The sequence below is a fragment of the Saccharopolyspora indica genome (assembly GCF_027853965.1).
Taxonomy (GTDB): domain Bacteria; phylum Actinomycetota; class Actinomycetes; order Mycobacteriales; family Pseudonocardiaceae; genus Saccharopolyspora; species Saccharopolyspora indica.
The window spans coordinates 1-50,464 of record NZ_JAQGLB010000036.1; the positions used below are offsets into that span (position 1 = coordinate 1).

At 70.3% G+C, this 50,464-nt stretch carries 44 protein-coding genes; 23 read left to right on the forward strand and 21 right to left on the reverse strand.

Annotated features, from left to right (window positions below):
- The 3 genes from OU416_RS39010 to OU416_RS39020 all read right to left on the reverse strand — a co-directional run.
- The coding region (locus OU416_RS39010; protein ID WP_270932131.1) for a DUF222 domain-containing protein at window positions 1-1,201 on the reverse strand (1,201 nt) is incomplete at its 3' end.
- Window positions 1,202-1,908: 707 nt separating this feature from the next.
- On the reverse strand, window positions 1,909-2,040 hold the full coding sequence (locus OU416_RS39015; RefSeq protein WP_270932132.1) for a putative transporter small subunit: 132 nt from the start codon (window positions 2,038-2,040) through the stop codon (window positions 1,909-1,911).
- Window positions 2,037-3,632, reverse strand: a complete 1,596-nt coding sequence (locus tag OU416_RS39020; RefSeq protein WP_270932133.1) for a sodium:solute symporter family transporter — start codon at window positions 3,630-3,632, stop codon at window positions 2,037-2,039. The genes OU416_RS39015 and OU416_RS39020 overlap by 4 nt, the downstream gene beginning before the upstream one ends.
- A gap of 565 nt (window positions 3,633-4,197) precedes the next feature.
- Between OU416_RS39020 and OU416_RS39025 the strand changes: the two genes are divergently transcribed.
- On the forward strand, window positions 4,198-4,995 hold the full coding sequence (locus OU416_RS39025; RefSeq protein ID WP_270932134.1) for an SGNH/GDSL hydrolase family protein: 798 nt from the start codon (window positions 4,198-4,200) through the stop codon (window positions 4,993-4,995).
- Between the two features lie 66 nt (window positions 4,996-5,061).
- Here the strand turns inward: OU416_RS39025 and OU416_RS39030 are convergent, their stop codons facing one another.
- Window positions 5,062-5,520 carry a winged helix-turn-helix transcriptional regulator gene (locus OU416_RS39030; RefSeq protein WP_270932135.1) on the reverse strand — a complete coding sequence of 153 codons (459 nt, stop codon included), beginning with the start codon at window positions 5,518-5,520 and terminating at the stop codon, window positions 5,062-5,064.
- A 98-nt stretch (window positions 5,521-5,618) separates the two neighbouring features.
- Here OU416_RS39030 and OU416_RS39035 point away from each other — a divergent pair, with 98 nt between their 5' ends.
- Window positions 5,619-6,119, forward strand: coding sequence for a hypothetical protein (locus OU416_RS39035; RefSeq protein ID WP_270932136.1), 501 nt, complete (start codon window positions 5,619-5,621; stop codon window positions 6,117-6,119).
- A 49-nt stretch (window positions 6,120-6,168) separates the two neighbouring features.
- The gene (locus OU416_RS39040; protein WP_270932137.1) at window positions 6,169-6,954 is read left to right on the forward strand and encodes a DUF899 family protein; all 786 of its coding nucleotides are present in this window, start codon (window positions 6,169-6,171) and stop codon (window positions 6,952-6,954) included.
- 17 nt (window positions 6,955-6,971) lie between these two features.
- Here OU416_RS39040 and OU416_RS39045 read toward each other — a convergent pair whose 3' ends face one another.
- Window positions 6,972-7,508, reverse strand: a complete 537-nt coding sequence (locus tag OU416_RS39045) for a carboxymuconolactone decarboxylase family protein (RefSeq protein WP_270932138.1) — start codon at window positions 7,506-7,508, stop codon at window positions 6,972-6,974.
- A 263-nt stretch (window positions 7,509-7,771) separates the two neighbouring features.
- Here OU416_RS39045 and OU416_RS39050 point away from each other — a divergent pair, with 263 nt between their 5' ends.
- Window positions 7,772-8,914 (forward strand): acyl-CoA dehydrogenase family protein, encoded by a 1,143-nt coding sequence (locus OU416_RS39050; RefSeq protein WP_270932139.1) that lies wholly within the window; start codon window positions 7,772-7,774, stop codon window positions 8,912-8,914.
- Window positions 8,915-8,949: 35 nt separating this feature from the next.
- Here OU416_RS39050 and OU416_RS39055 read toward each other — a convergent pair whose 3' ends face one another.
- The 3 genes from OU416_RS39055 to OU416_RS39065 form a co-directional block, all read right to left on the reverse strand.
- Complete coding sequence (locus OU416_RS39055) at window positions 8,950-9,570, reverse strand: TetR/AcrR family transcriptional regulator (protein WP_270932140.1); 621 nt, start codon at window positions 9,568-9,570, stop codon at window positions 8,950-8,952.
- Window positions 9,571-9,628: 58 nt separating this feature from the next.
- The gene (locus OU416_RS39060) at window positions 9,629-11,452 is read right to left on the reverse strand and encodes an AMP-dependent synthetase/ligase (RefSeq protein ID WP_270932141.1); all 1,824 of its coding nucleotides are present in this window, start codon (window positions 11,450-11,452) and stop codon (window positions 9,629-9,631) included.
- A gap of 195 nt (window positions 11,453-11,647) precedes the next feature.
- Window positions 11,648-12,295: a TetR/AcrR family transcriptional regulator gene (locus OU416_RS39065; RefSeq protein ID WP_270932142.1), complete on the reverse strand. Its 648-nt coding sequence runs from the start codon at window positions 12,293-12,295 to the stop codon at window positions 11,648-11,650.
- A gap of 200 nt (window positions 12,296-12,495) precedes the next feature.
- Here OU416_RS39065 and OU416_RS39070 point away from each other — a divergent pair, with 200 nt between their 5' ends.
- The 4 genes from OU416_RS39070 to OU416_RS39085 all read left to right on the forward strand — a co-directional run bounded on the left by OU416_RS39070 (window position 12,496) and on the right by OU416_RS39085 (window position 17,585).
- Window positions 12,496-13,725, forward strand: a complete 1,230-nt coding sequence (locus OU416_RS39070) for an oxygenase MpaB family protein (RefSeq protein WP_270932143.1) — start codon at window positions 12,496-12,498, stop codon at window positions 13,723-13,725.
- A 111-nt stretch (window positions 13,726-13,836) separates the two neighbouring features.
- Window positions 13,837-15,063 (forward strand): oxygenase MpaB family protein, encoded by a 1,227-nt coding sequence (locus OU416_RS39075; RefSeq protein WP_270932144.1) that lies wholly within the window; start codon window positions 13,837-13,839, stop codon window positions 15,061-15,063.
- Between the two features lie 1,380 nt (window positions 15,064-16,443).
- Window positions 16,444-16,887, forward strand: a complete 444-nt coding sequence (locus tag OU416_RS40385; protein WP_456300285.1) for a PucR family transcriptional regulator — start codon at window positions 16,444-16,446, stop codon at window positions 16,885-16,887.
- A 119-nt stretch (window positions 16,888-17,006) separates the two neighbouring features.
- Complete coding sequence (locus tag OU416_RS39085; RefSeq protein WP_270932146.1) at window positions 17,007-17,585, forward strand: nuclear transport factor 2 family protein; 579 nt, start codon at window positions 17,007-17,009, stop codon at window positions 17,583-17,585.
- Here OU416_RS39085 and OU416_RS39090 read toward each other — a convergent pair.
- On the reverse strand, window positions 17,582-18,295 hold the full coding sequence (locus tag OU416_RS39090; protein WP_270932147.1) for a haloacid dehalogenase type II: 714 nt from the start codon (window positions 18,293-18,295) through the stop codon (window positions 17,582-17,584). The two genes, OU416_RS39085 and OU416_RS39090, sit on opposite strands and share 4 nt — an antisense overlap.
- Before the next feature lie 191 nt (window positions 18,296-18,486).
- Here OU416_RS39090 and OU416_RS39095 point away from each other — a divergent pair, with 191 nt between their 5' ends.
- Window positions 18,487-19,707, forward strand: a complete 1,221-nt coding sequence (locus tag OU416_RS39095) for a carboxylate-amine ligase (RefSeq protein ID WP_270932148.1) — start codon at window positions 18,487-18,489, stop codon at window positions 19,705-19,707.
- Between the two features lie 242 nt (window positions 19,708-19,949).
- Window positions 19,950-20,663, forward strand: a complete 714-nt coding sequence (locus OU416_RS39100) for a GntR family transcriptional regulator (RefSeq protein WP_270932149.1) — start codon at window positions 19,950-19,952, stop codon at window positions 20,661-20,663.
- A gap of 38 nt (window positions 20,664-20,701) precedes the next feature.
- Here OU416_RS39100 and OU416_RS39105 read toward each other — a convergent pair whose 3' ends face one another.
- The 3 genes from OU416_RS39105 to OU416_RS39115 all read right to left on the reverse strand — a co-directional run bounded on the left by OU416_RS39105 (window position 20,702) and on the right by OU416_RS39115 (window position 25,257).
- Window positions 20,702-20,938, reverse strand: coding sequence for a hypothetical protein (locus OU416_RS39105; RefSeq protein ID WP_270932150.1), 237 nt, complete (start codon window positions 20,936-20,938; stop codon window positions 20,702-20,704).
- An 11-nt stretch (window positions 20,939-20,949) separates the two neighbouring features.
- Window positions 20,950-22,293, reverse strand: a complete 1,344-nt coding sequence (locus OU416_RS39110; RefSeq protein WP_270932151.1) for a TRAP transporter large permease subunit — start codon at window positions 22,291-22,293, stop codon at window positions 20,950-20,952.
- A 69-nt stretch (window positions 22,294-22,362) separates the two neighbouring features.
- Window positions 22,363-25,257 carry an FAD-binding and (Fe-S)-binding domain-containing protein gene (locus OU416_RS39115; RefSeq protein WP_270932152.1) on the reverse strand — a complete coding sequence of 965 codons (2,895 nt, stop codon included), beginning with the start codon at window positions 25,255-25,257 and terminating at the stop codon, window positions 22,363-22,365.
- A 550-nt stretch (window positions 25,258-25,807) separates the two neighbouring features.
- Between OU416_RS39115 and OU416_RS39120 the strand changes: the two genes are divergently transcribed.
- Both OU416_RS39120 and OU416_RS39125 read left to right on the forward strand, forming a co-directional pair.
- On the forward strand, window positions 25,808-26,779 hold the full coding sequence (locus tag OU416_RS39120; RefSeq protein WP_270932153.1) for a phosphotriesterase family protein: 972 nt from the start codon (window positions 25,808-25,810) through the stop codon (window positions 26,777-26,779).
- Window positions 26,780-26,974: 195 nt separating this feature from the next.
- A complete protein-coding gene (locus OU416_RS39125; protein ID WP_270932154.1) occupies window positions 26,975-28,585 on the forward strand; it encodes a GMC family oxidoreductase in 1,611 nt (536 codons plus the stop codon).
- Between the two features lie 24 nt (window positions 28,586-28,609).
- Here the strand turns inward: OU416_RS39125 and OU416_RS39130 are convergent, their stop codons facing one another.
- On the reverse strand, window positions 28,610-29,161 hold the full coding sequence (locus OU416_RS39130) for a helix-turn-helix domain-containing protein (RefSeq protein ID WP_270932155.1): 552 nt from the start codon (window positions 29,159-29,161) through the stop codon (window positions 28,610-28,612).
- 31 nt (window positions 29,162-29,192) lie between these two features.
- On the opposite strand from OU416_RS39130, the gene OU416_RS39135 reads away from it, so the two are divergent.
- Window positions 29,193-30,143 (forward strand): DMT family transporter, encoded by a 951-nt coding sequence (locus tag OU416_RS39135; protein WP_270932156.1) that lies wholly within the window; start codon window positions 29,193-29,195, stop codon window positions 30,141-30,143.
- Here the strand turns inward: OU416_RS39135 and OU416_RS39140 are convergent, their stop codons facing one another.
- Window positions 30,144-31,007: an SDR family oxidoreductase gene (locus OU416_RS39140; protein ID WP_270932157.1), complete on the reverse strand. Its 864-nt coding sequence runs from the start codon at window positions 31,005-31,007 to the stop codon at window positions 30,144-30,146.
- Window positions 31,008-31,158: 151 nt separating this feature from the next.
- Here OU416_RS39140 and OU416_RS39145 point away from each other — a divergent pair, with 151 nt between their 5' ends.
- Window positions 31,159-33,825, forward strand: a complete 2,667-nt coding sequence (locus OU416_RS39145; protein ID WP_270932158.1) for an ATP-binding protein — start codon at window positions 31,159-31,161, stop codon at window positions 33,823-33,825.
- A 45-nt stretch (window positions 33,826-33,870) separates the two neighbouring features.
- Here OU416_RS39145 and OU416_RS39150 read toward each other — a convergent pair whose 3' ends face one another.
- On the reverse strand, window positions 33,871-34,650 hold the full coding sequence (locus tag OU416_RS39150) for an SDR family NAD(P)-dependent oxidoreductase (RefSeq protein ID WP_270932159.1): 780 nt from the start codon (window positions 34,648-34,650) through the stop codon (window positions 33,871-33,873).
- 340 nt (window positions 34,651-34,990) lie between these two features.
- On the opposite strand from OU416_RS39150, the gene OU416_RS39155 reads away from it, so the two are divergent.
- The 4 genes from OU416_RS39155 to OU416_RS39170 all read left to right on the forward strand — a co-directional run bounded on the left by OU416_RS39155 (window position 34,991) and on the right by OU416_RS39170 (window position 38,700).
- A complete protein-coding gene (locus tag OU416_RS39155; protein WP_270932160.1) occupies window positions 34,991-35,395 on the forward strand; it encodes a BlaI/MecI/CopY family transcriptional regulator in 405 nt (134 codons plus the stop codon).
- A complete protein-coding gene (locus OU416_RS39160) occupies window positions 35,392-36,297 on the forward strand; it encodes a M48 family metalloprotease (RefSeq protein ID WP_270932161.1) in 906 nt (301 codons plus the stop codon). Before OU416_RS39155 ends, OU416_RS39160 begins: the two co-directional genes overlap by 4 nt.
- Before the next feature lie 117 nt (window positions 36,298-36,414).
- Window positions 36,415-37,113 carry an ABC transporter ATP-binding protein gene (locus tag OU416_RS39165; RefSeq protein ID WP_270932162.1) on the forward strand — a complete coding sequence of 233 codons (699 nt, stop codon included), beginning with the start codon at window positions 36,415-36,417 and terminating at the stop codon, window positions 37,111-37,113.
- Window positions 37,114-37,251: 138 nt separating this feature from the next.
- A complete protein-coding gene (locus OU416_RS39170; protein WP_270932163.1) occupies window positions 37,252-38,700 on the forward strand; it encodes a hypothetical protein in 1,449 nt (482 codons plus the stop codon).
- 9 nt (window positions 38,701-38,709) lie between these two features.
- On the opposite strand, the gene OU416_RS39175 is transcribed toward OU416_RS39170, so the two are convergent.
- Entirely contained in the window at window positions 38,710-39,294 is a 585-nt protein-coding gene (locus OU416_RS39175; protein WP_270932164.1) for a hypothetical protein, read from the reverse strand.
- 84 nt (window positions 39,295-39,378) lie between these two features.
- Here OU416_RS39175 and OU416_RS39180 point away from each other — a divergent pair, with 84 nt between their 5' ends.
- Window positions 39,379-39,813 (forward strand): SMI1/KNR4 family protein, encoded by a 435-nt coding sequence (locus OU416_RS39180; protein WP_333779685.1) that lies wholly within the window; start codon window positions 39,379-39,381, stop codon window positions 39,811-39,813.
- Window positions 39,814-39,816: 3 nt separating this feature from the next.
- Here OU416_RS39180 and OU416_RS39185 read toward each other — a convergent pair whose 3' ends face one another.
- The 4 genes from OU416_RS39185 to OU416_RS39200 are packed head-to-tail and all read right to left on the reverse strand — an operon-like array spanning window position 39,817 to window position 43,671.
- A complete protein-coding gene (locus OU416_RS39185) occupies window positions 39,817-39,999 on the reverse strand; it encodes a hypothetical protein (RefSeq protein WP_270932166.1) in 183 nt (60 codons plus the stop codon).
- 23 nt (window positions 40,000-40,022) lie between these two features.
- Entirely contained in the window at window positions 40,023-41,057 is a 1,035-nt protein-coding gene (locus OU416_RS39190) for a glucose 1-dehydrogenase (protein WP_270932174.1), read from the reverse strand.
- A 5-nt stretch (window positions 41,058-41,062) separates the two neighbouring features.
- The gene (locus OU416_RS39195) at window positions 41,063-42,217 is read right to left on the reverse strand and encodes an FUSC family protein (protein WP_270932167.1); all 1,155 of its coding nucleotides are present in this window, start codon (window positions 42,215-42,217) and stop codon (window positions 41,063-41,065) included.
- Window positions 42,218-42,246: 29 nt separating this feature from the next.
- Window positions 42,247-43,671, reverse strand: coding sequence for a sugar porter family MFS transporter (locus OU416_RS39200; protein WP_270932168.1), 1,425 nt, complete (start codon window positions 43,669-43,671; stop codon window positions 42,247-42,249).
- 223 nt (window positions 43,672-43,894) lie between these two features.
- On the opposite strand from OU416_RS39200, the gene OU416_RS39205 reads away from it, so the two are divergent.
- Complete coding sequence (locus tag OU416_RS39205) at window positions 43,895-44,143, forward strand: SHOCT domain-containing protein (RefSeq protein WP_270932169.1); 249 nt, start codon at window positions 43,895-43,897, stop codon at window positions 44,141-44,143.
- A 120-nt stretch (window positions 44,144-44,263) separates the two neighbouring features.
- A complete protein-coding gene (locus tag OU416_RS39210; protein WP_270932170.1) occupies window positions 44,264-45,232 on the forward strand; it encodes a nitroreductase family protein in 969 nt (322 codons plus the stop codon).
- 30 nt (window positions 45,233-45,262) lie between these two features.
- Here the strand turns inward: OU416_RS39210 and OU416_RS39215 are convergent, their stop codons facing one another.
- Window positions 45,263-46,087, reverse strand: coding sequence for a universal stress protein (locus OU416_RS39215; RefSeq protein ID WP_270932171.1), 825 nt, complete (start codon window positions 46,085-46,087; stop codon window positions 45,263-45,265).
- A 120-nt stretch (window positions 46,088-46,207) separates the two neighbouring features.
- Here OU416_RS39215 and OU416_RS39220 point away from each other — a divergent pair, with 120 nt between their 5' ends.
- Window positions 46,208-46,663, forward strand: a complete 456-nt coding sequence (locus tag OU416_RS39220; RefSeq protein ID WP_270932172.1) for a hypothetical protein — start codon at window positions 46,208-46,210, stop codon at window positions 46,661-46,663.
- A 61-nt stretch (window positions 46,664-46,724) separates the two neighbouring features.
- Complete coding sequence (locus tag OU416_RS39225) at window positions 46,725-50,249, forward strand: NACHT domain-containing protein (RefSeq protein ID WP_270932173.1); 3,525 nt, start codon at window positions 46,725-46,727, stop codon at window positions 50,247-50,249.
- The last annotated feature ends 215 nt before the right edge of the window (window positions 50,250-50,464 follow it).

The following is a 50,464-nucleotide window of genomic DNA, read 5'->3' on the forward strand; positions in this document are numbered from 1 at the left end:
CGATGTGGTGGGCTTGGGGTGTTCCGGCCGGGTGGTCGCATTCCGGGAACGCGCACACCCCATCCCGGACCAGCAGTGCGGCGCGGATGTGGGTCGGCGCGGTGCGCTGCGAGGCACCCACATCCAGAGGGAGGCTGTCCCCGCCCATAACCATCGGGAGAACCTCGCAGTCGCAAGCGATCCTGCGGATGGTCTGGGGGCTCAGGTACTGGCCGGTGCCTTCCAGCATCCCCGCACCACCAACGGCGATCTCGCCGCCGTTGCTGGTGGGGAGCTGGTTCTTCAGGTCGGTGTAGTCGATGGTGACCGTCAGGTGCGGCTTCTGACCACCGGTGCGCGGCATCCCGTCGGTGTCCAGCACCAAGTCGAGCAGGGTCGACAGGCCGTCGGCGTTGCGCTGCCCGACCGTGCGCGGGTCCTTGACCCCGTCAGACTCCGGGCGCGGCGCCGCCAACGGCCGCAAAGCCGTGACGAACTTCGCTCCGGTCTCCCGGTCCAGACGGGCCTTGATGACAAGCATTCCGTCGCGGGCGGTGGCGTAGTGCAGCTCCCGTGATTCGAACTGCGCTTGCTCGTCCTGAATGGCTCCGTCGGCGTCGATTATGTAGCGCACGCGGTCGGCGAGTTTCGCCAGGTCGCGGGGGCATTGGCGGCAGGCGTTCTCGACCAGCAGTCGCTCGATTTCGGCCGCGCGGTGCTGGGTGTGTTCGGGCAGCCTGGTCAGGCAGCGGGAGATTACCCGTGCGTGTTCCAGGCTGATCACGCCCTCTGCTAGGGCTTCTCCGGTTGCCGGAAGGTCGACGGTGGCGGGCTCTGCGGTGGTGTCCGTGCCAGCGTCCTCGCCCAGAGCCGGGACGGTGGTGGCGTTGGTGGCGGTGGCGATACGGACCCGGGTGGTGGCGTCCTGGCCGTCGATGTTGAGCAGCGTCTTCAGCCACACCTGGGTCGACCGCGCGCCCTGCACTGCGTGCAGGCGTCGGCGGTCGGCTTCGGCGATCAGTCGCAGCTGTTCCATCCGGGCTTGGCGGATCTGCTGCTCCACCTCGCTGATCCGGGCCGTGAGCTCTTCATCGGTCAGGGAGTCAACCGCAGGCGCCCACGACCCGCCCGGCGTGGGGGTGTCCCACGCGGGCAGGGCGGACACGCCCGCGCCCGCGCCAGCGGCGGGGGTCGTGTCCTGGGTGGTCATCAGCGGTGTCATGCATCAATTCTCTCAACAATCGAACGAGAATTCGAGCACATAACCGTCCCACAAACGGGTGATCACAACACTCGTTAAACACGAAAACCCTTGCAGTGAAAGAAGAGTCGCTAAAATTCGACGGGTATTCGTCGGCGTGTCGTTGGCATGCGGCCAAATATGAACATGAATCCACGATTGTCCTATGCGGACTAAATGGAGTATCTCGGTGACGGCTGGCTCGGTCGGTCGGCGGTCAGGCCTCAGAAGCCAAACCTCCACCCCGACCAACCGCCAGCCCGCACAACACACCAACCACGCACACCACCTGCCGGTAACGGAGCACCCCACCACCCAACGCTGCAAGGCCCCGACCACCCGCCTCCCGCACCCCGCCAGCACGGCCCGGGGTCCGTTCCATACCGGGTCATCCCCGTGACATAGAGCCAAAACGGGGCTGTGGGCCGGATGTCAAGCCTGAAACCCCGAAGGGGCGGCCGCCAGGCCGGGCTTGACATCCGGCCCACAGCCCCCACAATCCCCCAAACCACGGGGATGACCCCCACCACAACACAACCGACAAAAGCCCCAACCACCTCGACAACCCAAGACCGAACGACGACGAACCAACGTCCCCCGAACAACGACCAACTCGAACGAGAAGCGAAGGACACCCTCCGCCGACCAACTCGACGAAAGGTGCCCGTCACCCCGGAGAAACCGGACGATCAAACGACCGACCGGTTGTCCTTCTTCGCCTGCCGATGGTCCCTGGCCACCGCCACGCACAGCACGATCAGCACGATCGCGGTCAACGCCGGCCAAACCAGGATGTAGGCGGCGAGAAGTAGGTCGTTCATGACATGCTCCGTTCGTCGGGTCGGCGGGCTTCCTGCTCGTCCTTCAGCTGGAACTCGGTGACCCGCTCGTTGATGAGCGCGAAGTCGAAGCGCTCCTTGCTGGTCAGGCTGATCGCCACGCACACGACGGTGCTGACTCCGTAGGAGACCAGCGAGCCGAGCAGCGTCGGGTAGTCCCGGAGGAAGCCCATGATCAGCGGGAACAGCACCACGCCCGCGATCGCGCCGATGGTGAAGCCGACCTGCTTGCCGAACAGGCCGAAGGCCATGAAGCCGAACACCACCGCACCGCCGATCACCGCGGCGAACTCCATCACGATGGCGACGACGCCGGTCAGCGGGAGCAGTTCGAAGCGGGCCACCAGGAAGAACGCCAGCGCGGTGACCACCGAGACGGTGAACGCCAGGTTGGTGATCCGGTCCCAGTAGAAGCTGGCGATCACCGGGAACACCAGTGCGCCCCACAGGGCTCCGACGAACACGAGCAGGTCGAGGATGTTGAAGTTCGACACCGCGAACATGACGCCGAGCGCGGCCGCCGCGATCATCGTGATGCGCCCGATGTAGAGCATCGTCTGCGGGTTGGCCTTGCCGCGCGCCAGGTTCTTGCCGTAGATGTCGGTCATGACCAGCGAGGACAGCGCCGCCAGGTCGGAGTCCGCCGTGGACGACAGCGAGCCGATCACCATGATGAACAGCAGGCCGATCATCACCGGCGACAGGTACTCGGAGGCCATCTGCGGGATGATGTTGTTCATGTCGCCGTTGAGCGGTTGCAGGCCGACCATCACCGCCAGCAGGCCGAGCATGCCCAGCCCGATCACCGTTCCGGCGTAGCCGAGGGTCGCGGTGATGAAGGTGCTCTTGATCCGGTCCTGGCGCACCGCGAACAGCCGTTGCGCGATGGTCTGGTTGCCGATCGCGTAGGCGAGCACGGCGGCGAGGTACGGGCCGCCCTGTTCCAGGAACGCCTCGCCGGAGAGGAAGTTCGCCTGTTCGTCGGTCAGCCGGGCCAGGCCCTGGTCGAACAGGTCGGTGCCGCCGGTGGCGAAGTACACCATCGGCACGATGAGCGCTGCGGCCAGCATCATCGCGACGAGCTGGGCGAAGTCGGTCATCACCGAGGCCCGGAATCCGGACCACAGCGTGTAGGCGAGCACGCCCACCGCCGCGATCAGCACGCCGTGCAGGAAGCTGAACGGGGTCAGGATCTCCATCAGCGCGCCGGCCGCGGTGAAGTTCGCCGTCAGGCTGATGATGCTGCCGACGATGTTGGAGACGGCCAGGATCAGCTGGCTGGAGCGGCCGTGGCGCGCGTGCATCACCTCGGCCAGGGTGTGGGCTTTGGGCGCCACCCGGCGGAAGTGCCGACCGAACGGGTAGATGCACAGGATCATCAGCGCACCCCAGAGCCCGTAGTGGATCGGTCCCGACAAGCCGTAGGTGTAGCCCGAGCTGGCCGACGCGTAGAGCGAGGCGGCCCACACCCAGGTCGCGGTCATGCTCGCGGCGGAGATGCCGAAGCCCACCGCGCCGTTGGAGACCATGAACCCGTCCACGTTCTCCTTCTTCTCCCGGATCGAGAGCGTCATCAGGAACGTGAGTCCGTAAAATGCGATCAATAACAGAGCGGTCGCCACCGCACTGAGCTGAAACACTACTCCTCCGAATTCGTTTTGCGATCGCGCGAAATCCCGGCCGGAAAGGTGCGCGGGAAATTCGCGACGCCCAACAGGCCTATATGAAATTTCGGGCGATATGAACCTGAAAGTATCATTTGTCACAACCTGTGCGCTGGGTTTTTCCGCATCGCGAAAAAAGTTGTAACGTTTAAATTGCTTTTCCGCGCAGCTCTCGACAGGAGGGAAGTCCGCAAGGTTCGGTGTCGATCACCCTGGGTGACGGGGAGGTCGGTCTCCGCGTTCGCCCGCCCGCGGTCCTCCCGGGGTGCGCGTGCGCCGGAGTGGTCGGCGCCGCAGTGCGGGCTCGGCGCGGCGGCCTGTTGGTTCTGGGAACGAATGCACCCGGTTGGCGGCTGTTGCCCGGCGGGTTTTCATGCCGTTCGCGCCGTTACTGGCGGGTATTCGCCAATTCTTCCGAATTCCGGTCGTTTTCTCCTTGAATGGTGACGTTTTTCGGTCTCCGATCGGAGGAAGAATGCGTCACTTACGGCACGTCGTCGGTGCCGCGGCGGTGGTGGCGACGGCGAGCACCATGCTGGCCGCACCGGCGTTCGCGGCATCCGCCGCCGAGAACTACGCAGCACTGGGCGACTCCTACGCTTCCGGAGTCGGCTCCCGGGAATACTTCGATGACAGCGGGGACTGCCTGCGCAGCCCCAAGGCGTACGCCCAGCTCTGGGCCGATGCGAACGGCGTCACCGACTTCAACTTCGCCGCCTGCTCGGGTGCGGTGACCGATGACGTCAACGCCAACCAGCTCGACGGTCTCAGCGCGGACACCACGCTGGTCACCATCTCGATCGGTGGCAACGACGTGGGTTTCGCCAGCGTCATCCAGGACTGCCTGCTCGGCACGGACGACAAGTGCGACTCCGCGGTCGGCGCAGGTGAGGAGAAGGCGCGCAACGAGCTGCCCGCCAAGCTCGACACCACCTACGCCAACATCCGCGAGGCCGCGCCCAACGCCAAGGTCGTGGTGCTCGGCTACCCGCGCCTCACCTCGCTCGGCGACTGCGGAATCCCGTTCTTCTCCGACGCCAAGCGGCAGCGGATCAACGACGGCTCCGACGTGCTGGCCGGGGTGATCTCCGAGCGCGCCGAGGCCGCCGGGTTCACCTACGCCGACACCCGCGACGCGTTCGACGGTCACGGCGTCTGCGCGGGCGAGGAGTGGATCAACGGCCCGAGCAACCCGCTGGTGGAGTCCTTCCACCCGAACGTCGACGGCTACGCCAAGGGCTACCTCCCGGTGCTGGAGTCCATCACCGGCTGACCGAACCCTGGACGAGGGGTGGCGATTTCACGCGAAATCGCCACCCCTCGTGCGTGCGGGCCGGTGTCACCGGGGTTGCGGCATTCCGGGCCCGTGCACGACGTGGACCTGCGCGAGGTCGGTGATCTCCCCGCAGTTCGAGCAGGTGGTCCGCTCGACGATCGGCCCGCCGCAGCCGGTGTGCCGGTACAGGATGGGCGGACCGTCCGGTGCCGCCCACCGGTCTCCCCACTGCGTCAGCGCGATGATCACGGGCGCCAGGTCCAGGCCCTTCCGGGTTGCCGCGTAGCCGCCCCGATCGGAATGATCCGCGCCGGGCCGCCGCTCGAGGATGCCCGAATCGACAAGGGCGTCAAGGCGTTTCGCCAGGACGTTGGTCGCGATTCCCAGGCGCTGGAAGTCGGCGAACCGGGTCGCGCCGGCGAACAGCACGTCGCGCACGATCAGCAGGCTCCACCGCTCGCCGACCGCTTCGAGCGCTCTGGCGGCCGAACACACCTGCGTGTCGTAGGTCCTGCCCAGCACGAGATCCACCTCCGAGAGAACGCTTGCATCACGCAAGCATACGCTCTACCTTCACTTGCATCACGCAAGCTAACCCGAAGGTCCCGGAGGAAAAGATCATGGACACCACCGCGCTTCGCGACGCCTACCGCGCACTGCTGGACGCTGCCGCCACCGTTGCCGACGCCAGCCCCACCGCTGCGGCGGACGAGTGGAACGCCGATCAGGTCCTGGCCCACGTCAGCATCGTCAACGCGGTCACCATCGCCGCCGTCGGCACCATTTCGGCCGGGGCCAACACGAACTACGACAACCGGATCGCGCTCGACACCTGGACCATCGAACGCGTTCTCGCGCGCGCTGGCGGCAACGCCGGGCTCCGCGACCGCATCCGCGTCCAAGGCGAGGTCCTCTGCGCGCTCGCCGAGAACGCGTTGAGCGAGACCGAGCTCGACACGCCGGTGCCCACGCTGCTCCTGTCCGCCGGAGCGCTCCTGGTCGATCAGCTGGTACCGCTGCGGGACCTCATCTCGGGTCTCGCGGACGTCGAGCTGCCCGGCCACACCGAACAGCTCCTCGCCCTCCTGCCGGACACCGCCATGGCCGCAGCCACAGCGTGACCGCGACCGACCGCACCCGCTCCGCCCGCCGCGAAACCAGGAAGCGACGATGACGATCGAGATGAACACCGATGCAGCGCCCGCAGTGGTCGACCGGGCCACCTGGCAGGCCCAGATCGACCAGCTGCGCATCCGGGAGAAGGCGCACACCCGGGAAGGCGATGCGATCGCTGCGGCCCGCCGCCGGCTGCCGATGGTCGAGGTCGACCCCGCGATCACGCTGACCGGACCACAAGGCCCGGTGACGCTGCTCGAGACCTTCGAAGGACGCCGGCAGCTGACCGCCTACTTCCACATGTGGCACGACGACCAGCCCGCCGCCGGGCAGTGCGAGGGCTGCACCTTCTTCAACAGCCAGGTCCGCGAACTGTCCTACCTGCACTCCCGCGACATCACCTACGCCACCTTCTGCCAGGGCCCCTACGAGGAAAGCGTCCGCTACCGCGACTTCATGGGCTGGGACGTGCCCTGGTACTCGGTGCGCGACTGCGCCGACGAACTGCTGGCCGGTCGCCCGTTCTTCCTGCTCGCCTGCTACCTGCGCGACGGCGACCGGGTATTCGAGACCTACTGGACCACCATCCGCGGTTTCGAGGCCTTCTCGCCCAGCCACGGGCTGATGGACATGACCGTCTACGGGCGGCAGGAGTCCTGGGAGGACTCGCCCGCCGGCTGGCCCCAGCGCTGGGCGGCCAAGGACCCCGGCGTCTGGCGCACCGACGGCCGTCCCACCGCCCAGTGGTCCCGACTGGCCGGTGACCAGGGGAGTTCTGGTTCCGGGTGCGAAGAAGAGCAACGATCACCGTTGAACGCGTGCTGCCACCCACCCCGGTGAGACGGGACGCGCTGTGATCAGAGCATGTCGCGCAGGACTGCGTAGCCGTGTTCGGCGAGTCGTTGGCCGGATCGTGCCGAGTTATCGTCCGTCGCGCGGATTCCCAGTCCCTCGACGAGCCGGTTCATGAAGTTGAACAGCGCGCAGACGGACACCGCGTCGTGCAGCGCCTTTTCGTCCCACCCCGCCTCGAACACGGCCGCGGCCTTCTGGGCGGCTCGGTTGGGCGTGAGCGTGAGCGTGCGCGCGTAGTGCAGCAGCGGCTTCATCGGTTCGTCGACCGGTGCTGTGTCGATGTCCTCGAGCAGGGCGGTCAACGTGGATTCGGGGACGCCGAACCTGGCTGCGGTGGCCCGGTGCACGCCGTGGCAGTACGCGCACCCGTTGAGCCCGGACACGTACGTGGCGATCAGCTCGCGCTGGGCGACGCTCAGCGGCGAATCGCCGCGCATCAGCACTTCGTGGTAGTCGATCAGCGGACGCGCGGTGTCCGGATGTGCGCGGAAGACGTCGAGCAGGGCCGCGTCGTCGGGCAGGGAGGGGAGGAGTGACACGCTGCATCTCCTTGTCGGCGGGTTGCTCCCACCAAGATGACCGGAACCTGGCCCCAGGGCTTCTCGGCACGTGCTCAGCTGCTGGTCCTGCCTGCCAGCAGCGCCTCTCGGCGACCCATGGATTGTCGATCAGTCAATAAACGGAGTTCCTGCTTTCTCCAAATGCGTGAATAGTCCTCCCGGCACGCCAGCAAGTTATTGACGAATGGCCAACAAGGTGTGCACACTCGCTCTGGCGCCGGATACCTGGAGGGACTCACGTCATGCCACGAATCCTGACCGATGAGCGACGCGACCTCGTCAACGCGATCGGCGAGTTCTGCCGCCGCGAGTGCGGCACGAAGGAGCGGCGGGACGAGCTGACCGCGCACGGGCAGGAGCCCCACAACCAGGAGATCTACGCCAAGATGGCGGAGCTGGGCTGGCTGGGGATCGCCGTCGCCGAGGAGTACGGCGGCGCCGGGCTGGGCATGGCGGACCTGTGCCTGTTCCTGGAGGAGACCGCCTACGGCCGGGTTCCGATCAGCGGCTTCGCCACCACGATCATCTCCGCCGCGGCGTACGAGAAGTTCGGCACCGAGGAGCAGAAGCGCACCGTGCTCGGAGGCGTGGTCAACGGCCGCGTCGAGGCCATCTCGATGTCCGAGCCCGGTGCCGGGTCGGACGTGGCAGCGCTGACCTGCCGCGCGGAACGGGTACCCGGCGGCTACCTGGTCAACGGGCAGAAGACCTGGTGCTCCAACGCGCACATCGCCGATCACGTGCTGCTCATCGCCCGCACTTCGCGGGAGGACTCGAAGCACGAGGGGCTCACGCAGTTCATGGTGCCCACCGGCGTCGAGGGGCTGCGGATCAGCGGTATCGACACGATGGGTGGCCGGGAGGTCAACGACCTGTACTTCACCGACTGCTTCCTGCCGGACGACGCGGTGGTGGGTGTGCCGGGTCAGGCGTGGAAGCAGCTCATGACCGGGCTGAACCTGGAGCGGATGATCCTCGCCGCCATGATGCTGGGCACCGCGCGGCGGGCGTTCGACGACACCCTCGAGTACGTGCGGCAGCGCGAGCAGTTCGGCCGGCCGATCGGTTCGTTCCAGGCGCTCAAGCACCGCATCGCCGACATGGCCACCGAACTCGAGTGCGCGCGGCTGCTGCTGGACGACGTCGCGGCCGCCATCGACGCCGAACCCGGGCGGGTGTTCGCCCGCGAGGCGTCCATGGCCAAGCTCAAGTGCACCGAGCTGGCCAAGCACGTGGCGCTGGAAGGCATGCAGATGATGGGCGGCTACGGCTACGCCACCGAGTACGGGATGGAGTCGCTGCTGCGCTCGACGGTGGTGTCCACTGTGTACGGCGGGACGAGCGAGATCCAGCGCGACATCATCGGCAAGACCTACGGGTTGTGACCCGCGGCGGGCCGACCGGGTCTTCGCGGTCGGCCTCAGTCGCCGCGCACGGCGGGGAAGACCGCGTTGATGAGGTGCACGACGGTGCGCGTGAGCATCAGGTGCAGGTCGGCGCGGGTGAGCGTGCCGCGCACCAGCCACTCCCGGGAAGCCGCTTTGAGCAGGCTGCTGTGCGCGCGGATCATCGCCCGGAGCTTCTCGCGCCCTTCGGTCACGTCGGTCATCATCGCGGCTTCCAGCACGCGGTCGGTGGCGATCTCGTCGGCTTCGAGCATGATCCGGTCGATGTCCGGGTCGTGCCCGATGGCTTCCGAGCTGATCGCCGACAGCCACATCTCGCGGTTGCGCTCCACCACGTCGAGCCAGCGGTCCACGCAGATCGACAACCGCTCTTCGGCGGTCGTCCGGGGCAGGCTCGCGGAGACCGATTCCGGCACGACCAGCATCTGCCGCACCACTTCGAGGTAGAGGCCGCGCTTGCTGCCGAAGTAGTGGTTGATCAGGGCCCGGGCCACGCCCGCCTCGTTCGCGATGTCCGCCGTGGACACCGTGGTGTAGCTGCCCGCGCCGAAGAGCTTTCGCGCGACGCTGAGGATCTCGGCACGCCTGGCGTCCGGTTCCATCCTGCGCCGGCGGGTCTCGCGCTGAGCGCTCATGCCGTCGTCTCCCCGGGGTCTTGCTGTCGTTGCGTCAACAGCGGATTCTAGCCGGGTCCTATTCGTACATCGACTCGATGACGTGCGCGTACCGCTGCTCTATCACCTTCCGCCGCAGGCTCAGCTTCGGTGTCAGCTCGCCGGAGCTCGCGGTCCACGGCCCGGCGAGCACGCGGAACTTCTTGACCTGCTCCACGCGGGAGAGCGCCGAGTTCGCGCGCGCGACCGAGATGTCGAGCGCGGCGAGGACGTCGGCGTGGCGCGACAGCTCGTCCAGGTCGGTCGTGCCGATGCCGTTCGCCCGAGCCCACGCCGGTGCCGATTCCTCGTCGAGCACCAGCAGCGCCGTGACGTAGCGGCGCTCGTCGCCGATCGCGACGGCCTGGGCGACCAGGGGATGCGCTCGCAGCAGGGACTCCAGCCTGGTCGGCGCGATGTTCTTGCCGCCCGCGGTGATGATGATCTCCTTCTTGCGGTCGGTGATGGTCACGATGCCCCGGTCGTCGACGGTTCCGACGTCACCGGTGGGCAGCCAGCCGTCCGCGTCGGTGGCGCCCGCGATCCGGCCGTCGGCCTGCAGGTAGCCCGGGAAGACCACGGCACCGCGCACGAACAGCTCCCCGTCCGGCGCGGTGGCGACCTCGACACCCGGTCCCGGCCGCCCCACGGCGCCCAGGGCGAACACCTCGGGCGTGCTCACCGTCGCCGCGCCGGTGGTCTCGCTCAGCCCCCACACCTCGTAGACCGGCAGCCCCGCGCTCGCGAGGAATTCGAGGACCTCGACGGGGATCGGAGCCGCGCCGCTGAACGCCCGGTGGCAGTCGTCGAAACCGATGTCGGCCCGGACGGGGCGCAGGACCTGATCGTCGAGCCGGGCGTGCTGCGCCGCGAGCTCGGCGGGCACTTCCTCGCCCGCGGATCGCAGGCGGAACACCTGCAGCGCGATCTCGCGTGCGTGCGCCAGCACCGCGGCCCGCTCTTCCGGCAGCGCTTCGAGCTTCGCGCGCAGGCCGTCGGCGAGCTTCTCCCAGATGCGGGGAACGCCGAAAAACCCGTTCGGGCGCACCGCGGTCAGCGTCGGCAGGAGTTGAGCCGGGTCCGGGCAGATCGTGACGTGCCCGGCGTTGCAGATCGGCATGTAGATCCCGAGCACCCGTTCGGCGATGTGCGCCAGCGGCAGGTAGGCCACCGACCGCGGGTGCGCGGGAACGGCCACGAGGTGGTCCTGCATCAGGGATTCGTGGATCGCGTTGCGGTGCGACAGCACCACGCCCTTGGGGTCCCCGGTGGTTCCCGAGGTGTAGACGACGGTCAAGGGCTGGTCCGGCGTCGTCGCGTCGGTCAGCTCCTCGAACCGGGCGCCGGTGTCGTGCGGCGGAGCCTCCCCGCGGAGGTCTGCGTAGCTGACGAAGCGCGGGTCTGCGGGCGGGATGGCCGCGGCGTCGACGACCACGACGGCGCGCAGGTGCGGCAGCTCGTCGAGCACCGCCGACCAGTGCTCCACCTGCTCCTGGCCTTCCAGCACGAGGACCGTCGCCGCGCTGTGCCGGGCGACGAAGCCGATCTGCTCCGGGCTCAGCGTGTCGTAGGTGGTGCACGGGAGAGCGCCGATGTGGGTGGCGGCCAGGTCCACGATCCAGTGCTCCGGCCGCTTGGCCATCGCGATCAGCATCCGGTCTCCCCGGCGAAGTCCGAGCGCGGCCAGTGCGCCGGTGAGGACGGCGACCTCGGCGCGCAGCTCCGCCCAGGTCAACGTCCGCGCATCCGGCCCGATGCCGCTGGTGAGCGCCGGGTGGTCGGGGAACTGCCGGGCATTGCGGCGCAACAGCCCGGGAATCGTCTTTCCCGTGGTGGCCTGGAGTGCTCGCTGTGCTGCGGTCACGGCCAGTTCCCTTCGTCGCGAACTGCGGGTACGCCCCCAAGCAGAACAACCTGCACTCTTGTTGGCTGACTGTCAATACGGTGGGGCGATCAGGTGCGCCGTTTGAGTGGAGGAAGGTCGTTGTCCTGCTCGTGAATAACGAGTTTCACCGGCAGGAGGTTGCGCTGCGCGCTGTTGTCCAGCGGGCAACAGCGGTCAGCTCGACGGAGTCAGCATCGGCACCAGGAACTGCCTGGCCAGCGCGCGCAGCTGCGCGTCGTCGTCGAGATCGGTGGTGTGGCTGGGGATGACCAGGAAGGACGCGGACAGGCGCACCATCACCTCGGCCACCCGTTCCACGTCGACGTCGTGGGAGACGTTGCCCGCGTGCTGCTCGCGGCGCAGCTGTCCGGCGACGAACTGCTGCACCGTGGCCAGGGTCCGCCCGCCGTCGTTGATCATGGACGGCACCAGCAGGTCGGGTTCGGTCGCCATCAGGCCGCCGATCAGGGGGTTGCGGCGGATCGCCCGCAGCGAGCTGACGAAGCCCAGCACGACGCGATCGGCCACCGTCCTGGCCTGCTCGATGTCGACGAGGAACTGGTCGAAGTAGCGGCGGAACTCGCGGCGCACCACCTGTTCGACCAGCGCGTCCTTGGTGGCGAATCGCCGGTAGGCGGTGATCCGGGAGACCCCGGCGCGCTTGGCCACGTCCTCCATCGTGGACCGCCGGATGCCGGTGCGGCAGAACTGGTCGTAGGCGGCGTCGAGCACGCGCTTGCTGATCTCGTCGCTGTCGTCGGTGTGCTCGAGCGCCTCGGTGAACGCGCGCTCCAGCAGCGATCCGGAGTCCGGTGGCGTCATGAGTTCGGACAGTACAGGTTTCACGGCGGGTCACCTCTCTCGCCAGGCGCTCGCGGCGCCGCTGCGGGTCTCCGGCGGCAGGTGGTCCGGACGGCGATCGGATCTGGTGCGACGGCCGAGTTTGTGCTCTCCTGAGATACAAAGATACGTGTTCTGTATCAGAGTATCAATTGTCCGGGACTCGAGGAGGAGTTCAGAGGATGGATGAGCTCAGCAGGCGGAAGATGTTGATTTCGGGCGGGGTCCTGGGCGCACTGGGTGCGCTCGGCATGTCCTCGCCCGCCCAGGCGCAGCCCTGGACCTGGTCGCCCCGCGGTTCGGTGGCGGGCACCGGCGCCGGTGTCGACCCGAGGTGGGTGTGGGACGAGGAGGCCGATCCGCTGCTGGCGTCGCTGCTGGACCGCGGCGCGGTGCCCGAGGTGAACCGGCTGCTGTGGGACTGGACCCGCAACGATCAGGAGCTGCCTGCCGGGCTGCCCGGCGATCTGCGGGCGTTCATGGACGAGGCGCGTCAGCTGCCGCCCTGGGCCGACCGGACGAAGCTGGAGATCGCAGCCGAGTTCAACAAGGGCCGGGGCCTCTACCTCAACCTGCTCAACGGGGTGGGCGGCGGCATGCTCAGCACGGCCATCCCCGAGGAAGCGCGCTCGGTCTACTACTCGCAGGGCGGCGCCGACATGGAAGATCGCGTGGCCAAGACCAGCATGCTGGGCTTCGCCGTCGGAGCCCTCAACGCACTGCGGCCCGACGGGTCCCTCGTAGTGGAATCGGTGAAGACCCGGCTGGTGCACGCCGCCGTGCGGCACCTGCTGCCGAAGTCCCCGGGCTGGTCGCACACCAGCGGCGACGAGAAGATCCCGATCAGCCAGGAGGACATGCTCGTCACCTGGCACACGCTGCCCACCTTCGCCATGCGCCGGATGCTCGACTGGGAAGTCCCGATCACCCCCGTCGAGGCCGAGGCCTACCTGCACGTGTGGCAGGTGACCGCCCACCTGCTCGGCATCCGCGAGGAGTACGTCCCGGCGACCTGGAAGGCGGCCTGCGCCCAGTCCGACCAGATCCTGGGGCGGGCGATGGGCCCGACGCCCGAAGGCGTCGAGCTGACCGACATCCTGCTGAACCAGCTCGCCGAGCAGACCAGCCCGCCGGTGGGCCTCACCAGACCGCTGTGCAACGCGCTGGCCCGGTACCTGGTCGGCGACCAGGTCGCCGACTGGGACGCGATCCCGCGGGAGCCGATCTGGGATCCGCTGGTCGCCGAGGCGTGGCCGCTGCTGGTGAAGTTCCGGGAGGGCCTGATCCCGCTGCCCGCGGTGCCGGAAGCCGCCTGGACCCTCGACGAGGCTGCGCGCCAGTACATCCTCTTCTACCTCACCAAGGGCAAGGAGACCAAGATTGAGATCCCGGTGCTCAACCGGCCCGGCTGAGCCCGCACCGGCAACGTGCGGCGAACCGAATCGTCTTCTGCTGGACGGTGAATTCCCGATGGAGGTCGCCGACCGCCATCGATCCGCGGAACTCAAGGAGGAGTTCAGGACATGGGAGAGATCGACAGACGAAAGATGTTGGCATCAGGAGGAGCGCTGGCGGTGCTCGGCGCGCTGGGCGGTGCGTCCTCGGCGCACGCGCGGCCCGCCTGGACCTGGTCGGCCAGCGGCTCGGTCGCGGGTGCCGGTGCAGGCGTCGACCCGCAGCTGGTGTGGGACGAGGAGGCCGACTCGCTGGTCGCCTCGCTGCTCGACCGCGGTGCCGTTCCGCAGGTCAACGAGCAGCTGCGAACCTGGACCAAGAACGACCAGCCGCTGCCGGAGGGACTGCCCGCCGACCTGCGGGACTTCATGGAACGGGCCCGGCGGCTGCCCGCGTGGACCGACCGGGGCAAGCTCGCCACCGCGGTGGAGTTCAACGACAAGCGAGGGCTCTACCTCGGCGTCCTTTACGGCCTGGCCAGCGGCATGATGAGCACGGTCATCCCCAAGGAAGCACGCGCGGTCTACTACTCCTACGGCGGCGCCGACATGAAGGACCGCATCTCCAAGACCGCCAAGCTCGGCTACGACATCGGGTCCCGCAACGCCTACCAGCCCGACGGCGAGATGATCGTGACCTGCGTCAAGACCCGGCTGGTGCACGCCGCCGTGCGCCACCTGCTGCCGCAGTCCCCGCACTGGGCGGGCGTCGCCCCGGAGGACGTCCCGATCAGCCAGGCGGACATGATGGTCACCTGGCACAGCCTGCCCACCACCGTCTGGCAGAAGCTGGTCGCGTGGCAGGTGCCGATCCCGGCAGCGGAATCCGAGGCCTTCCTGCACTCCTGGCAGGTGGGCGCGCACCTGCTCGGGATCGAGGACGAGTACATCCCGGCCACCTGGGAGCAGGCCAACGCCCAGGCCGAGCAGGTCCTCGACCCGGTGCTGGCCCCGACGCCGGAAGGCATCGACCTGGCCGACGTCCTCCTGGGTCTCGGGGAGGAGATCGACGGCGGCATCCTCACCCGGCCCGTTCTCGGCTCCTTCACCCGGTTCATGCTCGGCGATCAGATCTCCGAGTGGCTGAAGATCCCCCGGGAGCCGTTCTGGGACTGGGGGCTCAACACCTTCTGGGGCCCGTTCGTCGCCGTCCGCGAAGGCGTGCTCGACGTGTTCCCGGGAACCGGGAAGCTCTACTGGACGTTCGACGAGTTCCTCCGCCAGGCGGCCTTGCTGTTCCTGTCCGAAGCAGGACCGATCAGCATCGAGATCCCCACCGGAAACCGACCGTCCTGAGCACCGGCTGCAACGCTCCCCGCGGAGGGAACTCTCGATGACCAGCACTGATCGTTCCGCCCAGCGGGGGCGCGCCGTGGGTCGGCGGCGACCGAATTCGGTTGTGCGGTCGGCGATCTGGAGCTCACCGCGGGCGTCATCGCGCACCGCTCGGGACGGAAGACCGGAATCGGGGCCCTCGCGGAGAAGGCCGCGGCCGCCCGCACCGAGCGGGTGCAGGTGGAGCTCAAGCCGCGCGAGCGGTTCACCGCCATCGGCGAGCCGGTCAAGCTGATGTGGCACCGCGCCGACGACTCCCGCCAGGGCCGCACCCACCCGATGGCCACCTCGCGGGTGTGCGTCGGGCTCGCGGTGAACGCGGGGTCTCGAAGCGCAGGTGCAGGGCGGGATCATGGACGGCATCGCGCTGGCGCTGACCTCCAGCCTGCACCAGCCACCTCAACGGCAGGCGTCAACCCCTGCGCGATCCCGGTCGGCGCCCTCCGGCCCACCGACGAGGGCGGGACGACGCCCTGCCGCCTGCGCCATCACCCGCCGGGCTTTCTGACCCCGGCCGCCGGACGTGCCCCGGTCCTGATCAGCGGCACTGCCTATTTAACGAGCGGCGCTCGCCGCGCAGAATCGGCGCTCCCGCACCCGGCGACGGCCGAGGACGAGGAGGCTGCGGTGCCCGACGTATCGACGGACGAGCAGTTGCGGATGTCCGGGCTCGCTTCCGATGCGCTGTCGATGTTCCGGGTGATCGCCTACTTCGACGGCCTCGGCGAATCGGCCGCCAACGCCGATGCCCTCGTGCGCTCCGCCGCGCTGCTCGCGGAGTGCCCGGTCGGCGCTCGGTGGGCCTCGGGCACGGTGATCAGGTACGGGGCGCTGGGCGACCTGCTCGACGAGAACTTCCCCTCGACGCCGACGTCCGCGGAACCGGCCGTCTGGCTCGAACGCGCCGCCGCCGAGCACCCGCTCGATTCGCTTCTCCTCGACCGGCTCCAGCACGCCTTGCGCGTCGCGGCGCCGCGGTCGGCGGGTGGTCCGCGGTTGGGGCACCCGGCGCTGCTGGAAGTGGTGCTCTCCGACAAGGAACGACGGGAGGACCGGGTTCGGGCCGTTGGCCTGCTCGGCCTGGACACGAACCGCGAGGTGCGCGCGCTGGCGCTGTCCACCACGTCGAGCAAGGCCGCTCTGGACCTGGTCGCGCGCAGCTGCCCGGGTCGCCTCGTGCACTCGGTCGCGGTCGGGAACGTGACCGCGGTGCTCCTGCAGGACGACTCCGACGACAGCGAGCTGGCCGAGGACCTGCACGCCGCGATCGCCGCCGAGCATCCGGTGGCGCTCAGCGGTACCGGTGGTCTCCGCGGCCCGTGGGTGGGGATCGGCGGCCGGATGAGCGTGTACGCGGCGCCGGCGTCGTGGAAGCAGGCGCGTCGAGCGCTGCGCTTCGCATCGTCCACCCGGTACGGGCGGCGGGCGGTGTCCTACGGCGGACTCGGTTCCCTGGAGCTGCTGGCAGAGCTCCCGCTGAAACGCCTGCTCAACGACCCCGATGCGGCGCGGATCAACGCGATCGCGACGTCTCCGGGCGGTGCGCAGGAGGTGGCCACCCTGGAGGCCTACTGCGTGTTCGGATCGCTCCGGCGCACCGCCGAGGAGATGCACGTGCACCACAGCACCGTCGCGGCCAGGCTCGCCCACTTGGAGGCGGTGATGGGGTGGGACCTGGCGGATCCGATGGACCGCTTCAAGGCGACGCTGGTGCTCATGGTCCGCCGGGTGACGCTGTCGTCGACGGAGCTGGCCTCCTCGGCCGTGTTCGGCGAGACCTTCTGAGCTCGCCCGACGCGCGTCGGGCGCAGCGGGCGAACCTGCCGACGCGCGTCGGGTGATCCGGCGGCGGGTCCCGGGCCACGATCTGGCGTGACATCCGCTCCCGCAGGAGGGAACTCACCGTGGCCGTCATCGACCCCAGCCGCACCTGGGAACTGCTGGAGAAGCGCCTCGCCGTCACGACCGACGAGCGGCACCGAATCGTCCTCGGCATCGTGCTCGAACACATGAAGGCGGAAGCCGAACCGGACCTCGACCGCTTGATGGCGACGTTGAGCCCGACGCCGAACTACCACTTCTGGCACGGCGGCCATGACGTCGGACCGGAAGGTTTCGAAGGCGTCCGGACGTACTACGCGGAATTCCTCGAGACCCGGACCAACATCCTCGAGTTCACCTTGGACCGGCTGGTCGTCGACGACCACTGCGTGGTCACCGAAGGGTTCCTGAAGATGCTCTACCCGGGCCCTTACGCCGCCCGGAGCGGGATCCCGGTGGACGACGAGTCGGCCGACTACCTGGTCGTCCACCGGCAGGTGATCCTGTGGCCGGTCGACGAGAACGGCTTGGTGCAAGGGGAGGACTCGTACAGCTCCGGGCCGGCCAGCGTCACCGCGGTGCCGTTCGACGAGCTGCCGCAGGCCTACATCGATCTCGTGCACCCCTCCAGCGACCGGGCAACGCCGACCGGCGCGGGCTAGCAGCCGAGCCGGGTGGCGAGGTCGGAGGCGGACGTGGCGGGGATGTCGCAGGTGGTGCCGGCCGCGCGGTCCGCTTCGCGGTAGGGGCCCTTCTCCGCGGGACGTTCCAGGAACGCGGTGCGCAACCCGGCAGCGCGGGCGCCGTCGATGTCCCAGCCGTGCGCAGCGACCATCAGCACTTCGCCGGGGTCGACGTCCAGCAGCTGCGCCGCGATCAAGTACGGGGCAGGGGCCGGTTTGTAGGTGCGCGCGAGTTCCGCGGAGAGGATCGCGTCGAAGGGGAGGCCAGCGGCCTTGACGAGGTCGACCAGCAGACCGAAACCGCCGTTGGACAGCGCCACCACGGTGTAGCGACGGCGCAGCCGGGTCAGCAGCTCCGCGCTGTCCGGCCAGGCGGGCAGGCGGTGCCAGGCCCGGACCAGCCGCATGCGGTCGGACTCGCTCACCGCGTTGCCCACGCCGTGCTCGGCGAGCAATGCGTCCAGCGATTCCCGGTGCAGCGCGTCCAGGTAGGCCCACTCCCGTTCGGCGTTGTTGACGCGTGCCATCGCGGGCAGGTAGCGGTCGCGCCACGAATCCGCGAACGCCGCCGGATCGAGACCGATCCGGCGGCGTTCGAACACCTCGCCGACCTGCTCGGCAATCCCGGTGTGCCAATCGACGGTGGTGCCGAAGATGTCGAACGCCACCACCCGCACGTCATCGAGCATGATCTCGCCTCCTCCACCCGGGTTCGCGGTCCGTTGCGGCAGAACCCGCTTTCAGCAGCAACTCGCCGGGACCCTACCGAGCTGTCGGTGCCGAGCCGAGGCCGTGCGCTCAGCCGCGAAACCATCGCTGCTTAGCCCGACCGGGGCTGGTTCATCTCGGGATCTGCCCGGGCGCTGCGTTCCGTGGCAGCATGACTTCCGTGGAGGATGACGCTGGGGGCAGTCCTTCTTCCGCCCGCGGCCGGCGCCACGCGGCCGGGGCGATGCCGGAGCTGCTGACGGTCGGGGTCGAAGAGGAGTACCTGCTGGTCGATCCGGTCACCAGGGAAGCGGTGCCGGAGGGGCAGGAGGTGGTGGCCCGGGCGGCCTCCTGCGGGCTCGGCGACCGGGTGACCACCGAACTGACCCGCTACCAGGTCGAGGCGCGGACCGATCCGCACGTCGTCATGGACGGGCTCGGCGAGCAGATCCGGTCGATGCGGGCCGCGGTCGCCGAGGCGGCCGGGCGGTGCGGTTCGCGGGTCGTCTCCAGCGGTGCTCCGGTTCTGGTCCGGCCGACACCGCCGCCCATCTCCGAGGGGCGGCGGTACGCGGAGAGCATCGAGGTCTTCCGCGCGCTGAACGACTCGCACATCGCTTGCGCCTGCCACATCCACGTCGGGGTGGCTGACCTGGAGCTGGCCCTCCAGGTCAGCAACCACATCCGCCCCTGGCTCCCGGCTCTCATCGCCCTCACGGCGAATTCGCCGTACTGGGCGGGCCGGGACACCGGTTATGCGAGCTGGCGCGCGATATCGCTGACGTGCTGGCCGGTCGCCGGTCCGCCGCCGTACTTCGAGTCGCCTGCGCACTTCGACGAGCTCGTCAACGCGGTCATCGAGCCCGGTGCCGTCATGGATCGCGGCGGGCTGTACTGGGACATCAGGCCGTCCAGCCACGTGCCGACCCTGGAGATCCGGGTGTCCGACGCCGTCGCGACCGCCGACGAGACCGTCCTGGTCGCCGCGATCGTCCGCGCCGTGGCCGCGACCGCGCTGAGCGCCGTCCACCTCGGGGAGCCGGCGCCGCGGCCGCGGCCGGAGATCCTGCGAGTGGCGTGCTGGCGCGCCGCACGCGACGGTTTGGCGGGGGAGAGCGTCGATCTGCCCACCACCCGCCTGGTTCCCGCGACGGCCCGGATCGACCAGCTCCTGACGTGGATCGAGCCCGCGCTGCGGCGGCACGGGGATGCGGAGCTGGTGCGGTCCGGGTGGTCGCGGCTGCGCGCAGGCGGCGGCGGTGCCGACCGCCAGCGCCTCGCCTACCGGCGCCGCGCGAGCTTCACCGACGTCGTCGACCACCTCATCGCGTCCACCACGACCGGAGAGAGCGACAGCATGGCTCTGGCGCGAGTCCCACGGCCCCGGGACTGATGCGCTGCGACGGAAATCCGGCCGATGCGGTGGCATGCGAGTCCGAAGTGGAATCACGAAGGCGCGGGCAGTGCGCGGGCGAGTCCACTTAGGACTTGTTGGTGGTGCTGACCGCTCGTGCGGCGGGGTGGACTCCCGGACGGCGCATCGCGGGGATACGATGGCCCGGTAGCCGCAGCTGCAAGAGCCGCTGGCCCGTGATCGCTGCTCCGCATCCGGCGCCGAGGCCGGACGGGAAGATCATGAGCACCGGGAGAGAGCCGAGCCTCACCGAGGTCGTCATGGAGCACGTGCGCTCCGCCGTCGTCGAAGGCACGATGCGCCCGCAGGAGTGGTACAGCGTCTACCAGCTCTCCGACGAGCTCGGCGTCTCGCGCTCGCCGGTCCGCGAAGGCCTCCTGCGGTTGGAGGAAGCCGGGCTCATCCGCTTCGTGCGCAACCGCGGCTTCCAGATCATCCCCACGACGCCCGAGGACGTCGCGGAGATCTTCTCCATCCGCCTCGCCCTCGAAGTCCCGGCGGCCCACCGCGCCGCCCTGTACGCCGACGAGTCCTTCGCCGCCGAGGCCGAGGAACTGCGCAGGCAGATGTGCGAGGCCGCCGAGCAGGACGAGGAGACGCGCTTCTTCGCCGTCGACCAGGAGCTGCACGGCATCGTGCTGGTGGCGGGCAACATGCGGCGCGGCCACCGGATCGTCGACCAGCTCCGGGTTTCCACCCGGCTGCTCGGGGCTTCGACGGCCGGCCGGAGCCGGGAGTACTCCGACATCGTCGGCGAGCACGATCCGATCATCACCGCGATCCGCGCCGGCGACGGCCCCGGCGCGGCCCGGGCGATGCGGGAGCACCTCGAGGCCACCGCCGTGCTGCTGGTCGGGCAAGCGCTGCGCTACGCGGAGCGCGCTGGGGATCCCCAGGAGCTCTGGACCCGGTTGAGAGCGGGTTTCGACTCCTGATCCGGGCGCCCGGACCGCGCGGCCCGGGCGCCCAGCGCTCACGGCTGCTCGGCACCTTCCTCGTCGGACTTCGGGAGGTACTGCAGGACGAAAGCGGCCAGCGCGCAGACCGTCGCCGAGCTGAACGCCGACCAGTTGAGCGCGGACGCGGCACCGTCGACGAGCCCCGGGCTGAGGACGACGACACCGAGCAGCTGGCCGAACACGATGAGCGCGCCGAGCGCGAGGAACGCGACGAGGGCGAGCCAGAAGACGAATTCGAGAACCTTCTTCACAGCGGATCCTCTCAACTCGGAATCGGCAGCCAGCCCATGGCGATGAGCCACGCGATGGCGATGACGGGAACGACGAACCAGACGATGAGCGGCACGAACGTCCGCTGCGGACTGACCTCGGCCATGCCGGAGGCCAGGTAGATCGGTGCGCCCACCGGCGGGGAAGCGCCCTCGGTCGAGGTGCACACCAGCAGCGCGCAGATGGCCACGACGGGCGGGACGCCGACGGTGCTCAGCGCGATGACCGCCGGAGCGGCGATGGCCGCTGCGGTCGCCGTCGAGGACAGCGGCGTGGCCACGAGGACCGCGGTGAGGCAGACGACGAGGATGAGCAGGGGCTTGGGCAGGTCCATCTGGGCCAGCGTCTCGGAGAGCTGCGGTCCGACCCCGAGCTCGCTCATGATGTTCGAGGCGGCCAAGGCGGCGAACAGGGAGATGCCGACCGTGGCGAACTGCGGTGCTTCGGCCCGGATCGCCCGGCGGAGTTGCCCCCAGTTGCCGCGCAGGCGCTTGCGGCCCTCGATGAGCGCGATCGCGGAGATGAGGATCGGCACCCAGACGATGATGGAGATCTCTCCCATCGCCGCTTCGCCGATCCGTGCTTCGGATTCCAGCCAGTTGAACAGCGGACCGAAGGTGAGCAGCACCGGGATGAGGATGCCCGCGAAGATCGTCATCGACGTCCAGCCGGTCGACAGCGCCTGGCCGAAGGTGGCGAGGTGGCGGGAGTCGGTGCGCTGGATGCCGTCGCGGCGGGTCCAGACGAAGACCACGAGCATGCGGTAGAGCACGCAGTAGGCACCGGCGATGAACAGCGAGACGTAGACGTCACCGGCGCTGACGCCGACGGCGGCCGGTGTCGCCAGGATGATGAACATCGTCGAGTTCGGCGGCAGCGCGACGCCGAGACCGGAGTTGCCCGCCACGAGGGTGGCGGCCCGCGCCCCGGACCAGCCGTTCTCCTTCATCCACGGGATCGTCACCGAACCGACGGTGGCGGCGTTGCCCGCGGTCGATCCGGCGACGAGCCCGATGGCCGCGGACCCCGCCGTCGAGACGTAGGCCGCGCCGCCGCGCAGGCGGCCGAAGACGGAGTTGAAGATCTCGATGAGCCGCTCGATGAGGCCGGTGGCCGAGACGATCACGCCCATGAAGACGAAAGCCATGCCTGCGAAGGTCACGTCGTTGTCGAGCGCGCCCCAGACGCCGGTCCACAGCAGCGACAGCGCGTCCTTGCCGCCGACCAGCGCGGTGGCCAGCAGGGCCACCAGCAGGGACTCGGAGATCGGTCTCTTGAACGGGACGTTCATCATGACGGTGACAGCGATGAAGACCAGCAGCGCGAGGATGCCCATCGTGTTCCACCTGTTTCTTGGGATTGTCAGCCGCTCAGCGTTGAGCGGGGTTTGTGGTTGCGGCCGTCCTCAAGAGCTCGTGTCGAGCGCTCGACGAAGCAGCTGGGCGAGGTGGAGCCCCTGCTTCTGAACCGGGCCGTGTCCGGTCTCGTCGGCCAGTCCTTCGCGGATCTGCGTGCGGCAGGAGAAGCCGTCGGCGAGCACGACGGCCTCCGCGTCGAGCTCGCGGATGCGGGGGAGCAGTTCCCGCTCGGCGAGCCGGCGGGAGAGATCGGCGTGACCGGGTTCGAACCCCCAGTTGCCCGCCAGACCGCAGCAACCGGTCTCGATCCGGGACTCCTCGACGCCCAGCCGGGCCAGCGCCGTCCCGGTGCCTCCGTGGCCGCGGCGGGAGCGCTCGTGGCAGTGGACCTGGGAGAGCGCCGGTACCGGCAGTTCCCCGAAGGGCCAGTCCGCGTCGTCGACGTGCCGGGCGACGATGTCGCCGAGCGTGACGACCTGCTCGGCCAGCCGGTGCGAGCGCGGGTCGGCGGCGAGGAGCTCGGGGGCCTCTTCGGTGAGCATCGACGCGCACGACGGTTCGAGGACGACGACGGGGGTGCGGCCGTCGATCCACGCGTCGAGCGACTTCAGGGTGCGGGCGAGGACCTGCCGCGTTCGCCCGAGCTGGCCGGTCGAGTGCCAGGTCAACCCGCAGCAGAGGAACCCGCTGGGAACGATCACGTCGTAGCCGAGCGCGGTGAGGACGGCGTGGGCGTCGGCGGCCACGTTCGCGTCCAGGTGGTTGGTGAAGCTGTCCGGCCAGAGCACCACGGGCCCGCGGGAGGTGCGCCCGGCGGCCCGTTCGGAGCGGAAGCGCCGCGACTTCGACAGGGCCTGGAAGCTGCGCGGGGAGAAGCGGATCATCGAACGGCCGGCATCGACTCCGCCGAGCCGCATGACGGCCTTCGCCACGGGGCGCAGCGACAGGACGGCGTTGACCGCCCGTGCGGCGCCGGGGACGAGGTGCAGGATCCTGCTGGTGAGGGGCAGCCAGCCCATCGAGTAGTGGGCCATGGGCCGCCGCCGGTCCGCGTAGTGCCGGTGGAGGAATTCCGACTTGTAGGTGGCCATGTCGACGTTGACGGGGCACTCGGAGGCGCATGCCCGGCACGAGAGGCACAGGTCGAGCGCATCCTTGACGTCCTCCGAGCTGGTGCCCTCCGGGTAGAGGTCGCCGCGGAACATCTCGGAGAGGATGCGGGCCCGGCCGCGAGTGCTGTGCACCTCGTCGCGGGTGATCTGGAAGGAGGGGCACATCGCCCCTTCGTCCGAGCGGCAGGCGCCAACGCCCACGCACCGGTTCACGGCGTTGACGAGCGAGCCCCGGTCCTGGCTGAGCGCGTGCACCGGGATGAACTCCCCGCTGCGCTGCCCCGGCGCCGGGCGGATGCCGGTGTCGAGGGCATCGGGGTCGACGAGCACGCCGGGGTTGAGGACGCGGTCCGGGTCGAAGGTCGCTTTGAACGCGGCGAAGGCCGCGAGCACCTGCGGCGGGTACATCTGCGGCAGCAGAGCGGAGCGGGCCCGGCCGTCGCCGTGCTCGCCGGAGAGCGAACCGCCGTGGGCCGCGACGGTGTCGGCGGCATCGGACATGAAGGCCCGGAAGACGTCGAGCCCGTCCTCGGTGCCGAGGTCGAAGGAGATGCGGATGTGGACGCAGCCCTCGCCGAAGTGCCCGAACGGGATGCCCCGCAGGCCGTGCCGGTCCAGCAGCGCGTAGAGATCGCGGAGGTAGTCGGCGAGCTGCTCGGGCGGCACGGCGGAGTCCTCCCAGTTCGGCCACGCCTCGCCGCCGTCGGGCAGCCGGGTGACCAGACCCGCCGCGGATTCCCGGATCCGCCAGAGCTCGCGCATCTCGGCCGGGTCGGCGACGACGACGGAGTCCACGGTGCGGTGCTGGGAATCGAACTCGGCCACGAGTTCCTCGGCGCGCATCCGGGCGTCTTCGGCCGTCTCGCCGGTGGTCTCGCAGTAGAGCCAGCCGCCGGCCGGGCGCGGATCGCCGACACCGCCGGGGAGGATGTCACCGGCATCGCGCCCCTGGCTGATCCGCAGCACGTCGAGGAGATCTCCGCCCATGCCCTCGGAGGTCACCACACCGGCCCGCCGGGTCAGCGGCGCGGCTGCGGCGGCGTCGAAGACGGAGGGGAAGGCCAGGACCGCCAAGGCGGTGGCCTCGGGCACGGGAACGAGCCGGACGACGGCCTCGACGATGATGCCCAGGGTTCCCTCGGAACCGGCGAAGGCCTTGGCCGTGTCGAAGCCGTTCTCCGGGAGCAGGTGGTGCAGCCCGTATCCGGAGACCTGCCGGGGGAACCGCCCCAGGGCGGTGCGCAGCAGCGCGAGGTTCTCCTCCCGCAAGCGCAGGAGAGCCCGGTCGAGTTCGGGATCGCTCGTCCCGCCCCGCTGCAGCGTGACCAGCTCGCCGTCGGCGCGCATGACGGTGAGCTCGACGACGTTGTCCGCGGCGGTTCCCCAGGCCAGGGAGTGGGATCCGCAGGCGTTGTTGGCGATCATGCCGCCGACGGTGCACCGGCTGTGGGTCGACGGGTCCGGACCGTAGGTGAGGCCGTAGGGCGCCGCCGCCTCGCGCAGGGTGTCGCAGACGACACCGGGTTCGATCCGGGCGGTGCGCGCATCGGGATCGATCTCGAGGACGCGGTTGAAGTGCCGGGAAGTGTCGATGATCAGACCCTCGCCGATCCCGTTGCCCGCCACCGAGGTGCCGCCGCCGCGCACGGTGACCGGCCAGCCCTCCTCCCGGGCGATGCGCACCCCGGCCTGAATCTCCGCCCGGCTCCGGGGTTCGAGGACGGCCCGGGGAACGCGGCGGAAGATCGAGGCGTCGGAAACGTAGGCGCCCAGCGCAGCGCGATCGGTGCGCAAGCGCGCGCGGATGTCCTCGGTGGACGCTGCCGTCACCGTGCTCTCCCTTCAGGTGGTCGGCGGTGACGACCTGCCGCCGCAGGCGGACCTGCGCGGGTGGCGCCCGACTCGAATCGTGGGGGAAGTCACCGACCGCAGGACAGTAACATGTTACTCACGGAGGCTGGCAACCGTCCGCTCCGCGGTTCTTGCCGGGCCGGTGCCAGGAGGGGGTGGGATCGGCACCCGCCAGGACGGCGAGAGTTGATCGACGCGTGCGCGCGGATCGACGAGCTTCTCCTGTTGCCGCGAGATTCGATCGTCCACAGTGTTCGGCCACTGTGGCATCAGCGCGGCGCGATCCCGTTGCTGCTGCGCCCGACGGCGCTCAGGCGTGCGGCGGGCCGGAATTCCGGCCAGGTGGAAGCCGTCGGCGGTGAGGCGCCGAGGGGTGGCGACCAGGTCGAGGGCGGCGTCGAATCCCGGGGGGCCAGCAGTGGTGTGGAACAGATCTTGACTTCGTTCCGAAGCCGAAACACACTACCGATCTGTTCCGGCGTGTGGCGCAGGTAACACGACCCACTCACATGTCCAGGAGGTATCCGCGATGGCGGAAGTCCGCACCGTGCGCGGCCCGGTTCCGGTCGACCGGCTCGGGATCACGCTCATGCACGAGCACGTTTTCGTCCTCGGCGCGGAGATCCGGCAGAACTACCCCGACTACCCGGACCGCTGGGACGAGGACGCGAGGATCGCCGACGCGGTCGAGAAGCTGCGGCAGTGCAAGGCGCGCGGGGTGGACACCATCGTCGACCCGACCGTGATCGGGCTCGGCCGCTACCTCCCGCGCATCCAGCGCATCAACGAGCAGGTCGACATCAACATCGTGGTGGCGACCGGTGTCTACACCTACGACGAGGTGCCGATCCAGTTCCACCACACCGGCCCGGGCCTGCTGTTCGACGGCCCCGAACCGATGGTCGAGCTGTTCGTCGAGGACATCCGCGAGGGGATCGCCGGCACCGGGGTCAGGGCGGCGTTCCTCAAGTGCGCCATCGATGAGCGCGGCCTGACCCCGGGCGTGGAGCGCGTGCTGCGCGCGGTCGCGCAAGCCCACGTCGAAACCGGTGCGCCGATCACCGTGCACACCAGCGTGCACAACCGGTCCGGGCTGATCGCGCAGAAGGTGCTCGCCGAGGAGGGCGCCGACCTGACCAAGGTCGTCATCGGCCACTCGGGCGACAGCACCGACCTGGACTACCTGCGCGAGATCGCCGACGCCGGTTCCTACCTCGGGATGGACCGGTTCGGGCTCGACGTCCTGCTGCCGTTCGAGGCGCGGGTCGGGACCGTGGTCGAACTCGCGCGGCAGGGCTACGCGGAGAAGATGGTGCTCTCGCACGACGCCTCGTGCTTCATCGACTGGTTCCCCGAGCAGGCCAGGACCGCGGCTCTCCCGAACTGGATCTACACCCACATCAGCGACGACGTGCTGCCCGCCCTGCGGGAGCGCGGAGTCACCGAGGAGCAGATCACCGCGATGCTGGTGGAGAACCCGCGCCGCTACTTCTCGGCTTGACGCCCACCTGCGTCACTCGGTTGCAGAACATGTTCTGCGGTTGGGTGCCGATGAGGTCCAGTTCTGCGCGATGTAGTTGGTGCTGCGGGTGGTTGCCGCGATGCGTGTATGGACAAGCAGATAGAACGTGTTCTAACCTGGCTCGACGCTCGATCTGCTTCTGTACAAGGTCTGCTTGCGGTGAAAGGCATCGGGATGGCTGAGGCTGATTACGTCGTTGTGGGCGCGGGCAGCGCCGGGTGCGCCGTGGCGCGACGGCTCGCCGAGCGGGGATCCAGCGTCGTCCTGGTCGAAGCCGGGGCGCGGGACGACCGGGGGCCGCTGAAGAGCCTGCTGAGCATCCCGGGCGCCATCGCGGTGGTGCACTCCACGCCGCAACTGAAGAAGTTCTTCGACTGGGGCTACAAATCGGTTCCGCAGGAGCACGCGGCCAACCGCAAGATCCCCCAGACCCGCGGCAAGGTGCTGGGCGGATCCAGCTCGGTCAACGGCATGCTCTTCGTCCGGGGCAACCGCGAGAACTACGACGACTGGGCCGACGACGGCTGCAAGGGCTGGTCGTACGACGACGTCCTGCCCGCGTTCAAGCGCCTGGAGCACTGGGAGGGCGGTGCGAACGACTTCCGCGGGTCGGGCGGTCCGATCCGGGTCCGGAAGCAGGGCGGGCTGACCGAGGCCGCACAGGGCTTCATGGACGCGGCTACGAGCCGCCTCGGCGTGCCGATGCTCGACGACTACAACGCCGAAGCCCAGGAGGGCATCGCGGCCATCCAGCTCAGCGCCGATCCCGGTGTGCGGTACTCCTCCTCGAAGGGATACCTCCACAGCGGTTCGGTGGACTCGCTGACCGTCCTCACCGATGCCACCGTCTCCAAGGTGGTGCTGAACGGTTCGCGCGCCACGGGTGTCGAGGTCATCGGCAAGAACGGCAGCCGGCGGGTCATCCGGGCGGGGCGCGAGGTCGTCCTGTCCGCCGGGGCCTTCGGCTCCCCGCAGCTGCTCATGCTCTCCGGCATCGGCCCGGCGGAGCACCTGCGCGAGCACGGCATCGAGGTGCGCGCCGACCTGCCGGTCGGGGACAACCTCCACGACCACCTCTTCGTGCCGGTGTCGTTCCGGATGGACTCGGCCCTGCGCAGGCCGACGCCGACCTACTTCGCGCGCGGCCTCGCCAGGGAGTGGTTCCGCCCCGGCTCGGGCTGGGCGGGCGGCTCGCAGTTCGAGGCGACGGGCTTCGTGCGCACCTCGCACGCCGGCTCGATCCCGAACCTCCAGCTGCTGAGCCTGTACTGGGTCTACCCGATCCCGAACCAGGACTCCGACAAGGCGGTGCGACCGCCTTCGACCAAGCCCGGGCAGAGCGTCTTCCCGGCGCTGATCTACCCGGAGAGCCGCGGCACCGTCCGGCTGGCCAGCGCGGACCCGCTGGCCGCGCCGCTGATCGACCCCGCGTACCTGAAGTCCGGCAAGGACGCCGACGTGCTCCTCGAAGGCATCAAGATGGTGCGCGAGGTGATGGACGGCGTCGGCGACAACGAGGGCGAGATCGGGCCGGGGCAGCAGTACTCGGACGAGAAGGAGCTGCGCCGGATCCTCCCGGACTACGTGCACAGCGTCTACCACCCGGTCGGGACCTGCCGGATGGGCGCGGACGAACGAGCGGTGGTCGGGCCGGACCTCAAGGTCCTCGGCATCGACGGCCTCCGCGTCGCGGACGCCTCGGTGATGCCCTCCATCATCGGCGGCAACACCAACGCCCCCTCGATCATGATCGGCGAGCGCTGCGCGGACCTGATCCAGAGCTGACCCGGCGCGGGAGGCGAGCGGCGGTCAGGAGAGGACGTTGCGGACGAACGTGGTGGTGGTCTCGGCGCTGTTGACGTAGGCGTAGTGCTGGGCGCTGGAGTAGATGGCGTAGTCGCCTTCGGCGACGTGGGCCGGGCCTTCGTCGCGTTCGATCAGCAGGCGGCCGCGCGTCACGTAGACCATCTCGTGCCACCCGTCGGGATCCGGCTCGGCGTCGTAGCGGTCGCCGGGCGCGAGGCTCCAGGTCCACAGCTGGGCCTCGTTGCGCGCCGGGGCGCTGCCGAGCAGCACCGCCCGGCTCTCCGGGTGGCTGCCGCGCCAGGCGGTCGCGTCGATCCGGTCGGTCGGAGCGGCGGGCGGGGTCACCAGCTCGACGAACGTCGCGCCCAGGGCGTCGGCGAGCTTGTCCAGGCCGGACAGGCTGATGTTGGACTCGCCCGCTTCCAGGTTGATGATCGTCCGCCGGCTCACGCCCGATGCGGTGGCGAGCGCGGCCTGGCTCAGGCCCGTCGAGCGGCGCAGACGGCGCAGGTTCTCCCCGACGTGCACCAGGACGTCCGGACGCGACTCTTGCATGTGCAGGATTTTACACATACCGTTGTGCAATATGCTGCACATTTCCTCGCGGTTCTCGGTGCTGAGCAAGCACGAGTCGGCGCTGGTCGGCATCACCGCGATCTGGGGAGCGACCTTCCTGATCATCCACATCGCGATGAACCACAGCGGGCCGCTGTTCTTCGTCGGGGTGCGCTTCCTGACCGCCGGGTTGATCGGGCTGGTGGTGTTCCGGCGCGCCCTGGCGGGGCTGACCCGGCGCGACCTGGGTGCGGGGAGCGCGATCGGGGTGACGATCTTCCTCGGGTACGGGTTGCAGACCTGGGGGCTGCAGTCGATCAGCAGCAGCACCTCGGCGTTCATCTCCGCGCTGTACGTGCCGATGGTGCCGCTGCTGCAGTGGGTCGTGCTGCGCAGAGCACCGCGGCCGATGACGTGGGCCGGTGTCGCGCTCGCCTTCACCGGCCTGGTGCTGCTGGCCGGGCCGGGTGCGGCCGGTATCTCCCTGAGCGCCGGTGAGTTCGCCACGCTCATCAGCGCGCTCGCCATCGCCGGGGAGATCATCCTGATCGGGCTGTTCGCCGGGAAGGCCGACCTCGGCAGGGTCACCGTCGTGCAGCTGTTCGTCGGCGGTGGGCTGTCCCTGCTGATGATGCCGGTCGTCGGCGAGCCGGTCCCGGCGTTCTCGTGGGTCTGGCTCACCGCTGCGGTCGGCCTCGGCGCCGCGAGCTACCTGATCCAGCTCACCATGAACTGGGCGCAGCGCACCGTCTCCCCGACGCGGGCGACGATCATCTACGCCGGTGAACCGGTCTGGGGAGGTGTCATCGGGCGCCTCGCCGGTGACCGCCTGCCCGGCCTCGCGCTCCTCGGCGCTGTCTTGATCGTCGTCGGAGTGCTCGTCAGCGAGTTGAAACCCCGGAGCCGCCGGGATCGCGTGGCGGCTCCCGGCGGCGCGGAGCTCCTCTCCGGCGGGGAGGACTCCGGTGCCCGCTCGCGTTGATCAATCCGCCCGCTCGCCGGGGAGGAACGCGGCGTAGTCGCGGGCGAAGTCGGTGACGTCGCGGGCGGGGTGTCCGGTGAGGTCCGCGACGGACGGGTGCACCTCGGCGGCTTCGCCCCGGGCGTAGTGGGCGTAGTCCTCGACGAGGCCGTCGAGCTGCCACTGCGGGAGGACGCCCGCCAGCGCCGCGGTGAACTGGTCGGCAGGTGCGTCGCGGAAGGCGATGGTCCGTCCGGTGGCGGCGGAGAGCGCGTCGGCGATCTGGGCGTGGGTGACGGCGCGCGGGCCGGTCAACGTGTAGGTGCGGCCGGTGTGCCCCGCGTTCGTCAGCACGGCTGCGGCGCTTTCGGCGATGTCCCTGGTGTCGATGGCGCTGATGGCGGCGTCGCCGATGGGGGCGGCGAACCAGCCCTGCGCCATGGTGCCCGCGAAGCCGAGCAACGCCTGCAGGTAGAGGTTGGGGCGCAGCACGGTGTGGTCGAGCCCGAGCCCCTGCACGTGCGCTTCGACTTCGGCGTGCCAGCGCAGGAATCGCACCGGCGAGTCGGTGCGGGCCGCGTACTGGGAGAGCAGCACGAGCCGGTGCACGCCCGCGTCCCGGGCGAGGTCGGCGAACCGGATCTGGAGCGCGGCGGCGTCGGGAGCCGACGGGCTGTTGAGGAAGGCCGCGTCGACACCTGTCAGGGCTGCGGTGACCGATGCCGGGTCCTGCAGGTCGGCGACGACGTTCTCGACACCGGCGATCGCGCGGCCGGGATCGCGGGTCATGGCGCGGACGGTGGCGCCGCGGGCTCGCAGGGCGGGGACCAGCGCGGATCCGACGGTTCCGGTCGCGCCGGTCACGAGCACGGTGGGGGCGTTCATGGGTGGACCTCTCTGCTGCGTGCTGGAGAACCCGCGGGTGGGTTCGTGCCTGGATGATCGCCTCGGCGCACGCCCGCTCGCGTCGGTGACGATCGCCTACTTCCGCTGGCCCGCGGCGCGCTAGGTGTGGCGCGGGTGACAGCATCTCCGCATGGTTCGGACCACGCCCCGGCTCGTCGGCCGGGACGACGAGATCGATCGGCTCCTCGCTCTCGTCCGCGGGGCGGAGCGGGGCGAGGGCGGTGCGCTCGTCCTGCGCGGCGAGCCGGGAATCGGCAAGAGCGCCCTGCTGGAGCACGTCGAGCGCGCGGTGCCCGCGGAGTTCCGGGTCCTCCGCGCGTCCGGGTCGGAGTTCGAGGGCGAGATGCCGTTCGCGGCACTGCACCAGCTGTGCGTTTCGCTGCTGGCGCACCTCGACGCGCTGTCGGCGCCCTACCGCGACTCCCTGCTGGTCGCGTTCGGGCTGGCCGACGGGGCGCCGGACCCGTTCCGCGTCGGCCTCGCCGCGCTGGAACTGCTGGCGACCGCCGCGGCGGAGCATCCGATGCTGTGCGTCATCGATGACGCGCACTGGATGGACGCCGCCTCGGCGAGGGCCTTCACGTTCCTGGCCAGGCGCATCGCGGCGGAGCCGATCGCGATGGTGTTCGCGGCCCGCGACGAGGACGTCATCCGCGGCCTGGACGAACTGCCGGGCCTGGCGGTCAGCGGCCTGAGCGACGCTCACGCGCGCGAGCTGCTGGCCGGGGCGAAGAGCGCGACGCTCGACGAGCGGGTGCGCGACCGCCTCCTCGCCGAGGCGCGCGGAAACCCGCTGGCCCTGATCGAGCTGCCGAAAGCAGGTGGTTTCGCACTGCCGACGCCGTCGCCGGTCGCGAGCCGGGTCGAGCGGAGCTTCCGGGCCAGGATCGCGGAGTTGCCCCGGGACGCGCGGATCCTGCTGATCCTCGCCAGCGCCGATCCCACCGGCGACCCGGGTCTGCTGTGGGCGGCCGCGCGGCGGTTGGACGTCGACGTGCCCGCCGCGAGCGCCGCCGCCGAGGGATCCGGGCTGATGCTGTTGGGCACGCGGGCCCGCTTCTGCCACCCGTTGGCGCGCTCGGCCGCATACCGCGCGGCCGAACCGGACCAGCGCCGTGCGGCGCACCGGGCGCTGGCCGACACCACCGACCCGGACGTCGCTCCGGACCGGCGGGCCTGGCACCGCGCTCAGGCCACCGCCGGTCCGGACGAACGAGTCGCGGCGGAGCTGGAGTCATCGGCGTCGCGCGCCCAAGCGCGCGGGGGAGTGGCAGCCGCCGCCGCGTTCCTCGAACGCGCCGCGGCGCTGTCGTGCGACCCCGGCAAACAGGCCGAGCGCACGCTCGCCGCCGCGCGGGCGACGCTCGACGCGGGCGGGGCGAGCGCGGCGGCGGACCTGCTGGCCAGCATCGACACCGGGACGCTGGACGAACACCAGCACTCCTCCGTCGACCTGCTGCGCGGGCGGATCGCGTTCGTCCAGGGCGCGGACGGTGCCGTCGAGGGAGCCGAACTCATCCTGCGGGCCGGGCGGCGGCTCGCGGCAAGCGATCCGGAACGGTCCCGCGAGTGCTTCGTGGCGGCGCTGGAGATGGGGCTCGTCGTCGGGAGAGCCGCGGGCGTGATGGACCGGGTGCTCGACGCGGCGCGCTCGGCACCGCGGCGGCCGGACCTCCTCGACGCGCTGGTGCTGCTGAGCACCGAGGGGCACCGCGCCGGAGTGCCTGCGCTGCGGCGAGTTCTCACCGGCGACGATGCCGGCTGGAGCCGGGTGCCCGCGCTGGCCGCGGTGCTCGCGGGCGAACTGTGGGACATCGACCTGCACACGGCGGTCACCGAATGGCTGGTGCGCACCGGCCGGGAGACCGGTTCGCCGATGACCATCCGGCTCGGCCTGTCGCAGGCGGCGTTGTCCGCGGTGTTCGCCGGTGACTTCGGTCGGGCGATGGCCGCGATCGCCGAGGAGGAAGCCGTCGCCGACGCCCTCGGCGATCCGCCGCAGCTGTACCCGAGAGTGCACCTGTCGGCGATGCGCGGCCGCCGCCAGGAGGTGCTCGACCTGGTCGCCGAGGTGGTGAACCGGGGAACCGGCCAGCTGACCGCGAACGCGCACTGGGCGATGGCCGTGCTGCACAACGGGCTGGCCGACTACCCGGCCGCGCTGGACGCGGCCACGCGGGCGGTGGCGGCCGGTGATCTCTTCCTCACCGGCATCGCGCTGCCCGAACTGGTGGAGGCCGCGGTCCGGTGCGGCGAGCACGCCGCCGCGAGGTCGGCGCTGGACGCCCTGGTCGAACGCGCCGAACCCGCGGGGACCAGCTTCGGCCTCGGCGTGGCGGCAGGCGCGCGAGCTCTGGTCAGCGATGCCGAAGCCGACCACCTGGAAGCGCTCCAGCACCTGGCGAACAGCCCGGTGCCGCTGCACGCCGCGCGGGCGCACCTGCGGTACGGGGAGTGGCTGCGCCGCGCGAACCGCCGCCGCGACGCGCGCGAGCACCTGCGCACCGCGCACGAAGAGCTGTCGCGGATGGGGATGGAAGCGTTCGCCGAGCGGGCCGCGGGCGAGCTGCGCGCGACCGGTGAAGTGGCCCGCAGCCGCTCCGAGCACACCGACGACCGCCTGACCGCGCAGGAGATGCACATCGCCCGCCAGGTCGCGGCGGGCGCGACGTCGAAAGAGGTCGCCACCCACCTGTTCATCAGCCCCCGCACGGTGGACGCCCACCTGCGCAACATCTTCCGGAAACTCGGCATCACCTCCCGCAGACAGCTCAGGGACGTGCCGGGTCTCAGATGACGGTGGAGTTCCGCGCCGGACGACACGGGTTCCCGCGGTCCCAGGTCAGAGCTGCTTGAGCATTCCGCCGTCGACCACCAGGTCCGCGCCGTTCATGTTGGGCACGCGGCCGGAGGCCAGCAGCACCACGAGCACGGCCAGCTCCTCGGGTTCGGTGAACCGGCCGGTGTTGAGGCCGGTCATCGCGGGAACTTGCGAGACGAACTCCTCGTGGTCGATGCCCGCGCTCCGGGACAGCCCGGAGGCCATCCCGTCGGCGGCGGTCCAGACGGCGGTGCGCGTCGGGCCGGGGGAAATGGTGTTCACCCGCAGGCCTGCTCCGCCGTACTCCTCGGCGAGCGATTTGGCGAAGTTGGTCATCGCGGCCTTGGCCGCGGAGTAGTCGATCAGCCGGGGCAGCGCGAGCTGCGAATTGACCGAGCCGATGTTGACGATGTTCCCCTTGCGCTCGAGCAGGCTCGGCAGCGCCGCCCGGGTGGTGCGCACCGCGCTGAAGAAGTTCAGCTCGAACGCCTGCTGCCATTCTTCGTCGCTGATCGCCAGGAATCCGTCGGTGCGGGCCGGGGAACCGCCGACGTTGTTGACCAGCAGGTCGATGCCGCCCAGTTCGCCGAGCGCCCACGCCACCACTTCCGCGGTCTGCCCGGCATCGGACAGATCTGCTCGCCGGGTCAGCGGAGTGGCCTCGGCCAAGGCATCGCTGGTGGTGCGAGCACATGCGGCGACCTGCACACCTTCCGCGGCCAGCGCCTGAACGACGGCCAGGCCGATGCCCTTGCTGGCACCGGTCACCAGCGCGGTCTTGCCTTCCAGCTTGAATTCCATCTCGCTCCAGTTCACTCCCACGCGTCGTGCGTCCGGAAGGCTATCCGGATGGGAGGAGTTCCGGCGTGCAATTCGCGCGGCACGGTGCCGCGGATTCGAGAACTTCCTTCTCCGGCACTCGTCCACTGCTCCGAGCGGCGCAATTCTGTTTTATTCCCGCCGGATGAAATGTGTGTCCGATGTTCACGTGCTATTGGTTTGCGGAAGAATGCGCTGCAGCGCGTCGGCCGAAGCGCTCCGGGCAGTTCCGCGAAAGGCGTGGCCGAGGTGATCCGCCGGTCCGCGACGGGGGAGCGGGCGTCGGGCAGAGCCGCGGACGGCTTCTGCTACGGTTCGTAGCATGTCGAAGCGGCGGGGGCTGGCGGCGCACTTCGGGCCGCTGGAGTTGGCGATCCTCGACGTGCTCTGGTCCGGTGGCGAGGTGGACGTGGCCGAGTGCGTCAAGCGGCTGCGCGGTGACCAGGCCTACACCACGGTGAAGACGGTGATGGAGCGGCTCGTCGGCAAGGGTTTCCTGGCTCGCCGCAAGGAAGGCCGTCAGTACGTGTACTGGCCGAGCCGGTCGCGTGCGGAGGTGGAGCAGGAGGTGGCGGCCGCCCAGGTGCGGCAGCTGGTCGACGGCTTCGGCGACCTCGCCGTGGCGAACTTCGTCCGCGCGGTGCGCGACGACACCGACCAGCTCGCGCAGGTGCGCGCCCTGCTGGCCGAGATCGAGGACCAGGACGAGTCCGGTGGTGCGCGATGAGCATCGCCTGGCTCGGCTACCCGCAGGTCGTCCTCGCGTTCTGGGGGCCGCTGGCGGTGATCGCCGGTTGGCACGCGGCGAAGCCGGTCGTCCGGCGGCTGCCGCCGCGCGAGCGGTTCTTGCTCGCCGTGCTCGTCTCGATGACGCCGTTCCTGGCGATGTCGGTGCCGTACCTGCCGGAGAGCCCGCTGCGCGACGCGGTGCCCTGGCGCGCGCCGCTCGCGTGGGGGATCAGCAATCCCGTCTTCGTCGGCGCCGACGATCTGCTGACCGTCGTGGCGGGCGAGGTGCTTCTGCTGCTCTTCGTGCTGCCGATCGCTTCCCTGGCCGCATCTTTCGCTCTCGGCTTCGCCCAGGTGGTCCGCGGTGCTCGCCGGGTCGCTGCGCTGATGCCCGAGCGGTGCGATGACCTGTGGCTCGTCCGGTCCGGCGAGAAGGTGGCCTGCACCGTCGGGTTGTTCCGCCTGCGCATCGTCCTCGACCGGTCGACCGCGGAATCCGCGGCCGCTGCCGCGATCATCGAGCACGAGCGCGCCCACGCGCGGGCCCGCCATCCACTGTGGATATTCGTGGCCACCTGCCTGCTGCGGGCCTGGTGGTGGATTCCCGGCAAGCACGCGGTGCTCGCCGAAGTCCGGTTGTCGGCCGAGCTCTGGGCGGACGAGCGGGCACGTGCCGCGCTGGGTGCGCCTGCCGTCGCGCGTGCGCTGCGCGCCCAGATCGACGCCGTGGCGGGGTGGGATCTCGTTCGGGCGGGGACGGGTTTCCTCGATCCGCACGTCGAACTCGTCCGCCGGGCGCACGCGCTGGCCGCTCCGCCCAAGAGCCTCCCGGTGTGGCGGGCGTGGGCGGTTCGCGCCGTCGCAGCACTGGCCGCCGGTCTGGTGGTCGTCCTGCTGTGACTTCCTGATCAGCACTCCCTCCCGATGCGGGGCTTCGCGCGCCGCGAATTGCTACACGATGTAGCAGATTGGAACACGCAGATGCGTCCACCCTCGTCCGATCCCGGGGAAATCCCGGTGATCCAGACCGCCGGCCTCACCAGGACTTTCGGCTCCGCGACCGCCGTGGACTCGGTGCACCTGGCGGTGCGGCCGGGCCGGATCTACGGCCTGCTCGGCCCGAACGGCGCGGGCAAGTCCACCACGCTGAAGATGCTCCTCGGCCTGCTCGCGCCCAGTTCCGGGGAAATCCGGTTGTTCGGGCAGCCGTGGAGCCGCGGTGCGCTGGCGCGCATCGGGGCGAGCATCAACGGACCCAGCTACTACGGCCACCTCTCCGCGCGGCAGAACCTGGCGGTGCACGCGCACCTGCTCGGGGTGTCCGGGGCCGAGGTGGACCGCGTGCTGGCGGCCGTCGAGCTGAGCGGCGCCGGGCGCAAGAAGGCGAAGAGCTTCTCCACCGGGATGAAGGGCCGCCTCGCCCTGGCGATGGCGATGCTGGGCGACCCTGACCTGCTGGTCCTCGACGAACCGCAGAACGGGCTGGACCCGGAGGGGATCGCCGCGCTGCGGACCATGCTGCGCCGGTTCACCGACGGCGGCCGCACCGTGGTGCTGTCGAGCCACCTGCTCGGCGAAGTGGCATCGCTGGCCGACGACATCGGGCTGATCGCCGCAGGGCGGCTCCGCTACCAGGGCAGCATCGCCGACTTCGCCCCGGACGGGGACCTCGAACGCGCCTACTTCGCCTCAACCGGGAGCGAGGCACGCGCATGAAACCCCTTGTGTCAACCCCGGCCCGCCTCAACCGCACCTCAGGGGACCGTGACGCAACCCAGCCACAAGAAACCCCCACAACGCGAGATGAACCCGAGAACGCAACCACCACTGAACATCGCGGAGAGGCGGGACAGCATGATCGGGCTGCCGCAGACCCTGCGCGCCGAGTTCGCCACCTGGCGACGCAGCCCGGTGGCCCGCCTGCCGCTGGCCGGACTCGCGTTCGGCCTGGTCAACACGGTGGTGCTGTTCGGCATCGGCAGCGGTGCCAGCTGGCGGGGAGTCTTCGCCCACCAGAACTTGTGGGCAGTGTTCGCAGGCCCGATGCTGACCGCGCTGCTCGTGGCCACCTCGGCCCGCATCGACCGCGCGGCCCGGGGCGGCGGCACCTGGTACCGGCCGGTGCGCCCGCTCTTCCGCCGCCTGAGCCGGTTCGCCGACCTGGCGGTGCGGGTGCTCCTGCTGAACCTGCTGGCCGTGGTTCCGATGCTGCTGGTCATCGGTCTGCTCTCCGACGTGACCCGGATCCCGTGGGGGAGCGCCGCCGGACTCGTCCTCGTGCTGTGGGCGTCGCAGCTCGGCGTGGTCGCGCTGCTGCTGTGGCTGGCGATGCACACCGGCTGGCTCGTGGTCCTCGGCGGCGGTCTGGTGTGGACGGTGCTGGGCGTGCTGTACGCCGAATCCCCGTCGTGGCCGTTCCTGCCGTTCACCTGGATGATCCGCGGCGCGCTGCCGATCACGGGCACCCACGCGAACGGAATCGCCCTGCCGCCGGACGATCCCCTGGCCGCAGCCTCGCCGTGGGCACCGATGCTGCTGGGCGCGGTCCTCGCGGTGCCGTTCCTGTTCCTGCCGCGCCTGAACCGGCCCGCTTCCCGCTCGGCTCGACGGGCCGGACCTCGCCGCGCCGTGCGGGTGGTGACCGAAGCGGAGCGGCCGGGCGAACCCAGGGTGCTGCGCGCGATGCTGGCCACCCTGAACCGGACCGCGCTGTGGTGGCTGTGCCCGGCGGCGGTCGGCGTGGTCGCGCTGTGGCTTCCCTGGCACGACCCGGCGCGCAGCGTCGAGCTGTTCACCCTGGTGGTCCTGCCGATCGGCACCTCGGTGCTGGGGATGGTGAGCTGGCAGGCCGCCGGCCAGGGCTGGCGGGCGGTCGCCTCCCGCTCCACCGGAACCACCGGGCCGGCACTGGCGCTGACCGGCCTAGCGCTCGCCATCACCGCGCTCGTCTCGCTGAGCACTGCGCTGGTCTACCTGGCGGCGGGTCTGCCGCCCGCGCACGCCTGGCCGGTAGCGCTCACCGGCGCGGTGGTGGGTGCGATGCTCACCGCTGCCGGGCTCTGGCTGGCGATCCGGGCCTCGCTGGTGATCAGCGTCGCGGTGGCCGTGATCGGGGTCCTGCTCGGCATCCTGATCGGCGGCACCGGGCTCCAGCAGCACCTGTGGCCGTTCGTCCCGTGGGCTTGGGCGAACCTGCTGGACCTGCCCCGGATGTCGATCACCCTGCCGGTGAGCGCGGCGGCGACGGCGGCCTTCACCTTCGCCGCGGTCCGCGCGGCCCGCCGGAAAGCGGCCGATTCCTGATTGATCGACTCAGCCGCGCGCCCGCCAAGCGGCGAACTCCTCGGGCGTGACCACGCCGTGGTCGAGCACCGCGCGGTAGACCTCGTAGCTGGCGATCTGGTCTTCGGGCCGGGTCGCCAGCTCGTGCTTGATCGCGAGCACCGCTGCGCGTGCCGAGTCGTCCAACCGCGGGGCCAGGGTGCGCAGGTGCGCCAAGTCGGGCTGGCGCTCCGGTTCGTCGACGAACCAGATGTCGAGCGTCCACTCGTGATCCGCGCCGTCGCGGCAGCAGACGTGCAGGTACAGGCCGTCCGGGTACATCGGGTCGGTGTTCCACCGCCCGGTGTCGTCGCGGAACCGCACCTCGCGCACCTGCTCGTGCAGCGCCAGCTCCGCGCCGAGGCGGGCGACGGCCTCGTGCGCGGCCCGGTCGAGTTCGGCGCAGGTCACGGTGATGTCGACATCGCGGCGCACCATCACGCCGAGCGCTGAGCTGCCCACCCGGGTCGCGGAGCCGAGCGCCGACAGCGCGGACTCCAGCCCCAGCTCGGCCACCAGTGCATCGGCTTCGGCTCGGGTGCGCGCTTCGCGTTCCAGGATCCGCTGGGTGCTCACAGTCGCGTGATTGTGCCAGCACCGCCTGCGGGACGTACCGCCGACGACCTTGCCCCCCGCCCGCACCGCTACGATGCCCCGGTGATGCAGTTCGACCAGGTGATCCGCGGTGCGGCCGCGACCCCGGCCGAGCTCGCGGCGGTTCGCGCCGCGCTGGCCGAGCGCCTCGGACTGCCGGAACCGTTCGTCCTCCCACCCGGGCTCGCCGAGCTGCTGAGCAGCGGAGTGCAGGCGTGCATCCGCGAGACCGAGGACGACCACGTCGAATTCGGTTGGCTCGGCGCGGATTCGGCGGCGTACTACGACGACTACCAGTTCGCCGCCTACATGCCGGGGGCGGTGCCGATCGCCCTCGACGGCGGCGGCGGCTTCTACGTCCTCGACGTGCGGGGCGGCCGGAACGACGGCGACCACCCGGTGGTGTGGAGCCACGCGGGCTCTCTCGGCTGGGATGTCGACGACCACCGCCCGGTAGCCCCGGATTTCGCTTCGCTGCTGGCGAATCCGCACGTCGTCTAGCCGTCAAGCGGCGGGCGAGTCCCGCTGCACGGTGTAGCGCAGCTGCGCGAACCCGCCGGCGTCGGTGACCGAGTCCAGGCGCAGCGGGACGTCCGCGGCCAGTTCCTGCAGCGCCGCGTCGACCGCGTGGGCGCGGAACTCGGGATCGGCGAGGTCGAGCTGGAGCATGCCGAGGTTGTTGGCCATCTCCCCGGGCGTGGCGACGTTCGTCAGGACTGGAGGTCCACGACGACCTTGATGTCCTCCGGCCTGCGCTGGAGAGCGTCGGTCCACGAGGTCAGCGGGACCTTGCGGGTCAGCAGCTCCCGCAGCCATCCCCGGTCCGCGCCCGCCAGGTGCTCCGCCGCTTGCTCGTAGTGGCTGCGGTTGGCGTTCACCGAACCGACCACCACCTGGTTGCCCATCACGAACCAGCTGTTGACCCGGTCCATCTCCATCGGGATCCGGTGCGTGCCCGAACCGAGGCCGGTCAGGCAGAGCACGGCGTTCGGCCCCACCACCTTCATCAGTTCGGCCACCACGACCCCGGCCCCGGTCGCCTCCACCACCGCATCCGGCCGGATCCCGATGTCGATGACCGAGTCCGCGACGTGGAAGGTGCCGCCGAGCGCCCCGACCAGCTCGGCTTTCGGGCCGGCGCCGCTGCGGTCGTAGACGTGCGTGTCGTAGCCGAGCCGCACGCCGATCATCGCCGCGAGCAGCCCGATCGGCCCGGCGCCGGTGATCAGCGCGACGTCGCCGACGTGGCAGGCGCGGCGGCGGATGTACTGGACCTGCTCCCACGCCTTGGCCACGATCGTCGTCGGCTCCATCAGCACTCCGGTCTCGCCGAGGCCCGGGTCGAGCTTGACCAGGAACTCCTCCGGCACCCGCCAGTGCTGGCTGCCGTACCCGTCGGCGCGCTGGATCCCGCGCTCGACGTAGCCGCCGGTCCGGCAGAAGTCCCACTGCCCGGCCCGGCAGCACGGGCAGTCGTCCGGACGCCGCACGATGCCGGCGACGACGTCGCCCGCGGCGAATCCGCTGCCGGCCGGCGCTTCGAGCACGCGGCCGTGGGATTCGTGCCCGATGATCAGCTCGTCGCGCCCCGGCGGCGCGGCACCGTGACCGCCGTTGACGATTTCGGCGTCAGTACCGCAGATCCCGACCGACAGCCCCTCCACCAGGACCTCTCCGTCGGTGACCGCGGGTTCGGGCCTGGTGCTGACACCTGCTGTGCCGGGCACTCCCGGCACCACCGTCATCGCTCTCACCGGATCCCCCTCCGCTCGTTCCCGGGTGTGACATCTTCGGCTCGGTCACCTCGCCCGCGCCGGAACCGGTGGGCGAACGGCATCCGCTTCGGCACCACCGGCGCGATCACGGCGGGCGGCTCGATTTCGCCGCGCACCGCGGATGTGGCCTCGCCGACCTCGACCCCGGCGAAGACCATGAGATCGGTGGCGACCACGCGCGCCGACCCGCAGGCCGCGCTGAGCTGCTGATCGCCCGCCGGATCGATCGCCGCGACCGCGCGGGCGGCGGTCAGCGCCCGGTCGGCGGCCCGCTGACGGGCTTCGCCGTCGTCGAGCGAGTGCTGCAGAGTACGTGCGGCGCAGGTGAGTTGGTCGATCGCGGGCGCGAGCAGCACCCGGTTCTCCTCGATGGCCTTGACCGTGCGGACGAGCATCACGCAGCTGCTGTCGAGCAGATCGAGTTCACCGGAGTGCTCGGCCTCCCGCCGGATGGCGGCCACACCGCGCCACCAGTACGGCGCTCGCCGCGCCACCTCGCGAATGCGCCTGCGGATGCTGGAAAGCGCGCTGAGCGGATCCTCGGCATTGCGCAGGGTGTCGATCGCCTGCGCGGCGAAGGCGTTGTCGTGGGTCCGGAGTGCCTCACCGGTGAGGGAGAGCGCGGTCGCCACCTCGTCCAGCGCCGCCATCTCCGCGCGCCGCAACAGCTTCAGCGGCTCGGCCGGGAACAACACCTGCGAGATCACCAGGGCCACGCCGACGCCGATCAGCGCATCCAGCAGACGTCCGGTGCCCGCCGCCGGATCGCCGATGGTGACGGTGAGGATCGCGCCGGCCGCGGCCTGGGCGATCACCAGCCGCGAGCCGCCCAGCGCGAACGAGATCAGCATGGCCACGAACGTCGCCCCCGCGAGCACGACGGTCCTCGAAACGTTCCCCAGCAGAGCGATGTCGGCGACCAGGATGCCGACGACCACGCCGAGCATCAGCCGAATGGCGTTGATGCCGCGTTCACCGCGGTCGGCGTTCAGCGCGACGACCGCGGCGACCGGGGCGAAGAACGGGCTGTTGTTCACCTGGCCGGCCAGCACCCACGAGACGACGGCCGCGAGAGTGGTCTGCAGCAGCGGCCAGAAGTCCGCGGCAACCCGCCGCCAGGCCTTTCGCAAGGCCCGCCCCGCCTTTCCGGCCATCCGGCTCAAGTCGTCTGCAGGTGGAAGCGCTGCCGCAAGGACTTGTCGATCTGCGGGTAGTCCTCGTTGCGCGTCTCCGGCACGTAGCGGAACACGAACAGCAGCGCGAAGACGCAGATCCCCGCGAAGATGTAGAAGGTTCCCGCCGCACCGATCGCCGTGACGACGGGCAGGAAAGCGGCGCTCACGGTGAAGTTGGAGGCCCAGTTCACGGCGGTGCAGGCGCTGGAACCGTCGGCGCGCGCCGACGGCGGGAACAACTCGCCGATCAGCGTCCAGAAGATCGGTCCCAGCCCGCCCGAGTAGACGGCGATGTAGACGACCATGAACAGCAGGGTCACCACCGGTGGCATGCCCAGCGCGAACGACGCACCGAGCAGCCCGATGCTGATCGCCATGCCCGCCAGCGAGATGATGAGCAGCGGACGGCGCCCGACCTTGTCGATCAGCTTGATGGCGACGACGGCCATGATCAGGTTGATCACGCCGATCGCGATCGAGTACACGATGGAGTTCGAGGCGCTGAGCCCGGTCCGGGTCATGATGGTCGGCGCGTAGTAGATGATCGTGTTGATGCCGCCGAACTGCTGCACGGCGGCCAGCACCAGCCCGACGATCAGCGCTGGGCGCACCGCCGCCGAGAACAGCGCCGCCCAGCCGGACTTGCGCGCCTCGCCGCGCTGCTGCGGGATCGGCCGCTGCCGGTGCGCGTCGTGGTCGGCGATCAGCTTGTCCGCGGTCGCTTCGTCGGTGACCAGCATGATCGCGTGCTTGGCCTCCTCGCGCCTGCCCTTGCCCAGCAGCCACCGCGCCGATTCCGGCACCAGCCCGAGACCCGCGGCCACCAGCACGAGGGCCGGGATCGCGCCCATCCCGAGCATCCACCGCCAGGCGCCGGCGGCGGAGAAGATCACGTTGACGACGTAGGCGGACAGGATGCCGATGGTGATCATCAGCTGGTTGAGCGTGAGCACGCGGCCCCGGATCGCGGTCGGCGCGATCTCGGACAGGTAGATCGGCACCGTGGCCGAGGCCGAACCGACCGCCAGCCCCAGAACGACGCGGGCCACCATGAGCGTCGCGTAGTTCTGGGCGGACACCGCCAGCGCGGTGCCGACGAGGAACACCGCGCCTTCCAGCCCGAGCACCGGCCGGCGCCCCAGCCGGTCGGCGATACCGCCGATCCCCAGGGCCCCGGCCATCGCACCGAGCAGCAGAACGCTGACCACGCCGCCCTGCATCGCCGGGCTGAGGTCGAACTCCGGCGCGATGTACAGCAGCGCCCCGGAGATCACGCCGGTGTCGAACCCGAACAGGAAGCCACCGACCGCGATGATCACCGCCCAGACCCAGATCTTGCGCAGTGCTGCGCGCCGCACATCGGTGATCGGACCGTGCGTGCCCGGTTCGGTCGAGAAGCCCTGAACCATGGTGACCCCCAGCTCGCTCCGGATGCGACCCTGTCGGGATTACCCGGGGCGGCGCGGACCCATACGGACTTCTGCCGGGATACCCCACTCGTGGGCGAGGAGGTCACTCCCCGCAGTCGGCGTCCCGCGGGCACTCCGGTGACTATCGCCTCTTTGCCGGTGCCGCAACCCGTCGAACAGTGGAGACGGAGCGCCGGAACGCGCTGTTGCAGGAGGGATCGCGATGTACTACGGGGGCGGATGGGGCCTTCTCGGCATGATGGTGATGACGGTGGGGATGGTTCTCTTCTGGGTGCTCGTGATCGTCGCGATCATCGCGCTGGTGCGCTACCTCCAGCGGAGCGCGCGGGCGGACTCCGGTGGCACCCGTGCCGAGGAGGTGCTGGCGGAGCGCTTCGCGCGCGGGGAGATCGACGAGGAGGAGTACCGGCGGCGGCTGGAGACGCTGACCGAGCGAAGACGCCGCGCGTGACCACCGCCGTGCGTCTGTCCACTGTGGTGGGAACTGGTCCGGGCTCCGCCGCGGTCCGGTGGGCTGCGGAGTCGGGGGTGCCGCATCAGGTGAGTCCGCAGGAGCCGAGAGGGGAACCGGATGAACACGGCCGCAGGTGAAGTCGAAGGCCGCCACGGGCTGGGGGAGTGGTCGGCGGCGGAATCGGTGGTCATCAACCGGGCGGTCCAGAACGCGCCGTCGGTGCACAACTCACGTCCGTGGTCGCTCGCGCTGCGCGGTCGGACCGCCGAACTGCACGAGCGACCGGCCCTGCTGGTGCAGCACGATCCGGAAGGCCGGGACCGCCGCATCTCCTGCGGCGCGGCGTTGGCGAACCTGGTGCTGGCGATCCGCAACCTGAAGTGGACCGCGGAAGTGGCGTTCGGATCCAGCGCCGGGCTGGTGACCGCCACGGTCACCGCGACCGGGCGCGCCGAGCCGAGCGAAGCGGAACGACGTCGAGGGGCGGCGGTGCTCGACCGCTGGAGCTGCCGACGTCCGTTCGACGGGCCCGGTCTTCCGGCGAGCACCCGGGACGTGCTGCTGGAGGCCGTCGCGGCTCCCGGTGTCACCGGTCGCTGGATCTCCGGCGCCGACGAGGCACTGGGCGTCGCGAGGCTGCTGACCTACGCGGGACGCGTGTTCCGCGGCAACGCCGAGTACCAGCGGGAGCTCTCGTCGTGGACGACGGCGACAGGTGACGGTCTGCGCCGCGAGGGGCTCGGTGAGCGCGGACTGGCCGCGGTGGGCCTGACCACCGGTCGCACCCGGTTGCCCGACGAGCACGCGCTGGCCGCCCGCATCCAGCGGGAATCGGTGCTCCTCGTCGGTTCCCCGGCAGACGGACCGGCCGAGCAGGTCCGCGCGGGTGCCGCGGTGGAGCAGGCCTGGCTGGAGGCGACCGGTCGCGGACTGGTCACCTCCGTCATGACGCAACCGCTGCACCTGGCCGAGGTCCGCTCGGGGCTGGCGGCCGGTCTCGGGTTCGCCGCGACGCCGCAGGTGGTGATGCGATTCGGGAGGCTGGCGGAGGCCGCGGACCCGGGGATCGACGCGCCCCTGCGGTAGCCGGGAGGCGACGTCGAGGTCATTCACCCCTCAGTCGCTGCCCTCTCGGACGACAGCCACCGGGCATTGCGCGTGGTGCAGCACGCCCATCGCCACTGAGCCCAGCAGGAGCCCGGTGAACCCGCCACGACCTCGGTGCCCGACGACCAGCAGCCGCGCTTGCTCCGCTGCCTCGGAGAGCTCGGCGACCGGGTGGCCGCGCTGCGCGATCCGCTTGACCTCGACGTCCGGGTAGGCCTCGGTGCACCCCGCCAGTTGCTCGGCGAGGCCGCGCAGCGCTTCATCGCGCAGTTCGGCCAGCTCGTAGTCCAGGGGCGGTACGACCGGTGCGTACTCCAGGTCCTGCCACACCTGCACTGCCACGAGATCGCACGCGTACCGCGCTGCGGCGTCGAACGCGAAACGCAGTGCGGCTCTGCTGTGCGGGGAGTTGTCCAGCCCGACCATCACGGGCCCACTGCCGCGGTGCTCCCGCACGACCACGACCGGGCACTCCGCGTGCGCGGCCAGCTTGGCGCTGACCGACCCGAGCAGCGTCGCGGCCAGCGGGCCGCGTCCGCGTGAGCCGACCGCGACCAGCTCCGCGTCGGCGGAGAGCCTGACCAGCACGTCGGCGGGGTCGCCGCGCACGACCTCCGAGGTCGCTTCCACGCCGGACCGGCGGTCGGCGAAACCGCTGGTCAACGGATCGAGGATCGCCCTGGCCCCGTCGTCGGTCGTGCGGTCGCCGGACACCATCACGAACCGCACCCGCTCGGCGCGCCGGAGCTCCGCCTCGTCGGCGGCCCACGCGGCCGCCGCCAGCGAGGCCGGGGAACCGTCCACCCCGACGACAACCTGCCCACCCGAATGCATGCCGACCTCCCGCGGACGTACCGGTCATCACCTCGGGTACCCCGACCGGGACGCGAGCACCGCTGCCTCCCGTCGACCAGCGTCGAGGGCGGGCGCAGGAACTCCACTACGCTCGTGCTCGTGGACGAACAGGCTTCGGGCGCAGCGCGGATGATGGGTGCGCTGCACGACGCGGCCAAGTCGTTGAGCACGTTCGGCTACGACCAGTACCTGACGCACCCGTCGGTTCGCTGGCACCGCTGGAACGCGGTCGGCGGGGGTGTGGACCCGCTGGCCGACGTCGGTGTGGTGTTCGACCTGGAGGACGGCGACACCCAGGTCTGCTGCGCCGCGTCGATACGGCTCCAGGACGGGCACTTCGTCATCACCGCGGACGTCACGGTCGACGATCCGCTTCCAGGAGGGGCGGGCGACCAGCGCTTTCTGCTCGATCTGCCGGAACTCCGCACCACGAGCCTGGACGAGTGCCTCGCCGCGCTCCGCGACTACACCGCTCGCCTCTGCGCGCACACCTCGGTTCTCGACGACCTCGGCGTCCCCAGAGCCGACCAGGCAGCGAGCGACGCGACGAGCTGACCAGATGATCAGTTCTTCGAATCGGTGCCGTGCGAACAGGCGTGCGGTTTAACGTCTTCGGGTGCACAAGAACGAGATCAACGGCCCAGTACACGGCCATGTGGTGCAAGCGGGTTGCATCCACGGCGGTGTTCACGTGCACCAAGCGGAGTCCGAGGAGTCGCTGCGCCGGCTGCGCAGCGCGCTGGACGAGGTGACTGTTGCGGTCGGGGCCGGTCGCGGCGTTCGCGTCGCGCCCGGCGTGGTGCTGACCCACGCCTCGCTCGCCGACCCGGCCGCCGTGTCGCTGAGCGGTGGCCTCGCGCTGATCCGGACCGAGTCCGACGACCGGCTCTTCGCCTGTGCCGCGCCGGGCCGACCGGCCGCGGACGACCGCGTCGTGGTGGGTTCGACGGTCGGAACGCCGGTGCTGGACCGGCGCACCGGCGGCGTGTGCGGAGTGCTGGACGGGGCCGGTGATCTCGTTGCGCTGCCGGAAGTCCCGGAGCTGATCTCGGCGGCGCGGCGCAACCACGACTGGCTCGACCTGCTCAGCGATGAGCAGCTCCGGGCCGGCGGGTGGCGGCACCTCGGCCCGCGCCTGCGGCGCTACCTCACCACGGTCGCGCAGGCCGACGACCAGCACGCGTACTCGCTGGTGAGCAGGCAAGCCCCGTCGCTGTCGAAGGTCTACCTCGCTCGCCAGGCCACCCAGCTGGCCGAGACGGCCGAACTGCCGGAGCACCTGGAACGGCTGCCGGAGGACCGGCTGCTGGAGCACCACGTGGGCGTTCAGGTGCTGGGACTGCCGGGCATGGGCAAATCCAGCCTGGTCCGGCGGCTGGCCGCCGAATCCGCCCGGCGGTGGCTCGCCGAGGGCGACGGTGCGTTCGTGCCGGTGCTGATCCCGGCCGCGGCGCTGACCACGAACGCCACGCTGCCGGATGCGCTGGCCGACGGCGTCGTGCACGGCTTCAGCCACCAGCTGGACCGCTCGCAGCTGGTCGAGCTCCTCGGCGTCGAGCCGCTGCCCGGCGTCGGCTGGCTGGTGCTGGTCGACGGGCTGGACGAAGTCCTCGATCCGGCTGCACGCCACGACGTGCTGCGCGCGATCGGCGCGCTGCGCGAGCTTCCGGCGTACCGCGTGCTCATCACCAGCAGACCGCTGGATCGACGTGGCTTCCTCGGGCAGATCGACCAGAGCAGGTTCCCGACCTTCAGCATCGAACCGTTCACCGACGACGAGCTCCGCGAATTCGCAGCCCGGGTGCTGCGCGAGCGGCAGCACCCGGCCCCGGAGGACGCGGCGGCGGAATTCCTGGCGCGGATCCACCGGACGAAGCTCCGCGCGCTGGCCCACGTGCCGCTGATCTCCACGATGCTCTGCCTGCTGCACGCGGAGAACCCGAACGACGAACTGCCCGACAACCAGTCGCAGCTGTACGGCCGGTTCGTCTCGTGGCTGAAGGTCAAGCTCACCGAACTCGACGCCCGCACGCGGTTGCGCGACCGCGTCAGGGCGCACGGGCCCGCAGCCGAACGAGCGGCGGACCAGCTGATCGAGAACATCGAGCCGCTGCTGCAGGAGATCGCGTTCGGGCGGCAGAAACTCGGCGCGGAACAACGAGATCTGCCGTTGTTCGAGCACGCGCTGGCCTGGACCGGAGTCGAGCGCCCGACGGGCACGATGTCGCCCGAGGAGTGGGCCGAACTGCTCGCCGACGTGCTGCGGATCAGCGGCCTGGTCATCCAGCCCGGGAGCGAGTTCCGGTTCCTGCACCAGACCGTCGAGGAGTACCTCGCGGCCTGCCGCCTCGCCGCCAGCAGCGATCCGCGCACCTGGTCCGGCCGACGGCTGCTCGCCCCGCAGCCGAGCTGGCCCTGGCAACACCTCGAGGTCAAGACGTTCCTCGCCGCGAGGTGGGCGGAGGAGGGCGTCGACCTGACCCGGATGCTCCGGAGGCTGCTGCGCTGGGGCCGCTGGCGGCACAACATCGGATTCCTCGCCGCACTGGTGCGGCACGGCGTGGAGCTCGATCCGCGGCTCACCGACCGAGCAGTGCGAATCCTGCGCAAGGTCATCTCGAACCCGGCGAGCGCCAGCCGAGAATGGCAGGACTGCCTGAGGTGGCTGGCGGACCTGGACGAGGACCAGGCCGCTCTCGAACTGGAGGCGCTGGCCACCACGGGCCTGGTGGACCGGCGTTACGAAGCGATCCGCGAACTCGCCTCGCTCGACGCACAGCGGGCGATGCCGAGCATCCGGCTGTTCATCAACGACGCGCGGGTGGGCAAGATGCCCAGGACGGCGCTGGCTCGGCACTTGCGCGACCTGGGCGTCGCGCAGGTGCACGCGTTGTTCACCGAGGTCGCCGAGGACGAGGACAACCACGCGTTGCGCATCGAGGCAGCGGAGATCCTCACCTCGGTACTGGGCCACGATCTCACCGTCATGGACCGATTGGCCTTCGACCGCAAGTTGGAGGACGAGCAGCGTCTCGACGCCAGCAAGAAGGTGCTGGCGCACGACGCGGATCGCGGACTGGACGCGCTCGCCGCCCTGGTGCACTCCGCCGCGGAACCAGCGGTCCGGCGTGAGGCCGTGCGCCTGCTGGAGGAGTACAAACCGGGCCGGGCCGAAGCCGAGCTGACGGCCCTCGTCGAGTCCGGGAAAGCACCGATCGCCCGCAGGTTCGACGCGGCGAGACTCCTGGTCCGGGAGCACGGGCGGGACGTCGAACTGGTCCTGGAGATCGCGAAGAGCCGGGAGCTCGACCGCGATCGCCGCCTGACCGCGGCGAAGATGGCCAGGGGAGATGACGACCGCGAGGCCGCAGTCGCGCTCGTCCTGGACATCGTGGCCAGCTGCGGCGCAACCGACTCGTACCGCCTGGAAGCGCTGAAGTACCTCGCAGGCGTCGACGGCGCCGCGGCCTTCCCGGTTCTCCGCGACTTCGTGCGCACTCCGAACCAGGCCGATCCCGACCGGTTCCGCGCCGTCGAGATCGCGGCGAGGTGCGCGGGCCCCGTCGTAGTCGCGGAACTCTACGGCGAACTGGCCGCATCATCCGGCATGGCCAGCGGGCTGCGGGTGAAGGCGGCACGTGCGGCTTTGGCGAAGGACCCCAGCACGGGCGCTCCGCTACTGACCGCGATCGCCAGAGATACCGAAGCCCAGCCGGAGTCCCGGCACGAAGCCGCGCTGGCCTTGTCGCGCCATGACGCGATCAAGGGGTCCGAGGCGCTGGTGGTGATCGGGAAGGACCGGAGTTTACCGGGAACGCTCCGCATGGAGGCGCTGGAGAAGGCTTCGCCGGGCGTGGCTCAGAGCGCGTGGGTGCACTTGGCGGAGGACATGGCGGTAGCGGAATCCGTTCGGCTCCTCGCAGTGCAGAAGATCCGGGACCGGAAGACGTCGGAACGGTTGCTGGCCGCCATGGCGGCAGGCGGGAAGAGCGACCAGACGCGTCTCGAAGCGGCGCGTGCGCTCGCTCGCCTCAACCGCAGCAGAGGGTTGGCGGCGCTGCGTGACATCGAAGCCGACCAGCGCATCAGTCGCTCGGTCAAGGACAAGGCCGCCAAGGCCGCCGAGCGTCTGGATCGCTGATACCAGCGGGAACACCCTACGCAGGCGGGTGTCTGGGGTGGATCGCGCGGGGGCTGGTGTCCTTGTGGGTGGGTTTGTGGCTCTGTTGTTGAGTTTTCAAGGTGCGTGTTACTGATGTTGTTGTGTTGTGGTGGGGGTCATCCCCGTGGTTTGGTGGATTGTGGGGGCTGTGGTCCGGATGTCAAGCCCGGCCTGGCGGCCGCCCCTTCGGGGTT

Coding starts and splice junctions, on each gene's coding strand:
- OU416_RS39015 (WP_270932132.1), bottom strand. CDS start 2,040: ATGAACGACCTACTTCTCGCCGCCTACATCCTGGTTTGGCCGGCGTTG.
- OU416_RS39020 (WP_270932133.1), bottom strand. CDS start 3,632: ATGACGCTCTCGATCCGGGAGAAGAAGGAGAACGTGGACGGGTTCATG.
- OU416_RS39025 (WP_270932134.1), top strand. CDS start 4,198: ATGCGTCACTTACGGCACGTCGTCGGTGCCGCGGCGGTGGTGGCGACG.
- OU416_RS39035 (WP_270932136.1), top strand. CDS start 5,619: ATGGACACCACCGCGCTTCGCGACGCCTACCGCGCACTGCTGGACGCT.
- OU416_RS39040 (WP_270932137.1), top strand. CDS start 6,169: ATGACGATCGAGATGAACACCGATGCAGCGCCCGCAGTGGTCGACCGG.
- OU416_RS39050 (WP_270932139.1), top strand. CDS start 7,772: ATGCCACGAATCCTGACCGATGAGCGACGCGACCTCGTCAACGCGATC.
- OU416_RS39055 (WP_270932140.1), bottom strand. CDS start 9,570: ATGAGCGCTCAGCGCGAGACCCGCCGGCGCAGGATGGAACCGGACGCC.
- OU416_RS39065 (WP_270932142.1), bottom strand. CDS start 12,295: ATGACGCCACCGGACTCCGGATCGCTGCTGGAGCGCGCGTTCACCGAG.
- OU416_RS39070 (WP_270932143.1), top strand. CDS start 12,496: ATGGATGAGCTCAGCAGGCGGAAGATGTTGATTTCGGGCGGGGTCCTG.
- OU416_RS39075 (WP_270932144.1), top strand. CDS start 13,837: ATGGGAGAGATCGACAGACGAAAGATGTTGGCATCAGGAGGAGCGCTG.
- OU416_RS40385 (WP_456300285.1), top strand. CDS start 16,444: ATGAGCGTGTACGCGGCGCCGGCGTCGTGGAAGCAGGCGCGTCGAGCG.
- OU416_RS39090 (WP_270932147.1), bottom strand. CDS start 18,295: ATGCTCGATGACGTGCGGGTGGTGGCGTTCGACATCTTCGGCACCACC.
- OU416_RS39095 (WP_270932148.1), top strand. CDS start 18,487: ATGACTTCCGTGGAGGATGACGCTGGGGGCAGTCCTTCTTCCGCCCGC.
- OU416_RS39100 (WP_270932149.1), top strand. CDS start 19,950: ATGAGCACCGGGAGAGAGCCGAGCCTCACCGAGGTCGTCATGGAGCAC.
- OU416_RS39110 (WP_270932151.1), bottom strand. CDS start 22,293: ATGGGCATCCTCGCGCTGCTGGTCTTCATCGCTGTCACCGTCATGATG.
- OU416_RS39120 (WP_270932153.1), top strand. CDS start 25,808: ATGGCGGAAGTCCGCACCGTGCGCGGCCCGGTTCCGGTCGACCGGCTC.
- OU416_RS39125 (WP_270932154.1), top strand. CDS start 26,975: ATGGCTGAGGCTGATTACGTCGTTGTGGGCGCGGGCAGCGCCGGGTGC.
- OU416_RS39130 (WP_270932155.1), bottom strand. CDS start 29,161: ATGCAAGAGTCGCGTCCGGACGTCCTGGTGCACGTCGGGGAGAACCTG.
- OU416_RS39135 (WP_270932156.1), top strand. CDS start 29,193: ATGCTGCACATTTCCTCGCGGTTCTCGGTGCTGAGCAAGCACGAGTCG.
- OU416_RS39140 (WP_270932157.1), bottom strand. CDS start 31,007: ATGAACGCCCCCACCGTGCTCGTGACCGGCGCGACCGGAACCGTCGGA.
- OU416_RS39145 (WP_270932158.1), top strand. CDS start 31,159: ATGGTTCGGACCACGCCCCGGCTCGTCGGCCGGGACGACGAGATCGAT.
- OU416_RS39150 (WP_270932159.1), bottom strand. CDS start 34,650: ATGGAATTCAAGCTGGAAGGCAAGACCGCGCTGGTGACCGGTGCCAGC.
- OU416_RS39155 (WP_270932160.1), top strand. CDS start 34,991: ATGTCGAAGCGGCGGGGGCTGGCGGCGCACTTCGGGCCGCTGGAGTTG.
- OU416_RS39160 (WP_270932161.1), top strand. CDS start 35,392: ATGAGCATCGCCTGGCTCGGCTACCCGCAGGTCGTCCTCGCGTTCTGG.
- OU416_RS39170 (WP_270932163.1), top strand. CDS start 37,252: ATGATCGGGCTGCCGCAGACCCTGCGCGCCGAGTTCGCCACCTGGCGA.
- OU416_RS39180 (WP_333779685.1), top strand. CDS start 39,379: ATGCAGTTCGACCAGGTGATCCGCGGTGCGGCCGCGACCCCGGCCGAG.
- OU416_RS39185 (WP_270932166.1), bottom strand. CDS start 39,999: ATGGCCAACAACCTCGGCATGCTCCAGCTCGACCTCGCCGATCCCGAG.
- OU416_RS39190 (WP_270932174.1), bottom strand. CDS start 41,057: ATGACGGTGGTGCCGGGAGTGCCCGGCACAGCAGGTGTCAGCACCAGG.
- OU416_RS39200 (WP_270932168.1), bottom strand. CDS start 43,671: ATGGTTCAGGGCTTCTCGACCGAACCGGGCACGCACGGTCCGATCACC.
- OU416_RS39205 (WP_270932169.1), top strand. CDS start 43,895: ATGTACTACGGGGGCGGATGGGGCCTTCTCGGCATGATGGTGATGACG.
- OU416_RS39210 (WP_270932170.1), top strand. CDS start 44,264: ATGAACACGGCCGCAGGTGAAGTCGAAGGCCGCCACGGGCTGGGGGAG.
- OU416_RS39215 (WP_270932171.1), bottom strand. CDS start 46,087: ATGCATTCGGGTGGGCAGGTTGTCGTCGGGGTGGACGGTTCCCCGGCC.